We start from the raw sequence: 57,671 nt of genomic DNA on the forward strand, positions 1-57,671 counted from the left end.
GAATCCCTGTGGGTCTACAAATGAGTTTCAAAAATTTTATATGTTGTTGATTGCCAGTCAAATAATATATAAATAAAATGGAACGAAATATAAAAATACAAGAACGATTTGATTCTATTGGAACGGATTTGGCACGAAAAAAAATCCGTCCAATGAATTATCGTTTTAAACTTCACAATCATGTAAGAAAGACTGATGGAAAAGTTAAATTAAACTTATTCGTCACTCATTCTGGAAAATCAGAAACAATTGCTATTGCTAACATTCTTATTAATCCAACTAAATGGAATAAGAAAAAACAGCGTCTTAATTCTCGTACATCCGAAGATGCTGGAATAAATAAAGCTTTAGATCAAATTGAGGAAAAAGTATTGCAGATTAAAAATAAGTATGCAGGACATAATGAAACTTTGACTGCTGAAAAGTTTGTAGAGGAATATGTTTACTTCAATGCAAACTTTGATTTCCTTGTTTTTATGGATGTGCAAATTCAGCGAGAAAAAGATATGCTGAAAAAATCTACGCATACATATTACTACAATGTACTTCAAAAATTAAAACGCTGGAAAAAAGAAGTATATTTCAAAGATGTAAATGATGTTTTCTTTGAAGATTATACGCGTTATTGTAAATCGTTAGGAAATCATACCAATACTATTTCAAGGAATATTCGTGGAATTAAAAAATACTTGAAGAAAGCCACTAAAAAAGGTATTAAAATAAATATTGATTTGGAAGATGTAAAAACGAAACGTTTGAAAAGTACGCGAAGTGATTTAAGTATTTCAGAAGTTAGATTTCTGTTGAATGAATATTATAAGAATAAACTTCCTTATCCAGCACAACAAAGCTTAGGTTTGTTCTTGTTCAGTTGCTTTACAGGTTTGAGATGGGCTGAATTGAATGATTTCAATTTAAATAAAATCTATAAAAAGTACATTGTTATTTTTCAAGAAAAAACTGAAAATCCATTGCGAATTCCATTAACATTAGAAGCGGAAGATTTAGCACGATCTATTAATTGGGATCGAAAGATTGCTTATCAAAGTTGGTTGAAATATTTAAAGGAAGCTGCAACAATTTTAGAATTTAATAAAAGAATTTCATTCCATATTGGACGTCATACTTTTGCTACAAATTACATGCGAACAAATGGAAATGTGGTTAGACTAATGTTATTACTTGGACATAAAGAAATATCAACAACTCAAATTTATGTGCATATGACAAACATGGAAAATGATGATCATATCCATAAATTATCAAATTTATATTCAGTAGGAAGTGGGCAATAAGCCCACTTTTTTATCTCAGGATTAATGATTCAACATTGATTTCTTCTACACCATTTTCGATATCACGTTGAATTTTTTTGATGAAATGATAATTTCCATAACAATATTTTTCACGCTTAATATCGAATGGATTAAGATATCGTGTTCTTGTCTGAAAATCCCAATTGTATTCCACTGTTTGAATTCTGAATCTTAACCAGGTTTTATAAAATTCTTCTGTAATTGCTGGCGTTAGAAAATCAATCATTTCTAATGTTTGATTATTCGTAGAATCATTACTTCTAATTGCAGCATAAATATTACTATCATCATCTTTGTAAATAAAACTTGACATTTGATTATTACGCATAATTAATGGTAATGGAGTTACATCTATATCAATTGTTGTCGTATTATCATTAACAATGAAATTTTCGGTGTAATATCCATCTTGTGTAACAAATGTCTGGAGTAATGGATATGTTTCATCATCTGAATTTTTGAATTTAATTAAGAAAGTATCCCCCAAATTGGTTGTTCGTTCAATTTCATCAACTTCGGTAAATGTCCAATCGTCAGGATCTTTTTTTGAGCGTAAATATTTCTCTTTTAAATTCATTGTGACTACACCGTCATTTCTAACAGTAAAATCTACATTGAACCAATTGATTGTCGTTGTAATAAAAGCACCTTGCGTTGTATCTGGCAACGCATTTTTTAAATCAATAACATTTGAATCTACTGAATAATTGATTACTTCACCATTTTCATCGTAAATCTCAATAGGTGTAATTTTTATTTCTGTTTTCTCCGAATCGCGTTGATAATCATACGCTAATATTCTTAGTTTAGAACCTTCTTTTTTTGTCTTAAAAACAAAATCTACATTATAACTATTACGACCAGATTTTGACCAAATCAATTGATCGTCTAAATAAATAAATGCACTTGTATGATGATGTTTTCGCCCCCAGTTATGAATTATACCATTTAACCTAAATTGCCCAAAAAAATTGATTTCTTGTTCTGCATCCCATCTTCCGTATTGCCAACCTTTTCCCAACCGATGTCGAAAACCTTCACGAATGTAACTTTCAATCCCTACATTCCAATCAATAGTTTCAGGTCGATCTTTTAATTCGAATTTCTTTCCTGTAATTAAAATTAATTTTTGAAGTTTTTCGAGATTGTAAATATCACCTTCTAATCGATAGCCAGCTTGTTGTATAATTTCTTCTAAAACAAAAAGCCAATATAAGTAAGGGCGAATAATCGTTCGGTTATATACAATATTATTTACATCGTCAATTTCATTTTCAACCCATGAACCGTCTAATCTTAAATTGGTTGATCCTGAAAAGTTAGCAAAATTAATATCAGATGATTTGTATTGATCCGAATGAATCAATGGAAAATAATATTTTGCTTCTGGATAAAATTTAGCATTTATTTCTGTCGCATGATTTCTAATATTATCAACTGTAATTGCATCAAATTTTAGATCGCTGAGTTTTTTATCCCAGTTAGGAAAATTTTCTTGACCATAGAAAATAGAAAACGAAAAGAAATTATTATCCAATGACAATATTTCGAATCGTGCTGGGAATATATCATTGTTCAAATTTACAATTACATCATATCTAACTTGATATTCTTCTGCATTGTTTGATTTATATTTCAAAAAAAATTGATGAATATCATAAGGTAATTTTTCTGGTAATGTGTAAGCCGAAACAAGATTAGACGTAAACCAGTTATTTTCTTCTGTAAATTGAATTTTACGATTGGTTAAATCAATAAAAAAATCACCCTCAACTTCTGTAACTCTTATCATAACTTTCGGGATTAATATGAAATTCTATATCATAGCCAAATAATTCGTTTTCGCTATCGTACAACTCTAATTTTTCGGTTTTTGGAATTATTTCGGTAATTTCTTCACCTTGAATAAACCAACATTTTGGTGATGCTAATATTTCATTAATAATTTCGATATCATCATTTGTGATTAATCCTGTGTTAACAGTTAGAGTATTGGAACGTGTGGCTGCAACATTTTTCAATCTTCCTTTTGCCGGAGAATATGTTGTGTAGTCCATAGCGATTGGCAATGTATATTCACCTGTTACTTCAAAAATTTTCAATAAACCCCAATAATCAATGAAAGCAATAAAATTGGATTGATTTTGTTCTGGAAAAATTTGGTAGCGTACCACTTGATTTCCTAATTGAAATTCGACCATATCACCAACTTCACAATCAAGTGTATGAAAATCAACATATAAACTGAATATAGAGAGTTTTGCATTTTGAATTGTTGGAATATTTAAATTTTGTAACTGAGAATTAATGTAAACTTTTATAGCATCTGTTTTATGATACAAGTAATTTAATACTGTTTTACCATTTTCAGTAGCTCGCAATGTTTTGTTGATATGATTGCCTAAGAAGCCTATATTTTGATTGGTTAATGTTTTCGGACGATGCCCTTTCATAAAAATTTGCGTTGGAATATCATACCAAAAAACATCTTCTTTTGTAGTATAATTTTTCTCCGTAATTTTTAAATCTACACGGGCAAAATCGTACATTCTTTTTTTCTGAAAACAACAATTTGTAACATCTAAATCAGAAATCTGATCTTCATATAAAAGAAAATAATCGTGGATATATTGCCCTAAATCAAATGTTGTTTTATTGTTATTAAAATAAAAGTTCAATGATTCCTCAATCGAAATGACTTTACCTTTGTTATTGTAAATAGATGCTTTAAGAAGAATGTTGATGTAATTATTTTCATCTCTTTTATATGCTGAAAATGTCAATGATTCGTTATCTAATGAGAAATGAATATCTTTGTTATAATTAGAATTCCAATAGCTGTACAGTTCAAACTCTACATTTATATTAGCTTCGGTAGATGAGTCAGTAAATTTTATTTGTCCATTGTAATTTCCAACAGAAATAGAGCTATCGGATATAGAACGTATTTGGTATGTTTTGACATTATTTTGCTCACTTTCTAATTGTAGTTCAATCCAATTAGGCTTTGAAATGGTTGTGGGATTTGGAGTGTAAACTACAAATTTTTGCCAAGGACTTTTTTGTTCACTTTCTAAATGAGAAAACGATAAATGACTGGTATCAATTTCTAATTCGTTTGTATTAGTTTGTAGAACATTTAAAACAAATGTTGCTAAATTTAAATTTACTTTCTGAAATGAGATTGAGGCAACATTTAATCCATATTCCAATTGATTGGAATCAGCCACTGAAAATATTAATTGTCTGTTTCCTGCAGCAATAGTTTTTGGTAATTTTTCACCATTTACTTCAATATATGCTGGTCCATTCACCACATAATCTGTGTCACTTACTACAGCTAATGTACTTTTTGTAGATGAATTATTCTGACGAACATAATGTATTGCGTCCGATTCTTTATTAATTGAAAAATTATATGAAGTTGGTAAAGCAACTGACAACGAAAGATTAATTTGTTGACCTTGTACAATTTCCCATGGCTCGTTTAAACGTTGGCGTGCCACTGTTACATAAAAATAACCAGTATAATAACCATTTGGCACATTGGTTAAATCTGTTGTTTTTATTTTGACAGTTCCATTCCAACCACTTCCAGCCATCTGGTTGATTTCTTTTTCTCCATCAATTTCAAAGACATCATAACCATATTGATTTGTTGAGCATTCAAAAGATATTCTGTAGTTATATGACTCTTTTTCTAAAGCTGATTGAGAGGTTTGAACACTAACTGAATTTACTTGTACTTCATTAACTGAACGATAAAAACTTAAGCTGGAAGGTGATATTTTAATGTAATATGTTACAGTTCCTCCATCGATGATTATTGGCATTACATTTTAGTTTTTGAAATGAATTGTTGGTATTTTTTATTTCCATCGCTCATTTTTTGTTGAAAACGCATATCGTTCACTAAATGGGCTTGAATTCCGTTTGTTTTTAAATCACTTAACAATTCATAATTTGCAGACAATAACGCAATGATTTCAGGATTTTGCATTGACGCAATTTCGGGCATACTTCCACCTTCATATCCTGGTGATTTGATTCCATTTACTTCATTTAACACTGCTGTTTTTAAAGCTGGTGAAAATCCTTTCCATTGTGGTCCCGAAATTATCATCTCAGGGAAAAACTGACCTTGTTCACCTGCTAAGAAATGAGTAGGTTTTGAAACTAAACCAGACTTTGCGACACCTCCTTTTTTGGCTCTGAAATTCTTTCCATCTTGTTCGCGTTGAATGTTGATGTAACCATCTTCAAAACCTTTTGATGGTAAGGGCTGTTTTAAAATCATACCAACTTGTATCGCTCCCAAAGCGCCAACGATACCAGCTAAAACCCAGTTTGGCAAAGCTTCTGTTACTGCTGCTGCTGTATTCATAATCGCAGAAACTAACGCCATTTGTTTTTCGCGTTTTGCTTGTTTGTATTCTATTTCAGCTTTTCGTTTATTGTATGCATCGTCTAATTTCTGAACTTCTGCATTATAAGTTGCTTGTGAAATAAAACCTTGATCTAATTGTTTTTGTAAGGAATCTTTTCGTTTGTTGTTGTTTTCTTCAAATTTTTGTAATGATTTATTTTCAGATGCAGCAACCATTTGAGCGTATTGCGAATACATATTGACCATTAAGCCAATTACATTTGCGACATCTTCAAATTTTAATTTACCTTCGTCAAGGTTATCAAATAAAGTTTGCCAATCGTTGGCATTCATTCCAAAAATATCTGTAGTTCCTCCAGAAGCTTTTTGCAAACCTTCACTTTTTTCACCGTTCGGATTTCCTTTATCTGTTTGTTCGCCTTTCAGTTGATTTTTTGCAATGATTAATTCATTGATTTTATTTTTTAAATCTTCAACTTGTTGCGAAATAACTTCTTGTTGTTCTGGAGTAAGTAAATTGAAATCTATTCCTGCGTCTAAAGAACCTTGTGATATCGCTTGTAATTGACTTAATTGTTCTTCTAAAAAAGTTTGTTGTGCCGCTAATGTTTCAGCTTCATATTGTTTATCTAAAGCTGTTTTGGCATCTTGCCACGTTTTAATATTCTTTAATTCTTTGTCATTTAGCGAACGTTTCAGAATTTCTTTGGCATCTTCTACAGATGATATAGTCGCTAACTCAGCTGTTTGTAAACGCTTTTGTTCCGTTAATTTGTCATTAGAAGATTTTGTAAGGTTGTCTAATGTTTTTAATTCGCGATTGCGTTCGATATTTAGTTTTTCTTGAGAATATTTATGTGTTTCTGCTAAAAGAAGTAAGTCTATTTCTTCATTTTTTTGAAGATATATTTCTTTCATGTTGTCGATACGTGCTATTAAATCTGTATCACCTTCTTTTGTTGCTTTTAACTTTTGCTCATTTAGTATTTTAAATGTTTCATCACCTATTTGTTGAGCTTCTAACTCTGATTGTTTTCTTTGGAATCCAACTTTTAAAATTTCTAATTCTCTGTCGTATTTATCTTCAATATTTTCCAAACTAATATCTTCATAAGTTTGTTGAATTTTTAAGATTTCTTCTTCATTTTTTTCTGTTTCTTTTTTCAGTTCATTATAAAATTTATCTCGTTCAGCTTTTGCTTTTTCAGCGGCTTTTTCAACTTCTGATTTACCTCCTTTTTTTATAGAAGGTTTATTTTTTTTTGTTGAATTTGTAGGAGAAAATTCAGAAATTGGATCGTCAACAGATGTATAATTTTTCTTTTTTAATTCTGCAGTATTTTTAATAGCAGATAATTCCCTGTATTCTTGAAGTTTAACAGCTTTTTCTCTACCATATTTTGCTACTAATTCGGTCATTTTTTTATCTGCATTGATAATAGCTTGTTCAGTTTTTATCAAATCTGAATTAATATAACCATTAATTTTTTCAACTTCTTTATCTGCATCTTTTTTAGCAGCTTCAGCAAACTTTACATTTGTGTTTGAAATTCTTAGTTTATTTTTTTTGTCATCAGTGCCAGGATATAAGTAACTATCTTTTTTTAAAGTAGAATCCGAACTTTCAGTTTTGTAAAGATTAAAATCTGCCTCTATTTGTCTTTTAACAGCTTCAGTTAATTTATCTTGTATTGCTTTTGCACGCGCAACTTCATATAACTTATTTATATAAATGTCATACATACGCGTTAAACCATCTATATTAAATTTTTCTTGTTCTAAATATCCATTAAACTCAGGAGCAATTTTAATTAAATCTTGATATGCCTTTTTACGTGTTTCTAAAGAAATATTTTCATCTTTTATAATATTTATAAGTCGTGTAATATTTTCTTTTGTTTTGATAATACTATCATTAACGGTTTTATCTAAATCTTTTAAACTATCATTTAACTGAATTTGTTTTTCAGTAGCTTCTTCTGTATTATTTGTAAACAAAAAGTATACAGATGATAATAATGTTACAGCAGCAGCTATTGGACCCCAAGGAGATGCCCACATAGCAGCAGTCATAGCTCTAATTTTCACAATCAAAGCAGATATTTGTAAGTTTAATAACATTTTCGCTGCAGTCAAAGCTTTAGTTCCAATGCTTGATAATATTGTTAAACCATTGTTTATTCTTAAGACCGTATTATATAAAAGTGTCTTTTCTGTATTTCTTGCTTGCCAAATAGATACTAATTTTAATGCAGTTGCATAAGAAATAATTGTCGTAGTAATAACAATGAAAACTTTTAATAATGTTAATAGAATAGTCCTCCATTTTACAGTTGATACTGTATTATCTTCTGTCGCTCCGATTAATTTTGCGAACCAAGCTACACATGCTGTTAAGAATGAAACTAAAGAATCTGATGAGAACCAACCTTGAAATTTATTTTTTATTTTGTCTAATAACGCTGCAAGATTGTTATTTTTTATAGTGAACTCATCTGTTAAAGATGTCGCTTCTTGCATTGCTATATTAGAAGTTAATTGACGTGCTTTTAGTATATCCAAATTAGAAGCTAAAGCAGATAATGCAGCAACTCCACGCGTACCTCCAGCATCTAATTCGTCCATCTTTTTTGTCATGGCTTGCAATCCAGCTTCTGAACCATTTAATCCCTCTAAGAATTTAATCATGGCTGCATTAGAATCAGTATTCAATAATTTATTGAAATCTTGCAGTGACATTTTAGCAATCTTTGCATATTCTGTCGGATCATGAAACATATCCAACAACACTTTGTTCATTGCTGTTGAAGCAACTTCGGCAGATTGTCCTATTTCATCAAATGTTGCAGCATAACCGATATTATCTGAGGCAGATATTTTTGCTTGACTGGCTACACCAGCCATTCTATTCATATAATCTACTAAGAAAGAAGCTTGATTGGCTCCAGATGCAGAAACTTCATTGATTGCAGAACCTAATGCTTCCATCGATCCTTCGAAGTTCTTACCCGTTTCAGTTGCTACACGATAGGTTGTGACTAATTTACCTACATCTCGAATTTGAGTTTCATTTAAATCATCACCTAAGGCTACTTTTAATTTGTCGGCAACAACCATAAAACCTTGAATGTCTTTTATCCCTTCTTTACCAAGTCGTCCAGCTTCCTCAGCTAATTTTAATAATTCTACACGAGAAGTTCTTGTATCTAAGTCGTTTATATGTTTATTTAATTTTTGAATTTCAGTAGCAGTTAAACCAGTTGTTTTCATTACATCGGCTTCTGCGTCTGATAATTTTGCAGAAAAATCTATCCATTTTTGTAAGGAATAGGTCAATCCTGTAATTGTTGCAACAATAGAAAGTATATGCGTTTGATAACGTTGTAGCCAACCAGATGCAGAACTAAATGTTAAACTTTGTTGTTGTCCTGTTGTATTTAATTGTTTTATTCTGGCGTTTGTTTCAGCGAGTTCAGCATTAAGTTTTTTCCACTGTTCAGTCCCTGGAATAGATGTATTTAAAGAATATCTTAATTGAGAAGCTCTTTGCCTTAATTGTTGCATTGTAAGACTTGTTAAGCCTATACTATCTTGCAACTGTTTCATTCTTTCTTTATTAGATGCAATAGTAGAAGAAACGTTATTTAATCTATCTCCAAAACTTTTGTATTCAGTTTTTAGTTTATCAACTTTAGGTGCTAATTCTTGATTTTTATCAATTAATTTTCCCCATTGATTTTCTACTCGAATACTCTCATTAAGTAACGATGTTGTTTCTTTTTTTAATTTTTTATATGCATCAGATGATTTACCATGTTGGCGTTCTACTTCTTTTAATTTTTCAACTTCAATATTATATTTATTTAATAAATCATTTTTAGATTTTTCTAAATTGTCAATTACTTTAGCATTTACACCGTAGGTAGAATTTAGCTTATCCAATTCTTTTTTTGTATCGGATTTAGCTTTTTTTAACTCATTTTCTACTTTTATTAATTCACTTGTATTCTTTTGAAGTTTATGTAATTCTTGTTGACCTTTATCACCATTTATGATAAGATTCAACTTTATATCTTCTTCATGAATTTTATTTGCCATGTTGCAGTTTTACTGCAAAATCGGTGAGAAATAGGAGGTAAGTGTAGACACAAAAAAAGCACTCTTAAAAAAGAGTGCTTTTATTATTAAAGTTTCAATTTTACCGTAATTCTATCGTATCGTTCTTTGTTTTTCTCTCGTAGCTTATCTATAGCTTCTGGTTCTGCAACTGCCAAAGAATTAAATATACTTTGAAATTCCGTTAAGATAATATTTCCATCTCGTAGATAATCGTAATCACAACTATCAAAATAACCGATAAAATCTTGTTGTAAATCTTTTATCACATTGGCGATATGCGATGGATTTTCTGTTTTTCTGATAATATTTAGGACTGTTCCTAAAATTTCTTGTTCTAAAATTAAAGCTTGATTGTTAATTTTTTGTTGATGTACATCTGATGTACTGTTGTTTGATTTTGACATAACTGTTGGTATTGTTAATTAATAAAATAGGCAGGTCGCTACCAACAGTCATATCGCTATGAAGTCTTGGGACTTGCACCCATACGCCTGCCATAATATTTTTAAGATTTGTTTTCATTTGATTGCGATATATAACTATTGGTATCGCAAACTTAGTAAAGGTATTTTAAAAAGCAAAATAAATTTTATGTATTTACATAAAATAAAATTACCAATCGTCATTTTTAGACGAGCTTAATTTAATATTGTCTTCAAAATGTTTAATAATATTCATTGAAGTGTTTTCTATAATTCCGTAAAATTTCTTTTTACCTAACCAACCTTTCGGATAGTTTTCAGCAGGGAAATTAGATACACCACTTTCAAAAACAATATCTTTTATCTGTACTCTAACTTTTTCGTCTTTTGCATCAAAAATAATATTATAAAATATTTTACTTGGTTTGCTATAAAAATCAACGCTTTCGGTTTGTCGTGCAATTATTTTACTTTCAGCTTCATCTTTATATTGAATTTGATTGTTTGCTGAAATAAAATATTGTCCTGTGTATTGCAATATTTTTTGGTATAACTCTGCCTTTGTTCCCGAAACATCAATGACTTTAGAAAAGGTTATTTTACCATCACTATCAACTGGTAATTTCTCTTGTGCAAATACTGAAAAGCAAATCATCAGCATTAAGAATGTAAAAAGTTTTTTCATGAGTTGTAAATTTAAAATACTATAAAAGTAAAGAATAAAAATAACATCAAAATATGGTTTTCCTTAAAAAAAAATCCACTCCTTATAAAAAGAAGTGGATTTAAAAACCAATCTAACACTATATGTAAAAAAAATTACTTTCTGTTTTCTTCGATTAAATACTTAGTTGCTCCAGCATCGAAGTATCGAAGCGTAATTGTCGCATTTTCTAAGGAAGTCCAAGATGTTCCATTTTTCAATGTTACTACTGTCCCAGTTCCTCCATTTGCTAATGTATATGGATCATCTCCACCGCCACCAATTAACGTCACACGATCATTGTGTTTTAAATTGTTTAAGGCAGTAAATGAAATTTCAGCTGTAGTATCGGCAGATGGTAATTGAACAATTTTACCAACTTCACCATCTACTGTAACAGTATTTGATGCTGCTTTTACAGGATCAGCAAACGTTAAGTTTCCTTCGTAATATCCAGGGAATTGAGATGTTTTACCGTCTCCTTGAAAAGTTACTGTAAAGAAAGTACCGTCGTTATTTCCTGTGAAACTTGGAACTAATTGCATTGGTACGCAAGATGTTCCTTCTACCTTATAACCAGGGCGACCGCAATTTCCAATTAAAATAACACAATCTACACCAGTCCATTTTTCGAAGAATTCTAAAGCTTCAATTTCATCACCTGGATGTTGTGCCACGAATTTTGGTTCGCGTGAAAATGCATCAGGTTCTCCAGTTGATTCCCATGAACCGTCTGCTTTTGCTGCTGTATGGTAAAATTTATGCATTTTAGCGTTTGCCTTCAATACATAATCTCCAATCATACGGATATTGTTTTCGTCACGATCTGGATATTTTAAAATATCTTCTGTCGCAATTAAGATGATTTCTTTTTTGAAATTAGAAGGACCACCTGGTGATTTACCTTCTGGTTTATTTAAGTTTGGACGCATTGTCAATATTTTTTGTTTGATTAAACATTAAGAAAAGTAACTGCCTTAGCAGTTACTTATATGATTTTAGGGAGTTACTTGTTTTGAAACTTCATACCAAGCACCTTCAACAAATGCTAATGTGATAAAGTCATCAGCTGTTTTTAGCACAACATTTGCTGCAATTGTAATTTGTTCGTTTTTAGAAACAGTCAATTCTGCTGTATCATTTCCGTAAATGGTAATTTGTTTACCTTCTACACCGTTGATGATTTGTCCTAATGCTTTTGCTTCGGCACCATCAAATACAAATTCTGTTGCATTGGCTGCATCAATTGCAGTATTGTCAAATGTTACTTTGTCCGAAATTGTTGGTGCAGATTCTGTACGCTTCAATTCCTTCAATTTACCATCAGCTTGTACGATTAAAGTTAATGTACCGCCTGATTTTAAACTGAAATCAGAAGTTAAGTCGATATCATCACCATCAAGTACTTTTGCATCAACACTTAATCCTGTGTTACCTGTAATTTTGATAATTTGTCCTGGTTGAACATCTGTAATTTCAGAAATATCCGTTTTGAACTCTTTATCAATTTTGGCGTGTGTGTAGTACATTTTAAGTACACCAGATTCGTTGTCGTATGCAGGGAAAGAAACATCTTGACCAAAGATTGGCATGTCGTTCGTAAAGACTACTTGATCTGCATATTTGTTTGCATGTACTTTTGAAAGCTTAATTCCGATGTATTGTAAACGAATACCAATTTTGTAATCTGCAAACGCCCAAGTATCACGTTTGTCATGACCAATTGTAAATTGATTTGCTTCTTCTGGTAAGTCGCTTAACTGATCAATATTTTTTGATAAAGTTAAGTACATAAAGTCAGAATTTACCATATCTGGAACCGCTTGCAATTTGATATTTGGTCTATCTTTTACATGCTCAATTGTTGATTTGAAGATGCCACGATCTTTCTCGTAAACTACAACTTGCGAACTTCCCAATGCTTGTTGATAAGCTAATTTCCATTTCGCCGCCATTCCGATTTCTAAACCTTGAAGTTTGATATATTCTTCTGGAACTAACGAGATGAATCTATCAACATAATCGACAATATTCTCTACTGTTGGAGCACCTAATGCAAATGCACGTAAGATTTTTCGCGTATGCAACGCTCTGTACAATTGAATTAATAATCCATCTTGTGCATTCACTGCATTACCGATTCTATTATCTGGTGTAGGAACATAAATACCATTGATTTGTGCATTTCTATCCTCTAACATACGTTGTTTGATTGCTTCTGAAAGAATCCAACCGATGAAAGACATTTTCCAAGGATGAGAACCACTCATGTTATGAATGTTTGCTAACCATGTATTCTCTAAGGTTTGAAGCTTTGTTCCTGAAAATTCTAAATCGATTTTCTTAGCGAAAACTTGACCAACTTCAACTGAGATTTTGAACCCGCCTTTTGCACCCCACGTGTTAGAACGTGCTTGTGTTACTTCGCCAAATGTGATAGATGCTGTTGTGATACGATCTTTAACACCTGGTGTAGAACTCCATTCAGCTGGCAATCCTTCGAACTCGTTAAAGAAGGTAACTAAAACAGTTGGATTTTGACGAACAAAATGTTCTAAATCGCCTTGTAAAACTGGAATGTTATCTTTGTTCCATTCCGTTGCTGATGCTGAACCACTTAATGCACGTTGATTCCATGGACGATTTGCGATCGCTTGATAATCGACATTTTCGCCAAATAAATGTGTTGCTGTGTGGCGTGGTAATGCATTTGCTCCATAAGGTGCTAGATTAACAGCATGTTGGAAAATTGCTTCTGGAGAATCTCCGATAGGTTGTGATGACATTTGTGCATTTTCTGTTTGTAAACGTCTGATGGTTGCTGTTGCTTGTGCTTCGATTGGTGTATCTGTAGCTTCTGCATTTTCAGCACCTTCGTCCGTTGCATTAATATCTGCATTTATTTCTGCTAAAACTGCTGCTAACTCTGTAGCCGCTTGTGTAGCTTGTTCAGAATTTTTAAGTTCAGCATTCATTTTCTCGAATAAGATTGCTGATTGTTCAGCACCTAATTCTTGTTTGATTTTCTCGCGTTGATCTTGCGACAAAACGATTTCGTTATCTTTTACTTCTATTTTCTCAACGGCTAAAGTTTTCTTTAACCATTCGTAAGAAGATTTCATTTTGATCCAATTAAATTTCATGGGAATAAAGGATTTGATTATTAATTATTATATTTTGTTTCGAAAAGCACATCAATCATTTCGATAGCGTCTTGCATCGTTCCAATGCTATCGATTAAGCCATATTTCTTTGCATCGTCTGCGCTGAATGTTCGTCCGTTTAGAATTCCTTCTACTGAGTGATCTAAATTTGGTCGAGAAGCTTTTACAGCATTTTGAAATTGAATTGCCAACGGATTTAGATATTCTGATTTTATTAGTTTGTAATCTCCGTTCAACGCTTCTAAAATCGCTTTGTTCTTGTAGTCAGAAGAATCTGCATAGACTTCGTGTTCTTCGATTCCTGCTAATTCTAATGCTTTTGCATAATTGTAGAAATTCGCAACCACTCCGATAGAACCAAAGCGTGCACTAATGTTATTTGAAGCCATTTTATGATCTGCCACAACATCTGTTGCCCATTCGCCTAACGATAACGCTTGATCACACAAGGCAACAACTGGTTTTTTCTTTTTGGCTGCAAACTCAATAAATGGATTGATTGCCGCTACAGCTCCACCAGGTGTATTTGTTTTTAGGATAATTCCTTTTACAGAATCGTCGTTGTTATATTTGTTTAGGCGATTTGCGATACTTTCAGCACCATAGTTATAACATGTATCGTATAAGGTAACTGGACCAATTAATTCGACAACTGCATAGGTAGAATTTTGCTTGTTGTTTTCTTTGGTAATTTGTTCGCCATATTCGTTGGCTAAGTAGCTAACGGCTTCTGGTTTTTCGCCAAATGTTTTGGCGTTGAATTGCCCTTCTAAGAATTGAGAAGCTATTTTTGAGTAATATTTTGCGCTATGTAAATCGAATGCCCAAAGGCCGTTTTGTAATTCGAATAATACCTTCATTTTGTAGTATTTGAAGGCAATTTAATTTCATTATATTTGAGGATTACTGACGCATGAAATAGAAAATTAATGAGTAGAGAAAATTTAAAATTATTATCAAAAAGAATTCATATTTTGAATCATGTATTAAATGAAATTATTGAATCAAATAAATTTATTCAAGATGGATTTTTATATTTTAATGAGAATAAACATTTTATTGTAGACGATTTTGAAGCCAATAATTTTTATCTCAATGTTTTAAAAGAGCACCTTATTACACACTGTCAATTTACATTGATTAATTTGAATAAAATTGTTGATAAAAATGAAAATTCAAGTTTAAATAAAATTTACAATGATTTAATAAGTTTTAGGAAAAAACCGATATTTATTAATAATGATCATTATAATGAATTTATTAATAAATATCCATTATTCAAAGAGAAATTTAATAAGTTAATTCTTGAGATTAATAATACAAGAAATAACTTTTACGCTCATTCGGACATAATAGATTTGAAAAATATTAATTATTATCTTGATTTTTATTTTGAAAATAAAAGTATAATTAATGAATTAATAGAAGATATAACAAATCTTTTTATACTTTCTACTCAAGCATTATTTTTTGAATTTAAAGGAGAGAACTTAGTTAATATAAAAAATAATATTTTAACAGGAAAAGATGAAAAAGGTAAATACATTTTCACTAATCATGAAACTAACTTGAATAAAATTTTAGATTTGTTTCATGATGTTTCATCTATACAAGATATAATTTTAAAGAATTCAATTTCTGATATTGAAAAAGTAAATTTAATAGATGAAATTTTAATAAAAGATAAATTTACTTATAATGGTAGATTAAATAAAACTTATAAATATTTATAAAAACAAAAGCACTCTTTTTTAAGAGTGCTTTTATTATTAAAGTTTCATTTTGATAGAAATTCTATCATAACGTTGTTTATTTTTTTCTTGCAATTTTTCTAAAGCTTCTGGTTCTGCAACCGCTAAAGAATTGAATATGCTTTGAAACTCGGTAAAGATGATATTACCATCTCGTAAGTAATCGTAATCACAACTATCAAAATAACCGATAAAATCTTGTTGCAAATCTTTTATCACATTGGCGATGTGTGCTGGATTTTCAGTTTTTCTGATAATATTTAGGATTGTTCCTAAAATCTCTTGTTCTAAAATTAAAGCTTGATTGTTAATTTTTTGTTGATGTACATCTGATGTACTGTTGTTTGATTTTGACATAACGTTTGCAATTTTATGTTAATATAAAAAGGTAGGTCACTGCAAACGTACATCATACGATGAAGTCTTGGGACTTTCACCCATATGCCTACCCGAATATTTTTAATAGTTGATTTCAATTTGATTGTATAATTACGTTTGCAAAGCAAAGATAATAAAATAAAAAAGAGTTATGCAAGTGCATAACTCTAAAAATTATTTTCTAAGTTTTTTTATCAAATAAATTATCAAAAGTACTAAAGCTAATAAAACAGCTAAAACAATTATAGCTCCAATAACAAGCACTATAATTTCTTTGTATCCTAAATCTCCCATAAAATTTATGTATTTGCATCTGTTAATTTAAAAATATGATTATAAAAATCTTCCTCATGGTAATTATGAGGTAATTCAATATTACGATTTTCTGCATATTTTTTAAATGTATGATACTTTATTACCATGATTTTAGAAGAAATTATTTCTTTTTTTGTATCTATTAATGTTTGCTGCTTTTTTATTAAATCTTCGATAAATAATACTTCTTTGCTGTAAATATTATTACCTATATTTTTATAATCTTTATCACTTATTACAAAATAATCAGTTAATAAACTTTCATCTTTCCAATGGTTTACAACAGTTGCATTTATATTTCCTCCTATTTGATAAACATTATTCATTAAAGGTGAAATATTTTGAGAGTAATATATGTATTTACCATAAAGCGTACTGATTGTTTTTGTTTTTTTAAAATATTCATCATAACAATCAACAATTTTTTCAGTAAACTTGAAATCAAATTTAGATTTTACAGGTATTGTTTTTAAATAATTAAAATCATCTTCCAATAATATTTTTATATCACTTCCATTGTTATTTAATTCAATTATTTTATTTATTTTACTCCAACCATAATCATCACCTAATACAACATAATCAAGTTTCTTAATAACACTTTTTGCTATTTTACCACCATTTTTTTCTATGTATTTTTGAGCATTTTCTCTTTGTTCTTTTAATTCTCCAGTGAATAGAAAATAACTATCATCTATTTGAATACTATTTATCTCATCATTAGATAATCTATTATTTAAAATGTATTCATTATTATTATCATCGTTTTTAAATGATGTTTGCCTGAAATATTTTTTTTCTCGTTCTGGATAATATTTATAAAATTTTTCAATATTAGGGTTTTGTTCAATTAATTTTAAAAATACTTTACCACAAACTGCTGCATCTTCCTCAGAATTATGAATATTTTGAAAATCAATTTCAAAATGTTCGCATAAATATTCTAATTTTTTATTTAATCCATAATTATTTGCAATTTGCATTGTATCTAAAACAAGGAAATTTGCATTTTCTATCTCATAATATTCAATAAGCTGTTTTAAACAACTATAATCCATACTTGAATTATGTAATATCAAAAGTTTATTATTTATAATTTCAGATAAACTTTCATCCCATAATTCTTTAAAATTAAGAGAGTTTTCTACATCTTTAGGTCTTATATTATGAATTCTTATATTAATTTTTTCAAAGTTTTCTCCAGTGGGTGGTTTTATTAAATAATTTTTACTATTAATATTTATACCATTTTCAAAAACTGATATACCTATAGAACAAGCACTAATTCTTTTTCTGTTAGCTAATTCAAAATCAATTGAAACAAAATTTTTTAAATCCATAAATTAAATTTTAAAATTCAATAAAAGTAAATAATAAAAATAATATCAAATTATGGTTTTCCGTAAAAAATAAAAACCTAATTACGGCAATAATTTGGTTTTAAGCAAAATATGATAAAAATTCTTCAAAAAGAAGATATAAACTTTATAAATTATTTTCCAATTTCTTCATTTCTTCTATAACAGTATCTGTGTAACCGAAAGAAATTTCTTTGATGATGTTGTTTAAGTGTCCAAAAATTATTTTGTTGTAAATAGGATAGTTTTTCTTCTTGATAATTCCATTCTTGGTTTTACGTGTTTTCATATCCACAAATCGATGGAGTTTTACTAATGAGATTGTTGCACGGAAATCAGAAACTTCTAATGATAAATTATTGAAGTTGGGATTTTTAAAATCATTTTCATTTATTAATTCACGTTGCATTTTCAGAATAGAATTTCCTTCTGTTGACAATACACGTTTTATAAATCGTTTTTTGAGAATATGATCTGCATTATCTCTACGCTTTTCGATAAGATTCATTGTTTAGAAATTAAAGGACCAACTCCACCCAAAACAATCGCTAACGCCTTTTACTGGATCAATTTCAAAGGATGAAACATCTAACTTTCTGAACATTTCGCAATTAGAATCATCATCATCAAAATGTTGGAAAAAGTATTCCAATATATTGTTCAACGTTTCCTGTGTTCGTTTGTAAATGAACATATCTTCTTGGTTATTTTTTGGCAACTTAGGATCACGTTTTTCCAAAACTAAAAACTGCATCAAGTTCCGAAACTGAATATTATCTACAGAATCCGATTTTTTACTATCCATAGAAGGAATCATAATCACTAACAAATGATTATCTGTTACTTTGTGAGATTGTAAATTTGCCACAACTTCTGATTCATCTTGTGTCATTTTAAAGGAATTTACCCCCAAATTTGCGTGCTGAATTTCAATTCCTAATTCGAATAATCGTCCAATATTTATCATGATGTTGGTTGTTGTTTTTGTTGATCTTGTAAATCGATAGCCTTTTTCGTTACATCGTACATACGAACTAAAACATCCCATAAATTAGAATTTCGGACGTGTTCATAATTACCAAATACACCAGATTCTGCCATCATGTATGCTGTGGCTTTTATTCCAATACCTGGACGTGGAGATTCGTAAGAATTCACTTCATTATCAAAGATGATAGATAAGTCAATTTCTTGACCCGAAATGAATACGGATGCAGAATTTAGATAATTCATAAATGCAGTAACATGAAGGAAGAATCCATAAACAATTCCGATATCAATATGTTTGAATTTCTCTACACGTTTTAATGAAGTTTCTTTGTTGTACTTTTCATTTTTCGGCAAAAAAAAGATTGCTAAAACTTTGTACATATTATCTTCGTCTGGGTATTGGAAATGGTCTAAGATTATTTCGACAGCATCTTCCCATTGTCCGTATGTATTTTTCAAGAAACCATCTAAAGGAGCATGATAATTCGTCACCCAATAACGGAAATTTGTGATTTTACGTTCACCTAAATGATTGATTAATTGAACGGAATTCGTTTCGCGATCTATATCAAAAAATGATTCGACAAATTGCGATAAAAAAGCAATGTTATTCCAATGATCCAAATCTTCTGCAGCCGTTCTGATTTTATTGGAAGGTTTCACATTTAAAATTGCATAAACAGCGTTAGATAAGAATTGATTCCAATCTATTTCTTTGGTATGAAACGCATAAGCTAATCGACAAATATCAATGTATTCGCGCGAATTACATTCGTTTAAATTCTCTGGAAAATAAACTTTTTTCTCGTGTCCAAAATATATTTCTTTCATCTTAAATATCAATTATTTTATCATTTTCATTCATACCAAAATCATAATCAATGCATTCATTAGTTTTGATTGGTTTTGGTTTTAAAAGACTTTCTATTTTTGAAAGTTCTATTTTATAATCTTTTTCAAAAGCTATTTTTAATACTCCAAATTGATTGGTTTCAGGTACTTTTTTTGCTTGGGATGTTTGGTTTTCTGCAACAAAATTTTGTAAAATTCCTTCTGGGAAAATAGTTGCTGAAAGTCGAGTAGAAGCCCATGATAAAGCATAATAGGCGCATGCAGCTTTTACATGATACAGAACTGTTTTATTAGGCACTGGTTTGTTCGTTTTTAAGGCTTCGAAATATTCGGACCATTTAGAACTTGTAAACCTTGGAATTATTTCTTCTTGAATGCATTTTTTAATCCCAGGAATTAATTTGATTAGTAAGTATCGAGATTCAATTTCGAAATATTCGTTGAATTCTTCTGTAGTTCTGAATAATGGATAAAATGTTTTTTTATATTCTTCTGAATTTTTCCATTTAATTTCATTTTCAATGATAGGATTCTTTTCGTCTAAGACTTCAATCAAATTGTCTAAGGCTTTGTAATATCGTTTTTCTAATTGTTTGTTGTCACGATCTATCATCCATTCGAATGCTTGCTTTTCATGTTCTGAAACTCGCATTCTGCGACCAGAATTAGTATGCGCAACATCATTATTGATAACATAATTACGATAAGCATCGACAGCAATAGGATAGGCAACTGCTGTGACTAATTCTTCCTGTTCATCAACTTCTTTGAATTCGAAAATGTTATCGTATAATTTCTGACCAATTAATTTGATTATATTCTTAGTTGCCGCATTGGCATCTAAAATTATATTTTCGAACGTAATATCTGAATCAATATAAGGTAGATATTGTTTTAATTCCTCGCTATTGTTGAATAGTAATTTCATAAGATTATTTATTAATCATTCGTTCTGATGGAGTGATGTCTTGTTGACGTTTTACGCCAACGTGATAAAATCCTAAGCGTAAATCTGTACCAGGGAAATTGGCACGAATAGCCTCGTTGTAGGCTTTTAGTGTAATCATTTCAGGAATCGTAACGTTCGTGTTCAAATGCGTTTGGTGCGCGTATAATTGTTCGCTTCCTGAATCTGATTTACCAGTTTGTGAAATGTTTCCTAAAGCAGAATGAATTCCAATTCCAGAACCAACTGCATAATCGGCACGTTGAGAAACTGCAATTTGTGCTTCGATAAAATCTTTTACATTCTGATCAATGGCTTTTATTTCCCATCCAAATTCTTTTAAATCAGTGCCATTATCATCGTAAAGTTTAATGGTATGCCACATTTTTCCAGAATTGTCGGCACCAGATAGAACTGTTGTAATTTGTTGAAATAACTTTCTGCGATATTCTTGCAACATCGAATCTTTATACTCGATACCTTTTACATCGCAATAATCTTTTAATTTTTTTTCTTTGTCATCCCAATACTTCTGTGGTGATTGAACATGAAACTTTAAGTTGATCGAGTTCTTTGTGAATGCTTGTAAGATAAGTGGTGTAGCAGTAGATGTCTTTAACCATTCTAACGAACCAAAGATATCTGGAACAGTATAAATGTCAATTCCAAATGTATATTCGTTGGAATAAACAATACTATTTTTAGATGCAAAAGGATTTTTTCGATTGTAAAGATTATATACTTTGGCTGTAGAATCGTTGTGATATTGATTGGCAAATGATTCTGAAACGACACAATGTGTGGGTTCTTTTTCACCAGCTAAATAACGTGTTGTTAATAAACCTTTGCGTGCTTTATTGATTGGAATGTGATCAATAGATGTAATAAATGAATTACCGAACAAACTACCTTTATTCAATTCATACTTTGATACACACGCTTCCATGTGGTTGTAATCAGTTGCTAACTTATTGATTTCAGTATTTGCGTCTATATGATCTAACCAATGATTGATCTCTTTGTCTGTTGCCCATTCTCTGATTAGTTCGTTACCATCAAATACTTCACGATACAATCGTGGACCTTGTCCCCATAAAAGATTCTTCTTCTTTGACAGTAAACCAGGTGCGATGTAATTGTTTTGAATAATATCACGAATAACAGTTGGTAGATTATTTCCATCGCCATATTGATAGATGTAATAATCTTCTAATTGAAGTAATGAGTTATTCCATTCCAAAGAATCTTTGGTGCGAACATCCTTCGGAGATTCACCACGAGGATCATTCATAGTAGAGAATGTTACCGCACCCATGTCATTGTACATCAACAATGCATCTTCGTGTTCTAATGTTTGTATCATAAGTAAACGTTTGCTTCGTTGAACTTCATTAACAATGAACGATGGAACTGTCTATTCTCATTGGTATCTAAATCTTTGTAAGCAACTAAAAACTTTGCTTTTTTAGATTGATCATTTCGATAGCCTTTGTTTAACGTTGCACGTTGGATAACTTTTCTTTCACCTTTCAACGTTATGAATTCAATACTGAATTCTATTTCATGATCAGTGAACTGTTTCATCCTACGTATAGCAGTCATGTAATGAATGTTCATAATCAAATATCGCATGGTATTGACACAAGATTATTGACACAAGTTTATATCAATATGATTGAAAATTATTTCAAACCCGCTGATAGAAAGGAATTCAGAGTATGTGTGTTATTATTTTAATGTGAATTTTTATGTTTTTTAAGAAAAAAGTAAAATTTTAGAATTTCGGAATATAGACAAACCCTCTAATAGTAAGGGATACAGACGAGTTGTCATATTTCTCATTTTTTTTGAGCCTTTCAACGTCGAAATCAAGGACTGAGCGGGTCGGTGTGCTTGTCCTCAGTCAACTTTTTTATTTTTTTTAAAAATCGAAATTTTATTGATTTTGAATTGATTAGCTTTTTTAGGTTTTATTTGAAGTGTATTTATTGAAGTTTTTCATATCAAAAGTAGGTTGTTTAGACTTATTCTAAGTAATTTAGGTAAAAGATTTAGCCACAAAAAAACCTCCAAATACTGGCATATTTGAAGGTTAAAATTTAGTAAGATTTTAATCCGCTAAAATTAAAATTCTATGTTGTAAAGATACAATTTTTATATGATTTCTGTATCAATAAATGTTGTAGAAGTGCTTATTCTTGAACTTGCAGTTGATCTCCAATCACGGCGCATTATCCAATATTTAAAAGCATCTGAAAAGTTGGTAGAATACATCGGTCTAAGATGCATTGCTAATTTTTCGGATGTTTTATTTTTATGGATTTTTGTTTTTCCTTTTTGGTCTTTTTTGGTGATGACTTTCGTAATCTCCAATGATGATTTTAACTCTTTGTTGAACTTACGATATATGCGTAATGTTGGAATTCCTGCAATACCTTCGTTCAACCATTTTGTCATGAAATAATATTCTTCATCCTGGTAAATGGTTGCTTGATTTTTCGACATCAAATTTACTTTCCATTTTTGACCAATTTTTGAAGAATATTCTTCGATGGATGTTTTGACATCTGTTGCCCAATCTCGATTGACTTGCTCGTATTGATTTCCTGAACGATCATAATACAGGTTTAAGATACGTTTTTCGTGTCCATCATAAAAATCGACAAATTTAGATGCTATTTGTGCTGTACTTTCTGGTGGTAGGGTAAAGAAATTTCTTAATGCATAAATGTAATTTTTATTTTCTTGACCTGTTACCATACTTATCATATCTCCAAAATCCATTCCTGCAGATACAGGTTGTTTTTTGTCGTAATATGGTTTTTTGATATGTTTTGCTAAGGGATTGAATTCTTCTTTCAAGGTATAATTTGAAAGGAAATCTTCGCGCAAACCATCGTCAAAAAAATGGTGCGGACCCAAATATGCATAAAACATTGCTCCTTGTGGAATAGTTGGTTTTAAGGATAGGATAGAGGTTTTAAATTCTTCTATACCTAATGTTTTCAACGAATCTTCGAAGTAACCTAAGGTTAAGATTTGTAAATTGGCCAAAGATGATCCAATTGCAAAGTAGGTAGAATCTTTACGCGCACGTCTCCATGCAATAGTATATTTTACAATTCTTTTTTGGATACGTTTAACGGCTAAATCATCACGATTTTTGTATGCTTTGAATAATTTCTTTTTATCTTCATTAATCAGATGTGATAAATTCAAAATTAATTTGATTTGCTCAACATCCATATTTTCTTCCTGTTGCATAATCCAATCATATTCTTTGTGCATTGGATTTGGCATATCGGTTGTAAATGAATGTCCACGATAGTAAACAGAATCACCGAAATTGGTATATTCTCCACGAATTGCAGGGAATAACTTTGCGATTTTCTTATCATCAAAATACTTTACTTCGTCTCCGAATAAATGTTGGTAGGAATTTCCTGCAGCCGATGATGGTTGAGCCAAAGAAACTATTTTGAAAAAGCATCCATTGTAAATAGACATTGTATGTTGAAAATCTTTTGGCGATTTGTATGGTTTTTCAAAATGTGCTGGTGGCCTTTCGTCCAACACATAATGCACACCTTCTACCCAGCCTTTACGGTTCCAACCTTCTATTAAAGCATCACGTACGTTCCCAATTGCATTTTCATAGGTATCAGCTACCCATGCAAAATAAGCACGTGCCATATCTTCCGAAATACGAATAGAACGTTCGGCTAAAATATCAGAGGACTTTGCTGTGGCACGTCCTGAAATTATATCAAGATTTTTCGGAGCGATTAAATCAATTCGCATTTTTAGCCACGATGCAAATCGACCTTCCACTAACGGATCATCAATCAGATTTGCGAACGTCCTCATGTTTATTTGGGAATAGTTTTAAAGGTTTTAACATTGCTTCTTCGTAAGCCAGTTCTTTTTCTTTTTCGGTAATACCTTCTAAAGAATCGATAAATTGGCGTACTTTTTCGTTGTCCTGAATGGTGTCTAATCCTAATTGTTTTGGATCATAAGAATATATTGCAAACATTCTTCCTGCCGCATCTGGATTAAGCTGTGGTGGATCGGCTTTATCTAATTCACGAATTTTAGCTACCTCAATCCAAAGCTTAGTTGCAGAAACAAAATCTTTCGTGTCTTTTGCCGCCATAATCGCTGCATTGATACCACGTTCCATTTTATCAGCAATAATATTTCGCCATGCCGATTTTGAAATTTCATTATCACAATAGAAAAATTCTAACGCTTGGTTATAATATTTTTTGGCTAAATAGCGCGATAAACCTTCGGCAGTAATTAAATGCTGAACGATATGATCTTCGCTACCATATTGCTCTATACGCAGATGCATTGCTCGAATTTTATCTAATAATTCGAGATGATTTAAAATATGTTGTTTATGTGCTGGAATGATATCATCAGGACCATACTTGCAATCGATGAAATCATAAATATCTTCTAATGTTATATTTTCTGTTTTCATCCAAAAAAGTGTTTTCTTATTTCGTCAACTCTACGAGATTCTTTGCTTTTTTCGAACTGAAAATTTGCTGATGTATCGCCTTTTGCTGCTTTTTCTATCATTGCATTGTTGATAGAATATTCTACAGCCATTCGTCCACGGTTGATGCAATCATACACGCGTGTTCCTTTTGTATTTGCCAACGTGATAAAGATATCTTCGTTAACATCTAAGAATTGCGCAATACGACGCAATGAGAATTGTGCACCTGCTAATTTTTCAAGTTGTTCGTATTGTTCCTCGGATAGGAAAAGCGGATTTTCGTGGAATGGCGTTGACATTTTCTTTTGGTTTTAGGTTTTCGAATGCTTCTCGGAGTTGTTGGACTAATTTTGGAAATTCCTCTCTTAACATCATTTGTTTGACATCTTCTGGATATGGTAATTGTGAAGAATGACTAAAATCTTCGATGGCTGAAATAGCGTTATGTAAATCAGTTAGATTTTGCATTACTTATTTTCTTCAAAAGACTTTTCTAAGTAATAAATTAATCCCTTTAACGAATTTTCACCAGTAGCTTGTTCAGTACCAATTTCTTCAAATTCATCTGGGTTTTGTAGATAATCATTTAACCAAACATCCCAAGCATCTGTAATTTGTTTTTTGTTGTAAACTTCATTATTAACAGATATAAAAATGTCTTTGTTTAATGTTTTCAAGTCATTAATAACTTCTGGAATAATATCCTTAAGTGCTTCAACAGAAATTTCTGTTGGCATTAAAGGATTTTTGAGATTAGCATCTATATTTTCTAATCTATCTATAATTGATTGAATGTTTTTCATATTAATTAGGAATTGGATGATTAAGAAATTTTATTTTCAGGAAATGTTTGCTTACCACGTAAAAAATCCGTGAATGGAATTTTATCGTCTTTTGCATTTAACCATCTATCAAATGCTTCTTCAACTTCATGTAATTGATACATTTTAATTTGAACTGTAGTAGATGCTATTTCTAAATCGTGATATTTTTTGGCTTTTAAAACATATTTTAATGTTCTTATTTGGGCTCTAATTTCAATAGTTTTTGTAAATAAATGTTGACGTTCGAATTGTGTTAAAAATTCATTGTCTCTTAAAGAATAGTTTAAATCTTTTAAATGATTTTCAAGTTCTTCTATTTTTTCATTAATAAATTCCATAATGATGTTTTTTGGTTTTTAAAAACCAACTTTTTTGAGGTAATCGCCAAAGTTGGAAATGAGTAAAAAAAGATATTTAAACAGGCAGGATTTAATTATTTGCTTTTTCTAAAGACTTGATGACAAGATTTCGTTCCAGTTCCAACGCTTCTATTTTAGCTTTTAGGTCGGTTACTTTTTCTGTATCCTTTTTCTTTTCTGCTTTTGTTAAGGCAGATTTAGCCACACGAATTTGACCTTTCAACGTTTCGATGCGTTGCGCCTTTTGTTCGGCAGTCATATTCTCAATTGCTTTTTTTAGGTTGTGCGTAGCAAAGATTTCGTGGTTCCCAAGAATTTTTCCTGTTTCTTGATAATATTTCAATTCTTCATATATCAATGAGTTTAACATATCAGCATCGGCAACACTTTGCGCAATTTCTGCACGTTGTTCTTCTGGTGTATTTGGATCGTCTAACGCTCCACGCCCAGCTACCATTTTATGGTATGCAGTGATTTTATCATTGACCAAAATTTTAAATTCTTCTGGACAATCTTCTGAATTTAGGAAAGGAAATTCTTGACGAATAGGAATTTCGTTATTTTGAGTTTCTTTATTAATATTTTCGTTCAACTCTGAATCTTCAACTAAATGTCTTGTACGATTTTGACAACCATTTTCGTCACAATAATTCATATTGCATTTTTCTTCTGGAGTTTCGCAAAATCCCCAAGGTTTGCGAATAGAATTATCATTGAATTCGTGTTGCACCACTTCTAAATCAGAAATTTTATAAACTTTTTTTACTTCGTAAATCAATTTAGAAAACTGATGTTCAGTAAAACCAAGACGATTAAAATTAGATTCGAAGTTGCGATCCTTTGATGGATTTTTTTTGTAGAAATCAAACAGTTGATTGAATTTCTCTGGGTGATCCAAAGTTGGATGTTTGATAATATTTAGAATCTCCGTTTTCATACGTTTTTGATTTAAATTTCCGATGAAAACAGCGATTAGAAGCTGACACAAAAAAACCGCTGATTATTCAGCGGCTTTGTTAGATTTTACTTGATCTAATAACCCAATGCAATAAAAGACTGCCATTTGTATGTCGGCTCTCTGATTTTCGTCCGTAGCAGAATCACTGCCATTCCAGTCCATGAAAAGCGTTAATAAATTACGATAGATAAAGTCTTTATCTTCTTTCGTAAGATCATTTAGCGGTTTGCTTTGTTGTTTGGCGTCAAGTAACATGTATGTTGAGTTTAAATATCGTAAAGCTACTTTTTGATTGCGACAAATTATGTCGTTAATAGATTTGAAAACTTATTTAAATTGAAACTATTTATTGTTGTTTTGAAAAGTATTTTTTGATTTTATTGAAATATTTTTCTGTTTTCTTTAGTTATTTTTTTAATATGAAATTGCTTTTGAACTTTATTCAAAAGCTTATTTTCTTTTTCAAAATAATCCTCATATATTCCAATATAAAGCTCACGTCCATATTTATTTAACGATTTTATGTAATTTTCTTTGCCTTGTACAATACCTATGATTCTATCCATCTGTTGAAGTTGATTATAAATCATATCATTAATATTTTTTGTTTCAACTATTAAAAATTGATATGAAAAAAACAATTCTTTAGCCTTTTCTTTAATATCATTCAGTTTTAATAAATCATCATCAGAAAAATCATCAACACCTTTACATTCAATAATAAAAGTAAATTCATTAATTTTTATAATCAAATCTTTAACCGCATTGAATTGCTCTTTAAAAATATGTTCTCTAATTCCATTTCTTCGATTTTTTAATGAAATCATCAAGGCTATAATAGAAATAGCAAACGCAGCAAATTTTATCAAATCTTCTAAATAAGTAAATATGTTAATTTCTTTCATACTTTGTGTTTTCTGTATAAATGCAAGTATATATAATCCGCAAAACGAAAAGTACAGAATTTCAAAACGAAATGTACAATAAAATCGCAAAACTTTCCACAAATATAAAAGCCGTTTAAAACAAATTTAAACGGCTTTTATATTTATTAATCTATTTTATTAATAAGGTAAATAAAAATCAAAAAAACATAGAATAAATAAAGTAGATAAAGTTATAAATAGAAAATCTTTAAATTGAAATCCATACCATAACCTTTTAGACTTCATAAATTTAAATCTACCAACTGTATTATCTAATATAAGCCACAAAAGACCTACACTAACAATAAATGTTGCTGTAACAGAGATTGCATTTAATAGGATATTCATTTCTTTTATTTTGATTATGTAAAAATATAAAATTATTTTGGTAAATCTTGATTTTTATCTACTTGTTTCATTAATTCTATCATTTGTTTTGGCTCTTTTATATCTAAACTGTCTTTATAATGATTCCAAATATCTTGAGTAATTGAAAGTTTTACACTATCCATTTTTTGCTCTGTAATTACTTTATTTCTTGTTTCTAAAAAAGTATTATAACTATCTATTAATGATGGAATACCACCAACAGTCAATGATAACTCTTTATATTTCAACCCTCCTCCAGTTAATAGTAACACAAACGCAGCTACACCAATTCCTTTTTTACTCAATGATTTAAAATCAATTTTACCAGGACTATTAATATTTATAGTTACTTCAAAATCATCAGACGAAACACCATCTATACTATAATATTCACAAAAATCATCTATTAAATCTAATAATTCATAACCAAGACCAAACAAATCTTTCGCCTTAATAACTTCTGCTTCTATCCTTATTACATTATGAGCTTCATCATTCAAAATAAACAAATCATTCAAAGAACGTTCAATTACTTCGGCATAATTACTAATATCTGTAATCGCTTGATGACTTGTAAAAACTTTATAAAAATACGGATCTAATTTAGTTCTTCGTAATTCTTTAATCCATTTTACTCTTTTTAATAATGGAAAATCAAAATCAAAAACTCTTTTTTCTTCAGTGTTTAGCACCGCTATATGATTTTCTGTTACTTCACCAAAACTTACGACTTCAGAGTTTGTTGAAGGTATTACAACTATATCTCCAATTTTTACTTCTTTAAAGAATTTATAAATTTGACCAGCAATTAAACCAATTTTTTGAGGCGTGATATCATTTTCAAAATCAATTGATTCATAATAATTTACTAATAATTGTTTAATTTTTTGTAAAGATTCTTTCTTATTAAAATCATTACATATTTGAGTAATTTCTGAAAGATTAATTTCTGAATGCTCTAAACCAACCATTTTATGCTCTACAAATAGATCAAATAAATTACCAGACTGGGTTCTTATTAACCAATATTTTTTATACTCAGGAATTGAAACAATATTATCTGATAATAGTTCAATAATGTCTTTTACTTGTAAATTGCTCATTTTTAGAATTAATTTTTGCAATATTAATAATAATCAATAATACAATATAATAAATGAGCCAATTAAATCTATAATCGGCTCACTATCGACATAATCATCGATATTATAATATTTCGACGAATACGTCGATTTTTAAATTAATTACTTATAATCGTTTTATCTACAAACTATTAATTAACTTTAATTAAATTAATACAAAAGGCATGTATTATGTTGATTACTCAGGTATTTAGGTTAGTTGGTATTGAATACCTGAGTTTTCTTTTTAGCTTTATTTTTTTATTTGTTTAATACCTGCCCAAACAACCAAGACACAACCAATTACCACATAAATCCAAATACTTATATCGGTTTTCTCCTTTTCTGTATTCGATTTAAAACTATCTAATAATAGTTGATCTCGTTGTGCTAAATCTTGTTGTAATCGAACAGAATAAATCGAATCAACTAAACTGATCACTTTATGAACTGAAATATCTTCATTTTTAGATTGTTCTTTCTCCAAAGCCATAGCGATTGCGCCTTGTATATCGAGTTCTAAGCCGTTTTCTGTTTGTTTTAATGAAACTTTACCTTTATCCTCATTCGTTTTACCAGCATACGTTAAACCAAGTTTTTGCAATAATGTTTCATTCTTAGAATAGTTTTGCAAATAATCATAAGTTGACTTTTGCAATTGGAGGTTCACAGATGAATCATTAACGATTGATTTTTCACTTTCAACCTTTACCTGTTCTACCTCCTTTGTTTTGCGTTTGGTAGCGCATGACCAAAATGTCAACGTCAACAAAATGGTGATGAATAAGAGTATTCTTTGTGGTAGATTAGTTCTCATATTATTTAGTTAAAAGTTTATAGTAATGTTGAGTTCTTTCGTAGCGTTTTTCTGCATGAACTTTTGCAGGACCATTTATTTTTGATGTAATTAAATCAGAAGTTTTACGAGAAATATCTGTCATCAAAGGATATACTTTTTTATCCTTTAAATAAATATCAAACGATTCTAAGTAGTAATTTTTCCAAAGGTTATCAGGATTATCCATAATAGATTGATCCTTTACTTTATTCGCTACTACTTGATGATTGTATCTTCCTGTTGTTTGACCTGCAGAATTTCCTCTAAATTTATAACCATCACCAATTTGAGTATTTCCAAGTGCAAGGTTTTTACTTCTATTTTTATCAGCGTAAACCTTATTAAAAATTACAACCTCATTATAAGCATCTTGCTGTGCTTCGTCTGGTCGATTTTTATAATAGGAAAAATATTTTTTTAATTGAGTTTCGGAATACCTTCCATTTTCTCTTTTCAACTTGAAATCAGAAGTTTCTACACTTCCTTGTCCAAGAAAATAAGCTGTTTGAATATCTGTTAATCCAAACACTTCTTTAATTTTTGTTGCTGTTTTTTTACCGATTATTCCATCTGGAAACAATCCGTATTTTTTTTGAAAATCTACTAACATAGTTATTCATTTTTATTTTTTAATTCTTCAATCAATTCTTTGTTTTTTAGAATAATATCAAGCAATTGTTTTGCTGATTTATCTACCATTCTTCGTTGTTTTTGATCTGCTTTTTCACGAATAGATATACCTTCAGTAAGTAGCAATGCTAACATCATAAGGATTGTCATAATTGGAAGGTTTAATATTTCGATGTACATACCAAAAGGATTGAACATATCTGCGAATAGAAATAAAAGCATCAAGGAATAGTAAAATGTCATTTTCTCAAATGTTTTTCGAATACCGTAAGAATGAGTGTACTCTCCTAATGATTTACTTTTTCGTATGCCAAAAAATAAATCGATGCCGACAGAAATACCAACCGCAACCCAGCAAGAAAATATTATTTGAAATTCTAATATAATTTGATCAAAGTCGTGTTTTATATAATCTAAAATCATCTGTATTTTTTTAGTGAAGTTTAACCACCTCCGAAAAGGTGGTTTTTTTATAATAAATTACCCAATTTTTCCAATGATATATCCACCAAAATTTGGACGTGGATTTTGATTATCATGATAAGGAAGTTGCACTATTGAATTAATTTTTGTGCCAGTTGTTTTCAGTCGGAAATTATATGGCAAACTGGTAGGGTCTAATTCACAAATAAGGGTTATAAATTGATTTAATTCAACATTAGCTTGAGCATTTCGCAAATAAATCCAATCCTCGTGACCACTCCCCATTTCTCCAACTAATATATAAGAACACCCTTGGTAAAAAGTATTATCCAAAATCAGTTTAGAGCCAGAAATTTGATTGGGCGAATTGTGCACAAAAATAGCAGGTTGATTATCATTTCTAATGAAAACACTATCAGATAAATCAATTGTTTGATTAGGTTTTATCCCAATACCCACACAATTATTAACTTCCTCAGCAGTCCTATTAAATATTACTTTCATTCTTACATTTTCAAATTTTGGATAGTCTATATGTGCACAATATTTAATATTTCCACGAGCTTCAATAGTTAAGTTTTTAATATCAATATCATCTGTAACATATACAACGTGTTTAAAATGTTGTGGCACTTCGTTCAAAGGCTTATTAGCCCATGCGCTCACAGAATAATCAGAAGGCGTTAATCTCGTTGATAAACCATCGTTGTAAATTACAGTATCAAATAAATCTTCTCCAATAATTTCAACATTTTTTTTACCTCTTAAATCACACTCTTGCCATTCTCCTTTAGGAACAATAATTCTATATCGTTTTGTATCTGAAGCGTCAACAATTGAATCTTGCATCTTTCTAATTAAATTAAAGTTGACACCATCAGTGACTATTCTTTTTTCTATTACAATAGATTTTTCTTCATATCTTGGAATTATTTTAAAAAAATAATCTTCATAAGAAGTGCTAACTTCCCCCTCTTCAAGTTGAAAAGTATCTGGATTATTATTGTCAGACACTCTTATATAGTAAGAGTTGTTTGTAGGAGTGATTAATTTTTGACCAGCTTCGCCAATACCTGAAATAAAATTTTTATTTTCATCGTAAAAACAAATAAATGTAAAACCTTGTCCTCCTATATATTTTTTAGCAGAGTCTATTTGAATAAAATCTGATGTCCAAAAACCTTCCGAAGGTGTTAAATTCCCATTTGACGTGTTTAAATATTGATTAGGTGTAATTGTAGCTTTATTAAATTTATTTTTTGAGCTAATTTCAAGGTTAAAACTTTTTTTAACATCTTCGATTTTTTGTTCAACTTCAGACAAATCCTGCATTGGCATCTCCACACTTTGCAAACTGAAACTATTTCCACTTTTAAAAATAAAACCAAAGTTGTTTTCGGGTAAAATAACATTTCCAAAGTTGGTGTAGGTGCCAGGTTGTGTAACTAAAAAAACTTTGTCGCCTACATCTGTAGGAACTTCTGATGAAGGTGTAAGAGTATCGGTATAAATACCACTTGCAGCAGCTAATATTCTTACATCGTGTAGAGAGAGAGTTTCAGCATGGTTTTGTAGCACTTCTACAATGCCATTCATTTCATCACTGGTTTGTGGAGAACCAAATATTTTTGGTAACCAATTTGGATATTTAATTTCCATATTTTTATTTGAAAATTAAGGCGTTGTCCCTAAAAACAAACTGACGCAATTAAGCGTCAGATGTCCATTTGTGTTGAAAACGTTTTAATTTGGCTGGTGATTTTTTGTAACGCATATACATACGTTCTATCGATTCTAAAGTATGTCCGTGTTCTTCGAGATCATAATCGTGCATGTACTGGCGAATTCCTTCTTTTATTTTTCCGTTTTTCTCAAAACCACGTAAATAGGAATTAAGTGATGTTCGGAAAATATCTTCTAACATGTGGTTGAGATCATCAATAAATGGTTCGGGTAATTTCAAGAAATGATTGCGGCCATCTATATACTGATACACGCTTGCTGTATATTGTTTATTTGCCAAATCTTGTACTTCGAAAACCATGTTGTAAAAACGTTTTGTTTCTGGGCGTTCGGCTTTTTCGCACATTGAACGGATATAACGTCCAAGGCTTGATTTGAGATCAATTTTAACTCCTTTTACTTTTTTACCTGCAATTGTGTATTCTTTACCTTCGAAAAAATCGTAAAGAACTGGTATTAGTTCTGGGCGAATAGTTGTTTGGATTAATGTACTCATGCGAAAAGTTTTTAAGTATAGATAAATGGATAAGTGAACGTGTAACCTGTATTCACAACATTTTTGATAGATGCTGGAATGATAGATCGCGAAACAAATTTGGCTTCTGTAAAATTGAGATCAGATGAAAAACTAAGTTTTGGTTTTCGGTTTTGTTTGACATCATTTCTACCAATGATAATCTCTGATCCATCGGATAATAAAAGACCGATAAGTTTTACTTTTTTTAGAAATTCTGATTCTAAGGCGTGTTCGTCTGTGTTGGAACGGTAACTGAATTGTACACTTTGGGTGTAAACGCCACCAGAACGAGTTTCTTCATAGTCTTGGTTGAATGATAATGATGCTCTGTTGTGTTTTTTTTCTGTTGGAGTAGAAGCGATTAATGATTTGTAAAATCCTTTTTTGGTAGTTGAGTTTTTATCTGTATCAACTAATATAGAAGCTATTTTGTTGTCTGTATATAAATTGACTTTACAAACTACTCTAAGATGTCTATTTTGCTGATTCATAAAAGGAAAGGATTTGTACAAATATAAACAAAAAATAGACACTATTCTTAATAATGTCTATTTTTTGTTTATGAATAATTATAAAAAACCACCTTTTGATTCTATATTGATTTTAACCTTATTTTGAATATTAAAAACTTCAATCGCTATATTTCCAATTATATTAAGTTTTTCGGCAAATTTCATCATTTCCATATAGGTAAATTGATTTTCTTTTATATAGTCAATAATAAATTTCATGTATAAATCTATTGAAGGAATGCCTATCATTAAATAATAATTGAATCTTTCATTAATTTTTTCTAAACTCCAATTTGAAGATTTTTTATTGAAAATTAAAATCAAATTATACGTTTCTAAATTTTGTTGAAAGTCTTTTTCATTTGACAACACTTTAATATTTAAATATTGCTGTTTTAGTAGTTTTCGTGTTTTTATTGAATCAATGATTGTTTGAATTATTTTTTTCATAAACTAAAGTTTTATATTATACTCTTTTGCGGTTCTATTTACAACTGCATCAAACTTATTTTCTACTTCTTGTATAAATGTTGTCGATTGTAACAATGGTTGTTCAAATGCCATTTGTGTGTGTTGTTCTAATAATTTTCGTAGTTGTGTTGCTTCTTCCGAATCTACTCTGGCTAAATCCATTTCGTATAGCATTGCGTTTGATAATACGGTCATTTTGATCAGGAACTTATTTTTTTCTTTTTTTGTCATTGGTTTATTTGTTTTTGTTTCATTTTCAAATTCGTTGCGTTAATCAGGTAGTTATAGCCAATTATATTGAAAGATTTTTTAAAATAAATTCCTCTGTAATATCTTGACCATTTTCAGCGTATTTAATTAATGCATCTATTGGTATATGTGTGTCATTATTTGATTCAGGGGTAAATCCAAAGCCATCTCCCATTAAAAAATCACACTCACCAATTATTCCAGTAAAATCAGAAATGAGCATTGCTATACCTTGTCGTGCTGATGATAATTTCCTTTCAGCATCATGAGCTTTTTTTAATTCTTTCTTTAGTTCGTTTATTTGTTTTTTTGTAAGTATCATTGTCTTATAAAATAACTAGCTATAACACAAGTTTTACGCTATGGTGGCTAAACGTATATCTTGTAGTTTGTGCCTTTTTTAATGTTATTGTTTATTTTAAAGTTTTGTGCCTTATTTACCACCACATCGTAAAGCTTCGGAAACGTTAGGCGAAATGATGATAAATATATTCTATCACAAAACCATCTCCATCTCTCTTTACACACCAACTCCAATTAGGATGATTACACCTATTTTTACTAGCCGTATAATATTTGCAATTTTGACAGCTTTTTCGATCACCACTTCGCCTAACATCAGTTTGGCTAGATGCGGTTTGAGCGCTATTTTTTGACATATTGTTTAATTTTAAAAGTTTGTGTTTATTTTAAAGTTTTGGCAAGGTTTCCGCACTTCGCTAAGCTATTTACTGTTTTCATTTCTTTTCTAATTTTCTAAAGTTTTCGGTTTTTGTTGATGAACAAAATCTCTGTAATATTTACTTCTTAAATCTCTATTTTCATTTCTCAGAGTTTCTATCCATTCTTGATACGTTTCATTACGTGCTTCTAAATATTTTATTTCATCTCTTTGAGATTTTATAACTTCCATTCTCATTTTATTATCGCTGATAAATAAGATTAATAATAATCCTAAAATCACTATTATATATATTAGTATTACTGGTACATTCATTATTTCTCAATTAAAAATTCTTTTATTTTATAAAATGCTACTTTTCTAAGGAAAGCGTGCATATCTTTTCGTTCTTGGGTGTCTGATGTCAATTCGATGACATAACCGTATATGAAACTTGTTACTTCCGATACTTCGTCAATGGATGTGCAATCGTCAATAATCAAAATCACTCTTGCTTGTTCTACTAATGTTAACATGCGATGTCAGTTTGTGGTTCTTCTTTTTCTAATCCCAGATCGCCATATAATATTTCTGTATTATGAGATTCGAATACATAAATCAAATTGGCTTCTAAATATTTTCGGAATAATTCCATATCCAATTTTTCGTTCATTAGGATAGGACCATCGTAACAATCAAATTCTTTTAGGTAAATGAAAAACGGAAAGTTTTCGCGTATAACCATCTTTCTCATGTTGTTATAATCAATAGACTCCTGTTTGAAATCCTTTGATTGTGCTAATCTTAAATTAATTGTGGCTCTTTTCATGTCTATTATATGTGAAAATGTCTAAAAATTGTTTCTATTAAGTGAAAAAATAAAATCGTTTTCCAACAATCCTACAAAATTGATTTACAATATGTTAATTACTTAATTAGTTGTTTTAGTGTTGGAAAGTGTTGGAAAACAAAAACAATTTCCAACGTATTCCAACAAATCCACAGCTTTTCCAACATTATTTTTATATTTAATTTATTTAAAATCAATATTTTACTCTCTGTTGGAAATGTTGGAAAAAAAAATGTGTCATTTGAGAAATTATTGACGCAATTTTTTATTCTAATTTCTTTGTTAGAATGGTAAATCATCTTCTACTTCTTTATTTGTTGTGTCAGAATTCGCCGAAACTTCTTTATTATTTACAAATAAGTCTGGGGTCACAGGGGTTGGCATCGCTTTCGAACGTTCTTGTATATCCACAGCATAGGAAATTGTATTTCTATCTTCTGGTTTCAACTTATCCATATCAAAACTCAATGCAGATGTATTGGCACCTTCTGAGAAACGAACTGAATCGTGTGCACCGATAAATGCATTATCTTCTTTCATTGCTTTGCGTAATTCTGATTTGTTTGGAGCGGTTTGATCAAATGTGCGGTACCAATCTTGTTGAATTCTTCCGTATACAAATGAGAAGTTGAAATAAATCGTAGAACCGTCTAATTTGAAATCTAAACCATGCTTTAAATATGCTGGCGTTGACATGCGTAAACATGATGCGAACAATTGCCAGAATTTCTGAATTACAGATTCGTTTTCTATTCTTCTGCGTTGTGCTGTAACCATATCGTCAAAATGAGATAACATTTCGTCGCGTGTAAAAGGAAAATGTATTTCGTTGTGGAAAATCTCGTACATGGCAGCAATAACAGCATGATTTGTTGCGATACGCTCTGGTAATCCTTTGAATGATTTTCTTTTGGCTAATGTTGATTTGTATTCACGAAATTCACGTGTAAAACGTTCTTCAACCAGGTGACGTTTCAAGATGATGTCGACCATGAAATGTGATACACCTTTTTTGATCATATCATCTAACTTGTTGAAGTTTTGTTTGGCTTGTTCGTCAAAGCTATTGACTACCATTTCTTCCCAAAGCATACGAATAATCAATGGTTCTTCCGTTGGACAATCATTTGATGTTACTAATGGAGCCGATAGAATTGGAACTTCGTCAGAAGAAACGCGCGAATCTAATGTTCCGAATTTATATCCGTTCAAATCCCAAAGTCCTTTCAACATTTCGTTTGTTTCCAGATCACCATTACGGTATTCTGATAAGTGGGTAATAACATTCGCAAATTGAGCGAACTCACGAATTTGTGCTTTACCTGTAGATTTTTTAGATGACAGGGAAATTACAGATTGAATGTCACCAAAAAATGAACGTAAACCTTGTGATAATTGATCCTTTCCAGAAGAACCAGGACCGAATAAAAATAACAATGGAAATGCGCTGATTTCTGATTTCACGATATCATGAAAAGCAGCTGCGAATAAAAATAGGATTCCTGTAATGGCATGATCGCGGTGTACTTTTCGTAATTGTGCTAAATATTCGCCCAAAGTAAAATCTCCCGATTTCACGATAAAACGCTTTTGTGAAATGTAACGTGTTGGATTATTTCTATAAATCCCATTCGCTGATGGTACATAGAATGTTGTATCGTTGTAATGAAATACACCATTTTCATCCATTTTAACGCGTCCAGTTCCTGGAATAGTCACTTCGTTATTCCAAACAAAAAAACCTTCTGGGTTCCATCCCAAAACATCTACAGCACGACCTGTGCCCATAGAATCGAAAAGGAAATCTTTTAGATTTTCTAAATGATTTGAACGCCCTCTGAAACGGTAATTACCTTCTCTGTCAAGCATCTTAATAAAAGTGCCTGTGTTTTGCATTGAATCTGCAGGCGCATCGAAAATACGTTCTACACCTTTTTTGTTACGAATACGAAATAGTTTCTTTGGATATTTATCATCATTCATGTGTTGAATGATTTCAATTTCGAAATTAGAAATCGATTTAAAGGTATCTAATTCGTCATTGCGTTCGACTAACATCCAAATTTCATTTTCGTGTTGAAAGAAATTGTATTCGCGAATCATTGATTTGTATTTCGAAATGTCAACATCTTGCAACTTTACTGGTAAGTCATACTCAGAAAGATTGATGTTTTTGCGTTCTATTTTCTCTGAATCTAAATCTTTGATGATTTCTTTGATTAATGTTTTAGAAAGCTTTGAGGCTTTCTGTAACATTTCTGTATAGATTTCGCGGTGGCTTTTATCTTCGATAGTCGAAAGAACACGCGAACATTTTTTAACGCCTTCTGCTTTTTCGATTGGTGTATCGCCAGTAATCCAATTTTCCATCAAATAGGAAAATCCGTTCTGAATATATCCGTTATCACGTAAATGTTGTTCTAACTTTTCATCTTTATTTAAAACAGTTTTGCGAATAAAATCATCAGGATCTAATTTGTTAGGAAGTAAACAAACTTCGACATTAAAACCTTGTGCAAACAATTTTGGTACATTTCGAAGAATTGCATTTGTTCCAGCTTCATCGCCATCAAAACAAACAATTGCTTTGTGTGCAAATCGTTTTACTTTCTTGATTTGACCTTCTGCTAATTCTTTTCCGTATGGTGAAACAGTATTTGGAATTCCATTTTCTTGCCATGCAATAACATCGTTATAGCCTTCTACAAACCAAACTGTATTGGTTTTTGCAATAGATTTTAAAGCAAAATTAAGTCCGTATAGTTGAGAACTTTTGTTGTAAAACTCTGTGTTCGCAGGATTCATCCATTTTGTTTCGTCACCATCTTTTAATGATCGTGATGCAAAACCAATCATTTCGCCACGTTCGTCTAAAATAAGGTAGGTAAGACGTTCCCAAATTTTATTGTTGTTCTTTTCGTTGATTAAATTTAGTTCGCGTCCTGGTTCTACCAAACCTTTAGGAGAAAGTAAATTGTATAAAAATTTTCCACCTGGTGCATAACCAATTCCCCAATGTTGAATTTGTTCTTCTGTATAACCACGTTTTGCGATTTCTAACCACGCAGCATGATCTTTTGGTAATAAATGTAATTGTTCTACGAATTGTTTTTGAGTAGCTTTTAGAATAGGACGCAAATCGTCCATTTTCTTTTTCTTTTCTTCGTATTGCTGAGCCGATGCAGAATCTTCGTATTGCACGTCCATTACATAGAATTTCGCCAATTCGCGTACAGCTTCTGGATAAGTGAAGTTGTTTTTCTGCATTAAATACGTAAATACATTTCCACTGATATCGGCAGATTTATCAAAGAACATTTGTTTGGTTGGCGAAACAATACAAGAAGGTGTCTTTTCTTGTTTGAATGGTGATAAACATGTCCAGTTAGCACCTTGTTTACTCATTTTATTATCACGTGAAAATACTTCTACAATATCAGTTTTAGAAAGTAAATCGTTGATAAATTCTTCTTTGATTAGTGACATAGTTTTAGCGGATTTTAAAGAAATAAATAAGAATGATAATTAATAGGATTGCTGACAATCCTATTAATTTAAAAGTTCGGTAATCGTTGTTGTCGTAGTTGTGCATGGTGGAGATTATTTACTTGTCAACCATTACTACATTGCAGTTTTCACAACGCACCCACGAAATATCAGATTCATCAGAATCAATATTTTTATCAATACCTATAAGAGATTCTGCGAAACAAACAGAAATGATTGAATAAATTTCACCATTATATTCTACTTTCATTCCAGAAGTGAATTGAGTTCTTTCAAATTGAGTTATTGTCATTTTATTTTGTTTAAAAATTTTTATTAAAAAGGTAAATCGTCTTCTGCGTTATCACTTGGAGGCACATCATCTGGAGCGGGTGGAGTTGCTGTAGAAGATTTACGTTCTAAAAAGTCAATTTTATTGACACGCATTTCTAAAACTGGTTCTGCTTTTCCATCTTTTATATATGCCGATGCAAAGGCTTCTCCTTCTACATAAATACGATCTCCTTTCTTGATGTATTTAGCTAAATCTTGAGTTTTTGTGTAGCGTGTACATCGAATCCAAGTCGTATGTTCTTGTTTTTCGCCCTGTGCGTTTTTCCACGTTTTTGTAACAGCAACTGAAAACTGAATTGATAATTGATCTTTACCTTCGAAGAAATGTAATTTAGGATCGTTTCCTACATTTCCGATAATTTGAAATTTATTGATTGCCATTTTCTAATTTTCTTTTTTTGTTAATTCTATTTTTTCTCCACAAAAACAACAAAATGTTGGAATAATAGAAGTAGTTAGATTTCTTGGTTTTGATTGAGTGCCATCTTTCTTTGTGAAAGTATATTCCATATTGAATATATTCGGTAACACAATTTCGTTGTGTTCAATTAAAAATGATTCATTTTGAAACCCATCTTTATATCCATTTTTTGTAAAATTTTTATCAGGATTTCTTTCCGCTATTTTTTCGAATAAGAAATTTTTCTTTTCTATAATACAATTACACATAGTTTTTTAATTATTTAGGTACTCCGTACGCAATTATTTTTTTCTTATTATCCATTGCGAATAATGGATAGAGATACGAGCGTTTTTGACGTGCATATTTTTCTGCTGGTTTAACATCGAAGAATATCTTAGTTCTACCGTCTTTTGCTCTATCTGTAACTTCTTTATCGTTTTCTGTGAAGAATCTCATTGTTGTCTATTATTTGGGTTTTTGTTAATATTTTGTTTAGGTTTAGTCAAAAAAATATCGCTCCAAATATGTTTTATTTGAAAAGTTTGACCACATTTTCTGCAACGAAATACTTCGTAATCGATATCCCAAGAAATGACTTCAAAATGTTTCATTTTTTAATTCTTCTTTTAAAACTTTTTGTAATGCAGGAAGAATTTTTTCTGCAAATCTTTTACAAGCTGCTTCGCATTTTTGAGAATAAAGAATGTATGTGTTTCCTTGATACATTTTCTTACCAAAATATTCTACATTAAGACTACAAATAAATTCTCTGAAATCTTTATCCCCAAAATGTCGCCAACCAAAAGATAAGTTTCCCCAATCAGTTACAGATGCAAACATTCCATCTGATGTTAAAACTATTTGTCCTAACCAATTACCTTCTTCATTATATAAGGTATATGATTTTGCTATTATGTTTTTTTTACTCATTTCTATAATTCTTGATTATTAAAAATTTCTACCCATTTCATTAACCAAGCATCTATAGCTTGAAATTGTGCATTTGTTTTCATGAAGCCTTTTTTTGTTTTAAATCATTATGAACTGGATGAACACGATCAACTATTTCACCCATTATTAATTCTTTAGAATTTTCAAGAAATTCAAATCTTTCTAAAACTTTACGTGTAGATTGCTCTACGTTAAATTTCTGTGTTCTTTGTAGAATTTCTAACACATTCCATGCGCTTGAAAGTTCTTGTGTTGTGATTTTTTCTAAACTCATTTTTGTTGAATTTTTCGTTAAACTTCTTTTTTATATGTTGTTAATTGCCTCTTAATTGGTGTGTATGATATTGTACTGAAAAGCGAAAATTGTCAATTCTTGTTTGGTTGAAATTTCAAGTTTTTCATATAATACACGTTTTTTTAGGTGGAGAGTTCCCAAAGCGATTTTTAGTTCCATTGCAATGACATCGTTCGTCATGTCGGTAACTAATAGCTTTATCAATTGAACTTCATCTATGGTAATAGGTTGATGATGTATTTTTATATTTTTACAAACTAATCCAGCAGTTTTGCAATTAGTTCTTATTGGGCATTCCCAATATTCACCTTTTTGTACTCGACCAGATGCAGTGATGTCTGCATTAAAGTCTAAGCCACCATATCTGCATTTTGTAAATTGTTCTACTTGCATTTGTTCATTGTTTGGATGCCAGTCCATAAGTGCCAAATGAGCGTCAATATCTTTATACATTTCATCTTTCAACATTTGATATATAGTTGAATCTATTTTTGAGAATGGTAACATTTTACCATTTTGAATAAATGTTAGAGTTTCACCTGTTGTGAAAAACTCTATTTCGGAATTGATCATTCCTGGATAAAAATTTTGTTTAATCATAGCGGATTGTCTAAATTTTGTTTTTATGTCTAAATAACGGTTAAGTAAAGACAAAAAAATTATTCAGCTTCTAACAGCTGTTTATTCTTCTTGTATAATGTTTGATTTTCTTTTGCCAGTTTGATCAAACATTCTAACATTTTATTATCAGTTGTTTCACCAGTTTTTACACGCCATACTTTTTGTTTGTTTGCATCCGTATATTTTATCTTCATTCGTTTGCAAACTTCCTTTCGGTATCTTGTTGGTAAAAACCGAAATAATTCGTCTAATTGTTCTTTATGCAAATACATAATATTAATGTCTATTTTTTGTTTAGATTTGTATTGTTTTGTTATGTTTTGTTATACAAATGTAAACAATTATTTACATTGTAAAACAAAATGTAAAAATATATTTACAATTAAGAATCAATCTAAATAATTTTATGAATGTTTTTAAAGAAAAATTAGAATACCAAAGGCTAAAAAATGGTATTAGTAAAGAAGAGTTGGCAGATAAAGTAGGTATAACTCGCCAAACTTTGTACAACTATTTAGCTGGACGAAATCCGAACTGGGAATTTTTACAAAATATTCAAAATGTATTTGAAGATATATCTATGGATTATTGGATAAATGATTCTATATCGATGTATGATGATCATGTAAAATTTTCGAATAAGGCAAATGTTGTAAATGAAAATATTGATAATTATACTCAGGAAGTTAAATTTTCTATCATCAACAGAAAACTCGATACAATTTTAAGAATTATAACTGACCAAAAGGTCGATAGATAAAGGTTTACAGCTTATTATTTTCGTTCTTTTATATTAAGATTTTTCATAAAATTTATTGTATTTTGACCGAATTTGATAAATGTAAAAATTTAAAGAGAGAAATTAAAGAAATAGGAAATTTTTCGTTCCTATTTCGTTTTTAAACAATATAAATTTAGTATTAATTGATGCTATTTCCTATTCAATAGAATTGCTACATCTTTTTGTAAATGCATATTTTGTAACGAATTTGGAACGATAAATTTGTAATTCACTTATAATTAATTTGTTATAATTGGATTTAAAGTCCCTGTGGGTCTACAGATTTTAAGCTTCAATATTTTTATTGAAGCTTTTTTTATACTATATATTTTGTTATATTTATCATAATTGATTTAGTAAATGACATTAGAGGACATAATTTTAGAAGCTAAAAAAGGGAAACGAAATGCTCAGAACGCAGTGATAGAGGTTTTGTGGAACAAAGTTTATCATTATGTATTTTCTAAGATTAGAAACGAAGAAGAAGCCGAAGATATCGCCATCGAAACGTTTACAAAGGTTTTTACAAAATTAAAATTATATAACGAAGATTTTGACTTTACGACTTGGGTAATTTCTATCGCACATAATACGATGATTGATCATATCAGAAGATCTCCAAAACTGAATATTTCTCTTGATGATGAAACCAAATTTTTAGAAATTTTAGAAGATCATCCTTCGCCAGAAGAACATTTGATTTTAAAACAAGATAATGACACGCTGATAAAAGCTATTGCAAAATTGAGAGAACCTTATCAAAAAATTATAGAATTGCGTTATATCGAAGATAAAACATACAAAGAGATTGCTGAAGAACTCAATTTGACCTTACCAAATGTTAAAGTTCGTCTTTTAAGAGCCAAACAATTGTTAACAGAGGTGATGCAAGATAATATTTAGTAAATTTATTCGTTGAAAATTTGTTGAAGAAAACTGGATCGAAAATGAAGAAGCACATATACCTTACAACAATTATTATCGCAAGTTTATTCTTGACGTCTTGTGGAAGTAGTAAAGTAACTTCGTATAAGAAAACTGGTTCTAAAAAAGTTTATACTTCTTCCAAAAAAAACGAATCTACAGAGGTTTTTCGTTCTAAAAATGCTGATGATAGTGCGCCTCGTGATATAAATAAAATTCTAAAAACGGCAAAATCTTACTTAGGAACACCTTACAAATATGGTGGAGTTACGAAAACAGGTTTCGATTGTTCGGGACTGGTTTATGTAAGTTTCAAGGAAATGAATTTAGAATTGCCTCGTCGTTCGAGTGATCAAGCTGAATATGGAAAAGAAATTACAATCGAAAATGTTAAAATAGGTGATTTAATATTTTTTAATACTTCAGGAAATTCAATCTCTCATGTAGGTATTGTAGAAAGTATTAATCATGACGGATCAATCAGTTTTGTACATTCTTCAACTTCGAAAGGTGTCATCATTTCTTCCCTTGATGAAAATTATTGGAAAACTAGATTTGTAAAAGCGGTTAGACTTTTATAACTTGACGTGTGCTTAAAAAAAGAACTATATTATTAACTTTTTTTGGATTACTATTTTTTAGTTTATCCATAGTTGTTAATGCTCAAGAAGATAGTGTCAAAATTGATACAGTTAGAATTGAGAATAAAAATCATTCTAAGTTTAGAAAGTTTTACCAAAAATTATTATTCAAGAAAAAACCAACGAGTTTTCCTATTCAGCCCAATAATAATGTAGGTGATGGAAAATATCAAGGAAAAATTATTCGAAATATTTACTACAAAACACAAGACCCTTTCGGATATTCTTTGCAGGACACGACAAGAAAACCGACAAAATGGATTGAAAGAACTGGAAATACACTACACGGGAAATCTAAGCAATTTGTGTTGCGTCAAAATATGTTGCTGAAACTAGGAGATAAATATGATTCTGTAAAAGCAGCTGAATCTGAGCGTTTAATACGTACCAATCGTTCTATTCGTCGAGTAGAGATTAAGGAAGAAGCTGTCGGGAATGATTCGGTTGATTTATATGTCAATTCAATTGACTCTTGGAGTATGTTTATTACAGGTTCGGTTTCGAGTTCAAAAGCTGGAATTCGCATTAGAGAGCGAAATTTTTTAGGTTTAGGACATGTGTTTGATAATCGTTACCGTCACAATTACAAAACAGGAAATTCGTTATATCAATTTAATTATACGGTTCCAAATATTGCCCAAACTCGAATTATTGGGAATGTACGTTATTTCAAAAATGAAGATAATCATTATACAAAATCAATCAGTTTTGTACGACCTTTTTATTCGCCATTAGCACATTATGCAGGTGGAGTTTCGGTTGGGCAAGTGTATTTTAAAGATTCATTAGATTTCGAAAAACCTATTTTGGTTGATAACCATTTCAAATATAATTACCAAGATTATTGGTTGGCAAGAGCGTTTAGAATTGATGATGGTCATTCAGAAAATATTACCAATTTTATTGTTTCAGGGCGATTTTATGATCGATCTTATACCGAAACACCAACTCCAGAAAACGATCCTGTGAACTTTTTTTCTGACCAAACGAATTATTTAGTAGGGATAGGAATTTCTTCAAAACGATATATCAAAACAAAATATATTTTCAATTATGATATTGAAGAAGATATTGCGATAGGGAAATCATTGGGCATTATAGGAGGAATTCAAAATATTCGTCAAACTGATCGTTATTATCTTGGCGGAAAAGCTTCTGCTGGAGGTTTTTTAAATACCGGTTTTTGGGGATTTGGAGTTGAGTTTGGAGGATTTTTTAATAAAGGAAAATTTGAACAAAAAACGCTGTCTGTAGAATTACAATATATGGCAAAGTTGATAAATTGGGGAAAATGGAAGTTCAGAAACTTCATGAAAACTAATTATCTTTTGGGACATGATCTTTTAGATTCTCCTGCGGATCAACTTTCGCTTCATGAACATGATTATTTGGGAATGGCAGGTTTCAAATCGGATAGAGGCTTAACAGGTCAACAGAAATTAATGTTCGAGTATCAATTGCAATCCTATACGCCTTACGAGTTTTTAGGATTTCGTATTTCGCCTTTTTTCAATGCGATGGTTGCGGCAATTGGAGATAACAAAAAATTTATACTGAATAATAACCCAATTTATTCGCGTTTTAGTTTGGGTGTGATGTTGACAAATGATTATTTTGTGTTCAACAATATTCGTTTTTCATTGTCGTATTATCCATCAATTCCTGGACAAGGCGATAATCTAATCAAGACAAATTTATTGGATAATAGAGATTTTCAAATGATGGATTTTGACTTTTCAAAACCAAATTACATTCGTTGGAATAGGTGGGATTAAGACATAAAAAAAGCTTGAAGATTTCTTCAAGCTTTTTTTATGTCTTAATATTTTTTATTTCACTTGTCTGGAAACGATCCACGAAACCAAGCTTCCCAAACCTAAAACAGTTACAATAACTGCAACAAAGTTTTCGACAGAAAAGATAAATGGAAACGGAACAGTTGGCGAAGCCATAACCAAACCAAAATCTATTTGTAATAATCCAATAACAGAGGCGATTAATAAACCTGTTGTCATCGCAATAAAGGTGATAATAAAACCAGTTTGGAAGAAAATATTACGAATATTTTTTCGTGATAATCCAAAACTATACATCGTCTGAATTTCTTTCTTTTTATCCAAAATCAAGATAATAATTGTTCCTGCCAAATTGAAACATGCAATGATAATGACTAACGTAAAAATCAAGTAACTGATTAAGTTTTCCATATTCATTACTTTCAAGAAAGCTGAATCTAAATCTTGTCTGGTTTCGATTTTATAATGAGAACCTAAAGCTTTTTGAAGTTGATTCTTCACTTCGTTAAACGATTTTTTTCCAGTCGTTTTTACCTCAATCGAATAACATTGATTTTCGTTTAACAACAATAATTCTTGCGCCAAACCTAAAGTTGTAAAGACGTGTTTGTCGTATTGTTCGTTCAAAATAAACACGCCAACACTGTACGCATCTTTGCGTGTAAAAGCATCGCTTTCTTGTTTTATTAGACCTGTTCCAGCTTTTGGCATCATCAAATCTGCTGGCGTTATCGGATCGATATAAAGTTGCAAACGCTCTGCAATTCCATTCGAAACAATAAAATTATCATCCCGATTAAAATCTAAATATTGTCCACCATAAATCACTGTGTCTAAACGCGTAACTTTGGTAAAGTTTTCATCAACACCTTTCAAATAGGCAATATCTTGCTTTCCTTTGTAATCGATGTAGACTTTTTCTTCGATGATTTTAGAAAAAGCTTTGACATCTTTTTGTTGCTTCAATTGATCCACAACAAATGTTAAACTATCTAATACTTTTCCTTTCGAAGGAGAAATTTTAATTTCAGGATTTACATTGCTATAATACTTTAAATTCATTTTTTCTAATCCCGAAAAAACGGATAAAATAATAAACAAAGCCGCTGTAGCTACCAAAATAGCACCAACAGCAATCGATGTAATAATGTTTACAGCGTTTGTATTCGTTTTCGAAAAAATGTAGCGTTTCGCAATGTAAAGTGAAATGTTTCTCATTATAAGATTGGATTATTTCCTTCTCCTCTTAGCGCTTTGTCGATTTTATCCATTTCGTCTAACGAATTATCTAAAATGAAAATTAATTCTGGCGTAATACGCATTTGTTTAGAAGCACTTTTTGATAAAATTCCTCTAAATAATGGTGTATTAACTCTAATTTCTTTGAATATTTCGTCTTTTTGAGTACTTGGAAAAATACTTACATAGATTTTAGAAACGCTCAAATCTGGTGTTACTTTTACTTCTGTAACACTAATCAAATTTCCAGGAAATTCCTTTACAGCCCATTTTCTAAAAGCTTCTGCTAATTCTTCTTGAAATAATTTACTTACTTTTTGTTGTCTATTGCTATCCAATTCTATTCATTTTTATGAGACCGTAAAATTACTGCATTTTTTCGTGATTAAAAACATTGATGAATTGAATTAAGTTCTTTGTAAATTTGTTTTAATGAAAAAAGATATCGAAACTTCAGAAGATGTTACTTTATTGGTGAATACGTTTTACGATAAAGTGCAAAAAGATGACGTAATTGGTTACTTTTTTTCGGAAGTTGCAAAGGTGAATTGGGACGAACATTTGCCACATATGATTCAGTTTTGGGAAACTGTTTTGTTAGGAAAAGCAACTTTTGAAGGTTGGCCAATGCGAACACATTTGGTTTTGAGTCAAAAAGAGAAATTAAAACCACACCATTTCGAGCGTTGGATTGAATTGTGGTACGGAATAATTGACGAAAAATTTGAAGGAGAAATAGCTAATGAAGCAAAAAATCGAGCAAAAATTATGCGTGATTTAATTCTTTTCAAAATTGACCAAATGGAACAAAAACAAGGATTTATTCAATAAAAAAATGCAACTTTTATGAAGTTGCATTTTTTGTATGATTTTAGATATGATTGAAAAATTATTTCGCAATCATGATTAATTTTTTATTGATAAACTCCATAATTCCAGCTTTAGAAAGTTCGCGTCCGTAACCCGAATGTTTCACACCACCGAAAGGTAAATCTGGGCTTGAAGAAACTTGTTTGTTTACGTAAACCATTCCCGAATCTATTCTACGAGCGATTTTCTCCGCATTCGGAACATCTTCTGTATAAATAGAAGCACCTAATCCGTAAGGCGTATCATTCGCAATTTTGATTGCTTCTTCTACATCCTTCACTTTCCAAATACAAACTACAGGTCCAAAAACTTCTTCGTCATAGGCCTTCATTCCAGGTTTTAAATCTGTTAAAATTGTTGGTTGTAAAAAGAACCCATCACGATCAATACGTTTTCCTCCTGAAACAATTGTTGCTCCTTTATTAGCTGAATCATTAATTTGATCCAATAATTTTTCTAATGCACTTTCCGAACTTACAGGTCCCATATTGGTATCTGCTTGTGTAGGATCACCAACTTTCATTCCGTTTACATAGTCCGTAATTTTTTTCAAATATTCGTCGTAAATACCATCTTGTACAATAATACGTTTCGAAGAAGTACAGGCTTGTCCAGCATTACGTAAACGACCATTAATTGTTCCGTTCATTACTTTTTCGATATCCGCATCATTCAAAACAATCATTGGATCAGAACCACCAAGTTCTAAAACAGAAGGTTTTACATTTTTACCAGCGATACTTGCAACCACTGCACCAGCAGCTTCGGAACCAGTTAAAGAAACACCAACAATTTTTGGGTTATTGATAATTGCATCTGTGTCTTTTCCTGACATCAACAAGTTTTTGTACAAACCTTTTGGAGCGCCAGCAGCTGTAAACATTTCTTCGAAAGCGATTCCACATTGCGGAATATTAGAAGCCGTTTTCAAAACAACTGTGTTACCAGCCATAATGTGAGGACCAGCAAAACGCGCAATTTGAGAAAAAGGGAAATTCCAAGGCATAACACCTAACAAGACACCAATTGGTTCTGAAACCACATAAGCATCACCTTTTTCTGTTTGTAAAGGAACATTTGCTAAGAATTCTTCTGCATTATCAGCGTAATATTCGATGATATTTGCACTATAATCAATCTCGATTTCACTTTCATACAATGGTTTTCCCATTTCTGTTGTAATCAAAGCAGCTAATCGAGTTTTTTGCTTGCGCATTTCGTTTGCGACACGTTTCATTACAGCTTTTCTTTCTTCGAAAGATTCGAATCGCCATGTTTGATATAATTCGTTTGCGTCGTCTATATATTGATTGATTTCTTCGCTTGTGTAGGCTTGAAATTCTTTTTCGATTTTACCTGTAGCAGGATTTAATGTTCTGATTGAACTTGCCATTTCACTCTTTATTTAATGTATACAAAGTTGTAGCAATTCTCGTTCCTAACAAAACTTTTAGGATAAATAAAACTGATAGTTTGTTGAATTAAACTAAATGTAGTTGATTGTTTAGTTTTTATATTAATTTAAGCTAGATGATTGTTTGCTGAATTCAGAAATTTTTCTTTTCTAAATGTTTAAGGTTTTAGATTTCTTAAAGATTTTTGAAAGATGATAAGTCATTCTGAATTCGTTTCAGAATCACATATATAATTAATAAAATAAATTTAAAACAAAAACGATTTGTCATACCGAGCTTGTCGAGGTATCTTTTAAATTATTGATTATAAAAAAAACATAATGATGAGAAGCTGAAATGAATTCAGCTTGACATAATATTATATTAATGAAAATTATTTTCTAAAACGGCAAATTATCGTCGTCGTTGTTCATCGAACTTCTGAATTCTCCACCGAAATCTCCAAAAGCATCAGAGGGATCAATAGCAGATAAATTCATGGCACTTCCCATTTCTTGAGAACCATCATTCATCGAACTTTGAATTTCGAAATCTCCACCAAATGAAGTTTCCAAATCGGTAAATTTAGCTTGTTCATTAATGAATCGTAAACGCACATTTTCTAACGCACCATTACGGTGTTTCGCAATGATAAACTCGGCTTGTCCAGCACAAGGTTCACTTTCGTCATCCCAATATTCCAATTTATAATATTCAGGACGATAAATAAAAGAAACGATATCGGCATCTTGCTCAATAGCTCCAGATTCACGTAAATCCGACAGTAAAGGGCGTTTACTCCCACCACGAGTTTCTACCGAACGAGATAACTGCGAAAGTGCAATAACAGGAATACTTAACTCTTTTGCAATTGCTTTTAAGGAACGCGAAATCATTGAGATTTCCTGCTCACGGTTTCCATTTGCTTTTCCTCCAGCAGTCATTAACTGCAAGTAGTCAATCAAAATCATTTTCACACCATGTTGAGAAACCAAACGACGTGCTTTTGCTCTTAAATCGAAAATCGAAAGGGCAGGCGTATCGTCAATGTAAAGCGGTGCATTTTCAAGACCTTTTACTTTTGTGTATAATTGTTTCCATTCGTGATCGGCTAATTTTGCTTTACGCAATTTTTCACCCGAAATTCCAGTTTCACCCGAAATCATACGCGTAATCAACTGAACAGAAGACATCTCTAATGAAAAAACAGCAACTGGAATATTTTTGTCCACTGTCATATTTTTCGCCATCGAAAGGATAAAAGCGGTTTTCCCCATACCAGGACGAGCGGCTAAGATAATCAAATCCGATTCTTGCCAACCCGAAGTAATTTTATCAATTTCTGTAAATCCAGAAGATAAACCAGACATTCCTTCTTTGGTAGATTGGGCTTTAATTTTGTCAATCGCTTCTGTAACTAAATCTCTTGCTTCCGAATAACTACGCTTGATTCCACCTTCTGTAATTTCGAATAATTTCGATTCAGAATAATCCAGTAAATCAAATACATCGGCAGTATCATCGTATGATTTTTCAATGACTTGATTCGAAATTTCAATTAAACGACGAAGAATATATTTTTCTTGAATGACACGAGCATAATACTCCACGTGTGCAGAAGAAGAAACTTTTTGCGTTAATTGAATCAAATAATAATCACCTCCAACACGATCTAATTTGCCTTCACTTTTCAACTCATTCGAAACCGTTAATAAATCAATAGGTTCTGAATCGTTAAATAATTTTTGAATGACAGCATAAATCGCTTGATGCTCTGGACGATAAAAAACTTGCGGTGTAAGAATGTCAATGACTTCATCCAACCCTTTTTTATCAATCATCATCGCACCAAGTACAGCTTGCTCTAAATCAACAGCTTGTGGAGGAAGTTTACCTTTCTCTAAACCAATGACATTGTGCTTGTTAGCTGGTATTTCGGGATTATAATTTGCTTGTTCCATAAGAGTTTCAAAATTAAATAAAAAAACGAGATATAACTAATTTTATATCTCGTTTTAAAATTGTATATTCTACAATAAGTATTATTGTAAAACAATATTTTATCCTGAAAATTCTCCGAATTTGATGTAACGTTCTTGACGTTGTTGTTGTAATTCTTTTGGAGAAAGTTTTTTCAATTCGTTGTAAGTGTCTAAAACTTTATTTTTCAAGTTTGTGTACGCAACTTCTGGTTTGTAGTGTGCTCCACCAAGCGGTTCTTGAATGATGTCTTCAATTAATCCTAATTCTAACATATCAGGACCAGTTAATTTCATTTGCGAAGCAGCTTGCTCTTTGTAATCCCAACTTCTCCATAAAATTGTAGAACAGTTTTCTGGTGAAATTACAGAATACCAAGTGTTTTCTAACATGAAAACTTTGTTCCCAACTCCAATTCCTAATGCTCCACCTGAAGCTCCTTCACCAATTACAATTGTAATGATAGGAACTGTAAGTTTCAACATTTCGTAGATGTTTTTAGCGATAGCTTCACCTTGACCTCTTTCTTCAGCTTCTAAACCAGGATATGCACCAGGAGTGTCGACTAAAGTCAAGACAGGAATATTAAACTTTTCTGCTAACTTCATCAAACGTAAAGCTTTGCGGTAACCATCTGGATTAGACATTCCGAAACGACGATATTGTCTTTCTTTGGTATTTTTTCCTTTTTGTTGACCAATAATCATAAAAGTTTGACCATTGATTTTTCCCATACCACCAACCATTGCTTTATCATCAGCAAAAGTTCTATCTCCGTGAATTTCGATAAACGTGTTATCTGTGATCGCGTAAGCGTAGTCTAAAGTATAAGGGCGAGAAGGATGACGAGACAATTGTACACGTTGCCATGGCGTTAAATTACCATAGATTTCCTTCTTTTTATTTTCAATTGCAATTTCAATTTCAACGCAAGCCTGTTTGATGTTAACACCGCTTCCTTCGCCGACGATTTGACAGCTTTGTAACTGTTCTTCTAAATCTTTGATAGGTTGTTCAAATTCTAAATATTCCATACAAAAGTGTTTGTTCAATCCAACAAATATAGAAAAGGTTTTTAAGCCAATTATAATAAATGTCGAATGTTTTTCAGATTTTTTACAAGTATTTTAATTTCAAAAGATAAAAAAGCGTCTACAGATTAGACGCTTTCATCGTGTATTTGATCTAAAATTAGATTTTTTCGATAATCATTGCAGATGCTCCACCGCCACCATTACAGATAGCTGCACCTCCAATTTTTCCTCCGTTTTGCTCTAAAACATTTAATAATGTAACCAAAATTCGTGATCCAGAATTTCCAAGTGGATGACCGATAGAAACCGCACCTCCATTTACATTAACTTTAGAAGCATCAAGATTTAATAATTTAGTATTTGCAATTCCAACAACAGAAAATGCTTCGTTAAATTCCCAGAAATCAACATCAGCAGCTGTCATATTTGCTTTTTTCAATAATTTTTCAACCGCTTTAGCTGGCGCAGTTGTAAATTTTGAAGGTTCTTGAGAAGCATCAGCATAAGCGATAACTTTTCCAAGAGGTTTTAATCCTAATTCGTTTGCTTTGTCCAAAGACATTAATACTAAAGCAGAAGCCCCATCATTGATTGTTGAAGCATTTGCAGCAGTTACAGTTCCGTCTTTAGAGAAAACAGCACGTAAACCTGGAACTTTATCAAAGTTCACATTTTTATATTCTTCGTCTTCTTTAAAAATAACTGGTTCTCCTTTGCGTTGAGGTATTTCTACAGGAACAACTTCGTTGTCAAATTTTCCAGCAGCCCAAGCAGCAGCAGATTTTTTGTAAGAATTAATTGCGAATTCATCTTGCTCTTCACGAGAAATATTGAATTCAGTTGCACAAGTATCTCCAAAAAGTCCCATCATTTCTTTGCTGTAGTAATCTTGTAAACCATCGTTCACAATTCCATCTAACAAAACAGTATTTCCGTATTTATTTCCAGTTCTTGCATTTGGCGAATAAAAAGGAACCATCGACATGTTTTCCATTCCTCCAGCAACTACAACATCTGCGTCACCTAAACGAATTGCTTGTGTAGCAAACATTACAGCTTTCATACCAGAGGCACAAACTTTGTTTACCGTTGTTGCAGGAATTGTATTTGGTAAACCTGCTTTTATCATTGCTTGCTTAGCAGGTGCTTGTCCTTCACCAGCTTGCAATACATTTCCCATATATACTTCATCAACCAAAGATCCATCTAAGTTGATTTTATCTAAAGCTCCTTTAATAGCTGTTGCGCCTAAATCTGTAGCTGGAACGTTAGATAAACTTCCCAAAAAAGATCCCATTGCTGTACGAACAGCTGAAACTATTACGACTTCTTTCATTTAATTTGTGATTTGTTGTTTTTATTATGATAACTTAATAATGCAAGATATAAAATTTATAGTAGTATTAATTTGATTTACTTTTTAAAGATTTTTTAAATTTGTTATTGACTTAATATAGATAATTGATTTTTTTTGTTAAAATGATAATTATCTTAGAATAGAATATTTTTTGAAGAATAAAATGATTAAAATGCTGAAGAATAAAATGATATTATTTGGTTTGATTTCGTGTTTTGTAATTACAATCGGAAATGCGCAAACCTTTGATCAAAAATATTTTAAATCAATTTTAGATTCGCTTACGTCAAATTCGTTTGCTGGCAGAGGTTATGTAGAAAATGGAATGACAAATGCTGGAATTTATTTACAAAACGAATTTCAAAAAAATGGATTGAAGTCTTTTTCTAATCGTTATAATCAAACATTTACTTTTCCGATTAATATTATCAAAGATGCAAAACTGAAAATTAATGGAAAAGAATTAAAATATGGAATTGATTTTATTGTAAAACCAATTTCTAAATCAATTTCGAAAACCAATTCACCTTTTTATATTTTTGACACAAAAGCCTATGTGGAATCTTTTCAGTCGAAAGATAAAACGAGGGATTTTATTGTGAAAGATGATGAATCGCAAAAAGGAAAACATATTATTTTGCCGCCTTTAGTGACTTCTGTAGATTCTATTCAGAAATATTACAAACAATGGGCGAATATTTATGAGAAAAATGAAAATAAAAATCGAGCGATTTTTAGATTTACATCAGATAAATTGACTTCAAGTCTTAGTCAACGACAATCTTCTATTTCAGAATTTATTATTTCGGAAAAATTTTATTCTAAAAATTTAAAAATAAACGATTATTCTATTGATTCAGAGTTAAATAATTCATTCGAAGCAAATAATATAATTGGTTACATTGACGGAAAGAACAATGATAGCGTAATTGTGATTTCTGCTCATTATGATCATTTAGGGAAAGTTGGACAAACTATTTTTCCTGGAGCGAGTGATAATGCGAGCGGAACTGCAATGATGATGGCGCTGATGAAGTATTATTCAAAACATCAGCCTAATTATAGAACAGTTTTTATGGCTTTTGCAGGTGAAGAAGCGGGGATTTTAGGCGCAGATTATTATGTTAATCATCCTCTTTTTCCATTGAATCAAATCAAATTTTTAGTCAATTTAGATATTATGGGAGCGGGCGATCAAGGAATTCAAGTTGTGAATGGTAAAGTTTTTAAAAATCAATTTGAAAAATTAGTTGAATTCAATCAAACAAATAAATACCTAAAAGAAGTTAAAATTCGAGGAGAATCGTGTAATTCCGATCATTGTCCGTTTTATTTGAAAGGTGTTCCGTCGTTTTTTATTTACACATTAGGAGGAAAAGGTTTTTATCATGATCCCAATGATACAGCTGAAAGTTTGGATTTGAGTTCCTCTGAAAAAGTATATAATTTGTTGAAAGCTTTTATTGATAAGCTATAAAAAAATAATCCGTTCAAAGTGAACGGATTACTAACCAACCTAAACTACTATAAAAAACTCTAAAAAGTAAAAAGAGTGCGAGTAATTCCAAACTTCATAAATCAATTTCGTTATACTCGTTGTTACTCTTTGTCTTACTATCTATGAATAAATTATTTGACACTGCAAATGTCTAACTTTTATGTCTTGTTTGGAAAAATTGTAAAAGATTTTATTTATAATAGTTATAGAGAATATTTATAATAAACGTTTGTTGTCGGATATTAAACTTTGTATTAATTTGTTAAAAATAAACAATAATAGTTAAAGTGTAATTGTATGAAAGCGTACTTTAACACCTTTTTAACTATTTGTTTACGAAAATATGATGAAATGATAAGATTTGAAATCTTTTCAACTAAATTTGATTTTTGAATCGTAAAGACTTCATAAATTTAAACAAATTTTAAACCAAAACGCCAAAATGAGACTTTTTTTATTGGTTTTTTCCTTACATATTGTGTTATTTGTTGATGCGCAAAATGTTAACCCAAATCAAATTCGAACAAAAATTTACGATACTATTTTACAAGATATCCAAAAACAAAGTTTAGAATTTCCGAACAAAAAAATTGTGGTAGATCCTACGATTAATAAGTTTGAAGATTATAAAATGGACGAATTTGGGCTGAAATTAGATTCGGCGAAATATCTACAAGACACTTCAATTTGTTCTAAATTAACAACCTATAAATGCGTTTCGAAATTTGAGATTGATAATTATTCGATTACCAATGTTTACAAAGATGAAGCAGATGCGTTATATCCTGACTTTTATGGGATTTATGCACCAATCGATTCGTGGTACAATTTGATTTATTATGCGGCTGTTAATCATTTTGAGAAGGATAGAGAATTTCAATTTAACGTCTTAATTCCAGTTCGAAATGTGCAAATGAAAAATAAAACGATGAAGGAAAAAATGTTCTTTTATAACGTTTTGTTTGATGAGCAATTTAAGATTCTAAAATTTGAAAAATTATTATTAAAACATTAAAATTCAATCAGAAAAGTTGTAAATTAGCAAGACTCAAATTTTTAATTGATGTTAAACGTTAGCGCTTATATAGACGAGCTTTTGCAGTTATCAAAAGGCAATTTACGGATTTGCCGTATGAATTGGTGGCTTTTAAAATACGAAGATGAATTTGAGAAAGCAATAGAACAAACGTCTTGTAAAAAGTGGCAAAGATGGCTTTATAATGGAGAACATCCATATCCATGTGTTTGTCCAAAGCGCGAAAAATTATGCGTTTTTATCGATTTATATCGTGAATTGGATCGTTTGACACAAGTGCAACGTTTAGAGAATTTTTTTCACGAATATTTTCAAAAATTTGAGTTGATTAAAGATTCAAAAGAATCTT

At 30.7% G+C, this 57,671-nt stretch carries 63 protein-coding genes (1 of these 63 cut by a window edge); 10 read left to right on the forward strand and 53 right to left on the reverse strand.

The window, feature by feature from the left end:
- Nucleotides 1-77: 77 nt before the first annotated feature.
- A complete protein-coding gene (locus B4J88_RS08490; RefSeq protein ID WP_291067253.1) occupies nt 78-1,295 on the forward strand; it encodes a site-specific integrase in 1,218 nt (405 codons plus the stop codon).
- Nucleotides 1,296-1,305: 10 nt separating this feature from the next.
- On the opposite strand, the gene B4J88_RS08495 is transcribed toward B4J88_RS08490, so the two are convergent.
- The 8 genes from B4J88_RS08495 to B4J88_RS08530 all read right to left on the reverse strand — a co-directional run bounded on the left by B4J88_RS08495 (nt 1,306) and on the right by B4J88_RS08530 (nt 14,971).
- Nucleotides 1,306-3,108, reverse strand: coding sequence for a hypothetical protein (locus B4J88_RS08495; RefSeq protein WP_291067254.1), 1,803 nt, complete (start codon nt 3,106-3,108; stop codon nt 1,306-1,308).
- Nucleotides 3,086-5,149, reverse strand: a complete 2,064-nt coding sequence (locus B4J88_RS08500) for a hypothetical protein (protein WP_291067256.1) — start codon at nt 5,147-5,149, stop codon at nt 3,086-3,088. The genes B4J88_RS08495 and B4J88_RS08500 overlap by 23 nt, the downstream gene beginning before the upstream one ends.
- A complete protein-coding gene (locus tag B4J88_RS08505) occupies nt 5,149-9,801 on the reverse strand; it encodes a phage tail tape measure protein (RefSeq protein ID WP_291067258.1) in 4,653 nt (1,550 codons plus the stop codon). The genes B4J88_RS08500 and B4J88_RS08505 overlap by 1 nt, the downstream gene beginning before the upstream one ends.
- 86 nt (nt 9,802-9,887) lie before the next feature.
- A complete protein-coding gene (locus tag B4J88_RS08510; RefSeq protein WP_291067260.1) occupies nt 9,888-10,226 on the reverse strand; it encodes a hypothetical protein in 339 nt (112 codons plus the stop codon).
- 208 nt (nt 10,227-10,434) lie between these two features.
- Complete coding sequence (locus B4J88_RS08515) at nt 10,435-10,929, reverse strand: DUF4468 domain-containing protein (protein ID WP_291067262.1); 495 nt, start codon at nt 10,927-10,929, stop codon at nt 10,435-10,437.
- Nucleotides 10,930-11,063: 134 nt separating this feature from the next.
- A complete protein-coding gene (locus B4J88_RS08520) occupies nt 11,064-11,879 on the reverse strand; it encodes a hypothetical protein (protein WP_291067264.1) in 816 nt (271 codons plus the stop codon).
- Nucleotides 11,880-11,945: 66 nt separating this feature from the next.
- Nucleotides 11,946-14,090 (reverse strand): hypothetical protein, encoded by a 2,145-nt coding sequence (locus B4J88_RS08525; protein WP_291067266.1) that lies wholly within the window; start codon nt 14,088-14,090, stop codon nt 11,946-11,948.
- 20 nt (nt 14,091-14,110) lie between these two features.
- Entirely contained in the window at nt 14,111-14,971 is an 861-nt protein-coding gene (locus B4J88_RS08530; protein WP_291067268.1) for a S49 family peptidase, read from the reverse strand.
- A gap of 69 nt (nt 14,972-15,040) precedes the next feature.
- Between B4J88_RS08530 and B4J88_RS08535 the strand changes: the two genes are divergently transcribed.
- Nucleotides 15,041-15,844 carry a hypothetical protein gene (locus B4J88_RS08535; protein ID WP_291067270.1) on the forward strand — a complete coding sequence of 268 codons (804 nt, stop codon included), beginning with the start codon at nt 15,041-15,043 and terminating at the stop codon, nt 15,842-15,844.
- Between the two features lie 36 nt (nt 15,845-15,880).
- Here the strand turns inward: B4J88_RS08535 and B4J88_RS08540 are convergent, their stop codons facing one another.
- The 39 genes from B4J88_RS08540 to B4J88_RS08730 all read right to left on the reverse strand — a co-directional run bounded on the left by B4J88_RS08540 (nt 15,881) and on the right by B4J88_RS08730 (nt 42,966).
- A complete protein-coding gene (locus B4J88_RS08540) occupies nt 15,881-16,219 on the reverse strand; it encodes a hypothetical protein (protein WP_291067272.1) in 339 nt (112 codons plus the stop codon).
- A 320-nt stretch (nt 16,220-16,539) separates the two neighbouring features.
- Complete coding sequence (locus tag B4J88_RS08545) at nt 16,540-17,895, reverse strand: exonuclease domain-containing protein (protein ID WP_291067274.1); 1,356 nt, start codon at nt 17,893-17,895, stop codon at nt 16,540-16,542.
- 145 nt (nt 17,896-18,040) lie between these two features.
- A complete protein-coding gene (locus B4J88_RS08550) occupies nt 18,041-18,421 on the reverse strand; it encodes a hypothetical protein (RefSeq protein WP_291067276.1) in 381 nt (126 codons plus the stop codon).
- A gap of 3 nt (nt 18,422-18,424) precedes the next feature.
- Nucleotides 18,425-18,880 carry a hypothetical protein gene (locus tag B4J88_RS08555; RefSeq protein WP_260543926.1) on the reverse strand — a complete coding sequence of 152 codons (456 nt, stop codon included), beginning with the start codon at nt 18,878-18,880 and terminating at the stop codon, nt 18,425-18,427.
- A complete protein-coding gene (locus tag B4J88_RS08560) occupies nt 18,877-19,734 on the reverse strand; it encodes a hypothetical protein (protein ID WP_291067280.1) in 858 nt (285 codons plus the stop codon). The genes B4J88_RS08555 and B4J88_RS08560 overlap by 4 nt, the downstream gene beginning before the upstream one ends.
- A gap of 1 nt (nt 19,735) precedes the next feature.
- Complete coding sequence (locus B4J88_RS08565) at nt 19,736-20,683, reverse strand: DUF6712 family protein (protein ID WP_291067282.1); 948 nt, start codon at nt 20,681-20,683, stop codon at nt 19,736-19,738.
- Nucleotides 20,684-20,687: 4 nt separating this feature from the next.
- On the reverse strand, nt 20,688-22,064 hold the full coding sequence (locus B4J88_RS08570; protein ID WP_291067284.1) for a hypothetical protein: 1,377 nt from the start codon (nt 22,062-22,064) through the stop codon (nt 20,688-20,690).
- Nucleotides 22,061-22,285 (reverse strand): hypothetical protein, encoded by a 225-nt coding sequence (locus tag B4J88_RS08575; protein ID WP_221854931.1) that lies wholly within the window; start codon nt 22,283-22,285, stop codon nt 22,061-22,063. The genes B4J88_RS08570 and B4J88_RS08575 overlap by 4 nt, the downstream gene beginning before the upstream one ends.
- Nucleotides 22,286-22,855: 570 nt before the next feature.
- The gene (locus B4J88_RS08580) at nt 22,856-24,568 is read right to left on the reverse strand and encodes a hypothetical protein (protein ID WP_291067286.1); all 1,713 of its coding nucleotides are present in this window, start codon (nt 24,566-24,568) and stop codon (nt 22,856-22,858) included.
- On the reverse strand, nt 24,543-25,190 hold the full coding sequence (locus B4J88_RS08585) for a hypothetical protein (protein WP_291067288.1): 648 nt from the start codon (nt 25,188-25,190) through the stop codon (nt 24,543-24,545). Before B4J88_RS08585 ends, B4J88_RS08580 begins: the two co-directional genes overlap by 26 nt.
- Complete coding sequence (locus B4J88_RS08590) at nt 25,187-25,510, reverse strand: hypothetical protein (protein WP_221854925.1); 324 nt, start codon at nt 25,508-25,510, stop codon at nt 25,187-25,189. The genes B4J88_RS08585 and B4J88_RS08590 overlap by 4 nt, the downstream gene beginning before the upstream one ends.
- On the reverse strand, nt 25,449-25,679 hold the full coding sequence (locus B4J88_RS08595) for a hypothetical protein (RefSeq protein WP_291067291.1): 231 nt from the start codon (nt 25,677-25,679) through the stop codon (nt 25,449-25,451). Before B4J88_RS08595 ends, B4J88_RS08590 begins: the two co-directional genes overlap by 62 nt.
- Nucleotides 25,679-26,014, reverse strand: coding sequence for a hypothetical protein (locus B4J88_RS08600; RefSeq protein WP_291067292.1), 336 nt, complete (start codon nt 26,012-26,014; stop codon nt 25,679-25,681). Before B4J88_RS08600 ends, B4J88_RS08595 begins: the two co-directional genes overlap by 1 nt.
- Before the next feature lie 20 nt (nt 26,015-26,034).
- On the reverse strand, nt 26,035-26,373 hold the full coding sequence (locus tag B4J88_RS08605) for a hypothetical protein (RefSeq protein WP_291067294.1): 339 nt from the start codon (nt 26,371-26,373) through the stop codon (nt 26,035-26,037).
- Nucleotides 26,374-26,464: 91 nt separating this feature from the next.
- Nucleotides 26,465-27,331: a hypothetical protein gene (locus B4J88_RS08610; RefSeq protein WP_291067296.1), complete on the reverse strand. Its 867-nt coding sequence runs from the start codon at nt 27,329-27,331 to the stop codon at nt 26,465-26,467.
- Nucleotides 27,332-27,394: 63 nt separating this feature from the next.
- The gene (locus B4J88_RS08615; protein ID WP_221854921.1) at nt 27,395-27,607 is read right to left on the reverse strand and encodes a hypothetical protein; all 213 of its coding nucleotides are present in this window, start codon (nt 27,605-27,607) and stop codon (nt 27,395-27,397) included.
- A gap of 122 nt (nt 27,608-27,729) precedes the next feature.
- Nucleotides 27,730-28,257, reverse strand: coding sequence for a hypothetical protein (locus B4J88_RS08620; protein WP_291067299.1), 528 nt, complete (start codon nt 28,255-28,257; stop codon nt 27,730-27,732).
- Nucleotides 28,258-28,658: 401 nt separating this feature from the next.
- Nucleotides 28,659-29,771 carry a hypothetical protein gene (locus B4J88_RS08625; RefSeq protein WP_291067301.1) on the reverse strand — a complete coding sequence of 371 codons (1,113 nt, stop codon included), beginning with the start codon at nt 29,769-29,771 and terminating at the stop codon, nt 28,659-28,661.
- Between the two features lie 250 nt (nt 29,772-30,021).
- Nucleotides 30,022-30,585 (reverse strand): hypothetical protein, encoded by a 564-nt coding sequence (locus B4J88_RS08630; RefSeq protein ID WP_291067303.1) that lies wholly within the window; start codon nt 30,583-30,585, stop codon nt 30,022-30,024.
- 1 nt (nt 30,586) lies between these two features.
- On the reverse strand, nt 30,587-31,216 hold the full coding sequence (locus B4J88_RS08635; RefSeq protein ID WP_291067305.1) for a hypothetical protein: 630 nt from the start codon (nt 31,214-31,216) through the stop codon (nt 30,587-30,589).
- A gap of 2 nt (nt 31,217-31,218) precedes the next feature.
- Nucleotides 31,219-31,659 (reverse strand): phage holin family protein, encoded by a 441-nt coding sequence (locus B4J88_RS08640; protein WP_291067307.1) that lies wholly within the window; start codon nt 31,657-31,659, stop codon nt 31,219-31,221.
- A 57-nt stretch (nt 31,660-31,716) separates the two neighbouring features.
- On the reverse strand, nt 31,717-33,318 hold the full coding sequence (locus tag B4J88_RS08645; protein WP_291067309.1) for a hypothetical protein: 1,602 nt from the start codon (nt 33,316-33,318) through the stop codon (nt 31,717-31,719).
- 49 nt (nt 33,319-33,367) lie between these two features.
- On the reverse strand, nt 33,368-33,898 hold the full coding sequence (locus tag B4J88_RS08650) for a hypothetical protein (protein ID WP_291067311.1): 531 nt from the start codon (nt 33,896-33,898) through the stop codon (nt 33,368-33,370).
- An 11-nt stretch (nt 33,899-33,909) separates the two neighbouring features.
- Nucleotides 33,910-34,410, reverse strand: coding sequence for a hypothetical protein (locus tag B4J88_RS08655; protein WP_225542062.1), 501 nt, complete (start codon nt 34,408-34,410; stop codon nt 33,910-33,912).
- 78 nt (nt 34,411-34,488) lie between these two features.
- Entirely contained in the window at nt 34,489-34,881 is a 393-nt protein-coding gene (locus tag B4J88_RS08660) for a hypothetical protein (RefSeq protein ID WP_225542063.1), read from the reverse strand.
- A 3-nt stretch (nt 34,882-34,884) separates the two neighbouring features.
- Nucleotides 34,885-35,097: a hypothetical protein gene (locus tag B4J88_RS08665; RefSeq protein WP_291067316.1), complete on the reverse strand. Its 213-nt coding sequence runs from the start codon at nt 35,095-35,097 to the stop codon at nt 34,885-34,887.
- Between the two features lie 97 nt (nt 35,098-35,194).
- Nucleotides 35,195-35,473, reverse strand: a complete 279-nt coding sequence (locus tag B4J88_RS08670; protein ID WP_291067318.1) for a hypothetical protein — start codon at nt 35,471-35,473, stop codon at nt 35,195-35,197.
- Nucleotides 35,474-35,899: 426 nt separating this feature from the next.
- Nucleotides 35,900-36,064 carry a hypothetical protein gene (locus B4J88_RS08675; RefSeq protein WP_291067320.1) on the reverse strand — a complete coding sequence of 55 codons (165 nt, stop codon included), beginning with the start codon at nt 36,062-36,064 and terminating at the stop codon, nt 35,900-35,902.
- Between the two features lie 83 nt (nt 36,065-36,147).
- Entirely contained in the window at nt 36,148-36,348 is a 201-nt protein-coding gene (locus B4J88_RS08680; RefSeq protein ID WP_221856004.1) for a hypothetical protein, read from the reverse strand.
- Nucleotides 36,342-36,641 (reverse strand): hypothetical protein, encoded by a 300-nt coding sequence (locus B4J88_RS08685; protein ID WP_291067323.1) that lies wholly within the window; start codon nt 36,639-36,641, stop codon nt 36,342-36,344. Before B4J88_RS08685 ends, B4J88_RS08680 begins: the two co-directional genes overlap by 7 nt.
- Nucleotides 36,642-36,944: 303 nt before the next feature.
- Nucleotides 36,945-40,148 (reverse strand): DNA primase, encoded by a 3,204-nt coding sequence (gene dnaG, locus B4J88_RS08690; RefSeq protein WP_291067325.1) that lies wholly within the window; start codon nt 40,146-40,148, stop codon nt 36,945-36,947.
- A 118-nt stretch (nt 40,149-40,266) separates the two neighbouring features.
- Entirely contained in the window at nt 40,267-40,461 is a 195-nt protein-coding gene (locus B4J88_RS08695; protein WP_291067327.1) for a hypothetical protein, read from the reverse strand.
- 23 nt (nt 40,462-40,484) lie between these two features.
- Nucleotides 40,485-40,883: a single-stranded DNA-binding protein gene (locus B4J88_RS08700; RefSeq protein WP_291067329.1), complete on the reverse strand. Its 399-nt coding sequence runs from the start codon at nt 40,881-40,883 to the stop codon at nt 40,485-40,487.
- Nucleotides 40,884-40,886: 3 nt separating this feature from the next.
- Nucleotides 40,887-41,171: a hypothetical protein gene (locus tag B4J88_RS08705; protein WP_291067331.1), complete on the reverse strand. Its 285-nt coding sequence runs from the start codon at nt 41,169-41,171 to the stop codon at nt 40,887-40,889.
- 10 nt (nt 41,172-41,181) lie between these two features.
- Nucleotides 41,182-41,361 (reverse strand): hypothetical protein, encoded by a 180-nt coding sequence (locus B4J88_RS08710; RefSeq protein WP_291067332.1) that lies wholly within the window; start codon nt 41,359-41,361, stop codon nt 41,182-41,184.
- Between the two features lie 141 nt (nt 41,362-41,502).
- Nucleotides 41,503-41,835 (reverse strand): hypothetical protein, encoded by a 333-nt coding sequence (locus tag B4J88_RS08715; RefSeq protein ID WP_291067335.1) that lies wholly within the window; start codon nt 41,833-41,835, stop codon nt 41,503-41,505.
- A gap of 79 nt (nt 41,836-41,914) precedes the next feature.
- Nucleotides 41,915-42,130, reverse strand: coding sequence for a hypothetical protein (locus tag B4J88_RS08720; protein WP_260543865.1), 216 nt, complete (start codon nt 42,128-42,130; stop codon nt 41,915-41,917).
- Nucleotides 42,131-42,181: 51 nt separating this feature from the next.
- Nucleotides 42,182-42,751, reverse strand: coding sequence for a LuxR C-terminal-related transcriptional regulator (locus tag B4J88_RS08725; protein ID WP_291067338.1), 570 nt, complete (start codon nt 42,749-42,751; stop codon nt 42,182-42,184).
- A 59-nt stretch (nt 42,752-42,810) separates the two neighbouring features.
- A complete protein-coding gene (locus B4J88_RS08730; RefSeq protein ID WP_291067340.1) occupies nt 42,811-42,966 on the reverse strand; it encodes a hypothetical protein in 156 nt (51 codons plus the stop codon).
- A 212-nt stretch (nt 42,967-43,178) separates the two neighbouring features.
- Between B4J88_RS08730 and B4J88_RS08735 the strand changes: the two genes are divergently transcribed.
- From B4J88_RS08735 to B4J88_RS08750, 4 genes are all read left to right on the forward strand, one after another.
- Nucleotides 43,179-43,532, forward strand: a complete 354-nt coding sequence (locus B4J88_RS08735) for a helix-turn-helix domain-containing protein (protein ID WP_291067342.1) — start codon at nt 43,179-43,181, stop codon at nt 43,530-43,532.
- 381 nt (nt 43,533-43,913) lie between these two features.
- Complete coding sequence (locus B4J88_RS08740; protein ID WP_291061890.1) at nt 43,914-44,456, forward strand: RNA polymerase sigma factor; 543 nt, start codon at nt 43,914-43,916, stop codon at nt 44,454-44,456.
- Nucleotides 44,457-44,500: 44 nt separating this feature from the next.
- The gene (locus B4J88_RS08745) at nt 44,501-45,058 is read left to right on the forward strand and encodes a C40 family peptidase (protein WP_038334631.1); all 558 of its coding nucleotides are present in this window, start codon (nt 44,501-44,503) and stop codon (nt 45,056-45,058) included.
- Nucleotides 45,059-45,066: 8 nt separating this feature from the next.
- A complete protein-coding gene (locus B4J88_RS08750) occupies nt 45,067-46,893 on the forward strand; it encodes a hypothetical protein (RefSeq protein ID WP_052217753.1) in 1,827 nt (608 codons plus the stop codon).
- 54 nt (nt 46,894-46,947) lie between these two features.
- Here the strand turns inward: B4J88_RS08750 and B4J88_RS08755 are convergent, their stop codons facing one another.
- Together B4J88_RS08755 and rbfA are read right to left on the reverse strand one after the other, a co-directional pair.
- On the reverse strand, nt 46,948-48,132 hold the full coding sequence (locus B4J88_RS08755; RefSeq protein WP_291067345.1) for an ABC transporter permease: 1,185 nt from the start codon (nt 48,130-48,132) through the stop codon (nt 46,948-46,950).
- Entirely contained in the window at nt 48,132-48,491 is a 360-nt protein-coding gene (rbfA, locus tag B4J88_RS08760; RefSeq protein ID WP_038334637.1) for a 30S ribosome-binding factor RbfA, read from the reverse strand. The genes B4J88_RS08755 and rbfA overlap by 1 nt, the downstream gene beginning before the upstream one ends.
- Before the next feature lie 94 nt (nt 48,492-48,585).
- Here rbfA and B4J88_RS08765 point away from each other — a divergent pair, with 94 nt between their 5' ends.
- Nucleotides 48,586-48,984, forward strand: coding sequence for a group III truncated hemoglobin (locus tag B4J88_RS08765; protein ID WP_291067346.1), 399 nt, complete (start codon nt 48,586-48,588; stop codon nt 48,982-48,984).
- 58 nt (nt 48,985-49,042) lie between these two features.
- Here the strand turns inward: B4J88_RS08765 and B4J88_RS08770 are convergent, their stop codons facing one another.
- The 4 genes from B4J88_RS08770 to B4J88_RS08785 form a co-directional block, all read right to left on the reverse strand.
- A complete protein-coding gene (locus tag B4J88_RS08770; RefSeq protein WP_291067348.1) occupies nt 49,043-50,416 on the reverse strand; it encodes an NAD-dependent succinate-semialdehyde dehydrogenase in 1,374 nt (457 codons plus the stop codon).
- Between the two features lie 402 nt (nt 50,417-50,818).
- Nucleotides 50,819-52,378, reverse strand: a complete 1,560-nt coding sequence (gene dnaB / locus B4J88_RS08775) for a replicative DNA helicase (RefSeq protein ID WP_280051973.1) — start codon at nt 52,376-52,378, stop codon at nt 50,819-50,821.
- Nucleotides 52,379-52,477: 99 nt separating this feature from the next.
- Nucleotides 52,478-53,431, reverse strand: a complete 954-nt coding sequence (locus B4J88_RS08780) for an acetyl-CoA carboxylase carboxyltransferase subunit alpha (protein WP_038334644.1) — start codon at nt 53,429-53,431, stop codon at nt 52,478-52,480.
- A gap of 157 nt (nt 53,432-53,588) precedes the next feature.
- Nucleotides 53,589-54,767 (reverse strand): thiolase family protein, encoded by a 1,179-nt coding sequence (locus B4J88_RS08785; RefSeq protein WP_291067350.1) that lies wholly within the window; start codon nt 54,765-54,767, stop codon nt 53,589-53,591.
- Between the two features lie 193 nt (nt 54,768-54,960).
- On the opposite strand from B4J88_RS08785, the gene B4J88_RS08790 reads away from it, so the two are divergent.
- The 3 genes from B4J88_RS08790 to B4J88_RS08800 all read left to right on the forward strand — a co-directional run.
- Nucleotides 54,961-56,265, forward strand: coding sequence for a M28 family metallopeptidase (locus tag B4J88_RS08790; RefSeq protein ID WP_291067352.1), 1,305 nt, complete (start codon nt 54,961-54,963; stop codon nt 56,263-56,265).
- 463 nt (nt 56,266-56,728) lie between these two features.
- Entirely contained in the window at nt 56,729-57,301 is a 573-nt protein-coding gene (locus B4J88_RS08795) for a hypothetical protein (RefSeq protein ID WP_125349041.1), read from the forward strand.
- Nucleotides 57,302-57,418: 117 nt separating this feature from the next.
- A protein-coding gene (locus tag B4J88_RS08800; protein WP_115001277.1) for a hypothetical protein crosses the window boundary here: on the forward strand, nt 57,419-57,671 show its 5' portion. 194 nt of this gene lie beyond the right edge of the window; the window shows 253 of its 447 coding nt (coding positions 1-253); the start codon lies at nt 57,419-57,421; the stop codon falls past the right edge of the window.

It is taken from the genome of Empedobacter sp. UBA5036 (assembly GCF_002415215.1).
Taxonomy (GTDB): Bacteria; Bacteroidota; Bacteroidia; order Flavobacteriales; family Weeksellaceae; genus Empedobacter; species Empedobacter falsenii_B.

Coding starts and splice junctions, on each gene's coding strand:
- B4J88_RS08645 (WP_291067309.1), bottom strand. CDS start 33,318: ATGGAAATTAAATATCCAAATTGGTTACCAAAAATATTTGGTTCTCCA.
- B4J88_RS08650 (WP_291067311.1), bottom strand. CDS start 33,898: ATGAGTACATTAATCCAAACAACTATTCGCCCAGAACTAATACCAGTT.
- B4J88_RS08700 (WP_291067329.1), bottom strand. CDS start 40,883: ATGGCAATCAATAAATTTCAAATTATCGGAAATGTAGGAAACGATCCT.
- B4J88_RS08695 (WP_291067327.1), bottom strand. CDS start 40,461: ATGACAATAACTCAATTTGAAAGAACTCAATTCACTTCTGGAATGAAA.
- B4J88_RS08520 (WP_291067264.1), bottom strand. CDS start 11,879: ATGCGTCCAAACTTAAATAAACCAGAAGGTAAATCACCAGGTGGTCCT.
- B4J88_RS08490 (WP_291067253.1), top strand. CDS start 78: ATGGAACGAAATATAAAAATACAAGAACGATTTGATTCTATTGGAACG.
- B4J88_RS08620 (WP_291067299.1), bottom strand. CDS start 28,257: ATGAAAGAAATTAACATATTTACTTATTTAGAAGATTTGATAAAATTT.
- B4J88_RS08655 (WP_225542062.1), bottom strand. CDS start 34,410: ATGAATCAGCAAAATAGACATCTTAGAGTAGTTTGTAAAGTCAATTTA.
- B4J88_RS08725 (WP_291067338.1), bottom strand. CDS start 42,751: ATGATTAAACAAAATTTTTATCCAGGAATGATCAATTCCGAAATAGAG.
- B4J88_RS08525 (WP_291067266.1), bottom strand. CDS start 14,090: ATGAAATTTAATTGGATCAAAATGAAATCTTCTTACGAATGGTTAAAG.
- B4J88_RS08755 (WP_291067345.1), bottom strand. CDS start 48,132: ATGAGAAACATTTCACTTTACATTGCGAAACGCTACATTTTTTCGAAA.
- B4J88_RS08535 (WP_291067270.1), top strand. CDS start 15,041: ATGAGTAGAGAAAATTTAAAATTATTATCAAAAAGAATTCATATTTTG.
- B4J88_RS08675 (WP_291067320.1), bottom strand. CDS start 36,064: ATGGAAGTTATAAAATCTCAAAGAGATGAAATAAAATATTTAGAAGCA.
- B4J88_RS08720 (WP_260543865.1), bottom strand. CDS start 42,130: ATGAGTTTAGAAAAAATCACAACACAAGAACTTTCAAGCGCATGGAAT.
- B4J88_RS08715 (WP_291067335.1), bottom strand. CDS start 41,835: ATGAGTAAAAAAAACATAATAGCAAAATCATATACCTTATATAATGAA.
- B4J88_RS08660 (WP_225542063.1), bottom strand. CDS start 34,881: ATGAAAAAAATAATTCAAACAATCATTGATTCAATAAAAACACGAAAA.
- B4J88_RS08790 (WP_291067352.1), top strand. CDS start 54,961: ATGCTGAAGAATAAAATGATATTATTTGGTTTGATTTCGTGTTTTGTA.
- B4J88_RS08505 (WP_291067258.1), bottom strand. CDS start 9,801: ATGGCAAATAAAATTCATGAAGAAGATATAAAGTTGAATCTTATCATA.
- B4J88_RS08795 (WP_125349041.1), top strand. CDS start 56,729: ATGAGACTTTTTTTATTGGTTTTTTCCTTACATATTGTGTTATTTGTT.
- B4J88_RS08545 (WP_291067274.1), bottom strand. CDS start 17,895: ATGGATTTAAAAAATTTTGTTTCAATTGATTTTGAATTAGCTAACAGA.
- B4J88_RS08685 (WP_291067323.1), bottom strand. CDS start 36,641: ATGAAAAGAGCCACAATTAATTTAAGATTAGCACAATCAAAGGATTTC.
- B4J88_RS08610 (WP_291067296.1), bottom strand. CDS start 27,331: ATGAAAACGGAGATTCTAAATATTATCAAACATCCAACTTTGGATCAC.
- B4J88_RS08615 (WP_221854921.1), bottom strand. CDS start 27,607: ATGTTACTTGACGCCAAACAACAAAGCAAACCGCTAAATGATCTTACG.
- B4J88_RS08735 (WP_291067342.1), top strand. CDS start 43,179: ATGAATGTTTTTAAAGAAAAATTAGAATACCAAAGGCTAAAAAATGGT.
- B4J88_RS08510 (WP_291067260.1), bottom strand. CDS start 10,226: ATGTCAAAATCAAACAACAGTACATCAGATGTACATCAACAAAAAATT.
- B4J88_RS08765 (WP_291067346.1), top strand. CDS start 48,586: ATGAAAAAAGATATCGAAACTTCAGAAGATGTTACTTTATTGGTGAAT.
- dnaB (WP_280051973.1), bottom strand. CDS start 52,378: ATGGAACAAGCAAATTATAATCCCGAAATACCAGCTAACAAGCACAAT.
- B4J88_RS08640 (WP_291067307.1), bottom strand. CDS start 31,659: ATGATTTTAGATTATATAAAACACGACTTTGATCAAATTATATTAGAA.
- B4J88_RS08590 (WP_221854925.1), bottom strand. CDS start 25,510: ATGTCAACGCCATTCCACGAAAATCCGCTTTTCCTATCCGAGGAACAA.
- B4J88_RS08595 (WP_291067291.1), bottom strand. CDS start 25,679: ATGCAAAATCTAACTGATTTACATAACGCTATTTCAGCCATCGAAGAT.
- B4J88_RS08555 (WP_260543926.1), bottom strand. CDS start 18,880: ATGATAAATATTGGACGATTATTCGAATTAGGAATTGAAATTCAGCAC.
- B4J88_RS08745 (WP_038334631.1), top strand. CDS start 44,501: ATGAAGAAGCACATATACCTTACAACAATTATTATCGCAAGTTTATTC.
- B4J88_RS08560 (WP_291067280.1), bottom strand. CDS start 19,734: ATGAAAGAAATATATTTTGGACACGAGAAAAAAGTTTATTTTCCAGAG.
- B4J88_RS08740 (WP_291061890.1), top strand. CDS start 43,914: ATGACATTAGAGGACATAATTTTAGAAGCTAAAAAAGGGAAACGAAAT.
- B4J88_RS08600 (WP_291067292.1), bottom strand. CDS start 26,014: ATGAAAAACATTCAATCAATTATAGATAGATTAGAAAATATAGATGCT.
- B4J88_RS08635 (WP_291067305.1), bottom strand. CDS start 31,216: ATGTTAGTAGATTTTCAAAAAAAATACGGATTGTTTCCAGATGGAATA.
- B4J88_RS08665 (WP_291067316.1), bottom strand. CDS start 35,097: ATGACCGTATTATCAAACGCAATGCTATACGAAATGGATTTAGCCAGA.
- B4J88_RS08770 (WP_291067348.1), bottom strand. CDS start 50,416: ATGGCAAGTTCAATCAGAACATTAAATCCTGCTACAGGTAAAATCGAA.
- B4J88_RS08540 (WP_291067272.1), bottom strand. CDS start 16,219: ATGTCAAAATCAAACAACAGTACATCAGATGTACATCAACAAAAAATT.
- B4J88_RS08785 (WP_291067350.1), bottom strand. CDS start 54,767: ATGAAAGAAGTCGTAATAGTTTCAGCTGTTCGTACAGCAATGGGATCT.
- B4J88_RS08515 (WP_291067262.1), bottom strand. CDS start 10,929: ATGAAAAAACTTTTTACATTCTTAATGCTGATGATTTGCTTTTCAGTA.
- B4J88_RS08500 (WP_291067256.1), bottom strand. CDS start 5,149: ATGCCAATAATCATCGATGGAGGAACTGTAACATATTACATTAAAATA.
- B4J88_RS08565 (WP_291067282.1), bottom strand. CDS start 20,683: ATGAAATTACTATTCAACAATAGCGAGGAATTAAAACAATATCTACCT.
- B4J88_RS08550 (WP_291067276.1), bottom strand. CDS start 18,421: ATGAATCTTATCGAAAAGCGTAGAGATAATGCAGATCATATTCTCAAA.
- B4J88_RS08730 (WP_291067340.1), bottom strand. CDS start 42,966: ATGAAGATAAAATATACGGATGCAAACAAACAAAAAGTATGGCGTGTA.
- B4J88_RS08530 (WP_291067268.1), bottom strand. CDS start 14,971: ATGAAGGTATTATTCGAATTACAAAACGGCCTTTGGGCATTCGATTTA.
- B4J88_RS08680 (WP_221856004.1), bottom strand. CDS start 36,348: ATGTTAACATTAGTAGAACAAGCAAGAGTGATTTTGATTATTGACGAT.
- B4J88_RS08585 (WP_291067288.1), bottom strand. CDS start 25,190: ATGAAAACAGAAAATATAACATTAGAAGATATTTATGATTTCATCGAT.
- B4J88_RS08580 (WP_291067286.1), bottom strand. CDS start 24,568: ATGAGGACGTTCGCAAATCTGATTGATGATCCGTTAGTGGAAGGTCGA.
- B4J88_RS08705 (WP_291067331.1), bottom strand. CDS start 41,171: ATGTGTAATTGTATTATAGAAAAGAAAAATTTCTTATTCGAAAAAATA.
- B4J88_RS08630 (WP_291067303.1), bottom strand. CDS start 30,585: ATGAGAACTAATCTACCACAAAGAATACTCTTATTCATCACCATTTTG.
- B4J88_RS08605 (WP_291067294.1), bottom strand. CDS start 26,373: ATGGAATTTATTAATGAAAAAATAGAAGAACTTGAAAATCATTTAAAA.
- B4J88_RS08570 (WP_291067284.1), bottom strand. CDS start 22,064: ATGATACAAACATTAGAACACGAAGATGCATTGTTGATGTACAATGAC.
- B4J88_RS08780 (WP_038334644.1), bottom strand. CDS start 53,431: ATGGAATATTTAGAATTTGAACAACCTATCAAAGATTTAGAAGAACAG.
- B4J88_RS08495 (WP_291067254.1), bottom strand. CDS start 3,108: ATGATAAGAGTTACAGAAGTTGAGGGTGATTTTTTTATTGATTTAACC.
- B4J88_RS08670 (WP_291067318.1), bottom strand. CDS start 35,473: ATGATACTTACAAAAAAACAAATAAACGAACTAAAGAAAGAATTAAAA.
- B4J88_RS08710 (WP_291067332.1), bottom strand. CDS start 41,361: ATGAGATTCTTCACAGAAAACGATAAAGAAGTTACAGATAGAGCAAAA.
- dnaG (WP_291067325.1), bottom strand. CDS start 40,148: ATGTCACTAATCAAAGAAGAATTTATCAACGATTTACTTTCTAAAACT.
- B4J88_RS08575 (WP_221854931.1), bottom strand. CDS start 22,285: ATGAAACAGTTCACTGATCATGAAATAGAATTCAGTATTGAATTCATA.